Origin of the sequence: Flavobacterium sp. WC2421, from assembly GCF_040822115.1 — a bacterium.
GTDB lineage: Bacteria > Bacteroidota > Bacteroidia > Flavobacteriales > Flavobacteriaceae > Flavobacterium.
Genome location: NZ_CP162004.1, coordinates 1,903,157 through 1,960,827 on the forward strand (window position 1 = coordinate 1,903,157; position 57,671 = coordinate 1,960,827).

General features: G+C 33.8%; 56 protein-coding genes, 5 tRNA genes and 4 rRNA genes (2 of these 65 running past the window's edge). 35 read left to right on the plus strand and 30 right to left on the minus strand.

What is annotated here, in order from left to right:
* On the minus strand, window positions 1-60 hold the start of the coding sequence (locus AB3G33_RS08145) for a S41 family peptidase (RefSeq protein ID WP_367774050.1). 1,386 nt of this gene lie to the left of the window's left edge; only the first 60 of its 1,446 coding nucleotides appear in the window; it begins with the start codon at window positions 58-60; its stop codon lies off the left edge, out of view.
* A gap of 171 nt (window positions 61-231) precedes the next feature.
* On the opposite strand from AB3G33_RS08145, the gene AB3G33_RS08150 reads away from it, so the two are divergent.
* From AB3G33_RS08150 to AB3G33_RS08165, 4 genes are read left to right on the plus strand one after another with little or no spacing between them, the layout of a single operon-like run.
* Window positions 232-741: an RNA polymerase sigma factor gene (locus AB3G33_RS08150; RefSeq protein ID WP_367774052.1), complete on the plus strand. Its 510-nt coding sequence runs from the start codon at window positions 232-234 to the stop codon at window positions 739-741.
* Window positions 728-1,171, plus strand: coding sequence for a hypothetical protein (locus tag AB3G33_RS08155; RefSeq protein ID WP_367757754.1), 444 nt, complete (start codon window positions 728-730; stop codon window positions 1,169-1,171). Before AB3G33_RS08150 ends, AB3G33_RS08155 begins: the two co-directional genes overlap by 14 nt.
* A 14-nt stretch (window positions 1,172-1,185) precedes the next feature.
* Window positions 1,186-1,716 carry a DUF4252 domain-containing protein gene (locus AB3G33_RS08160; RefSeq protein WP_367757756.1) on the plus strand — a complete coding sequence of 177 codons (531 nt, stop codon included), beginning with the start codon at window positions 1,186-1,188 and terminating at the stop codon, window positions 1,714-1,716.
* Window position 1,717: 1 nt separating this feature from the next.
* On the plus strand, window positions 1,718-2,248 hold the full coding sequence (locus AB3G33_RS08165) for a DUF4252 domain-containing protein (RefSeq protein WP_367774055.1): 531 nt from the start codon (window positions 1,718-1,720) through the stop codon (window positions 2,246-2,248).
* A gap of 61 nt (window positions 2,249-2,309) precedes the next feature.
* Here AB3G33_RS08165 and AB3G33_RS08170 read toward each other — a convergent pair whose 3' ends face one another.
* Genes AB3G33_RS08170 through AB3G33_RS08185 form a run of 4 tightly spaced genes read right to left on the minus strand, consistent with a single transcriptional unit; the run spans window position 2,310 to window position 6,386 of the window.
* The gene (locus AB3G33_RS08170) at window positions 2,310-2,939 is read right to left on the minus strand and encodes an NTP transferase domain-containing protein (RefSeq protein WP_367774056.1); all 630 of its coding nucleotides are present in this window, start codon (window positions 2,937-2,939) and stop codon (window positions 2,310-2,312) included.
* On the minus strand, window positions 2,929-3,690 hold the full coding sequence (xdhC, locus tag AB3G33_RS08175; protein WP_367774058.1) for a xanthine dehydrogenase accessory protein XdhC: 762 nt from the start codon (window positions 3,688-3,690) through the stop codon (window positions 2,929-2,931). Before xdhC ends, AB3G33_RS08170 begins: the two co-directional genes overlap by 11 nt.
* A 52-nt stretch (window positions 3,691-3,742) precedes the next feature.
* Entirely contained in the window at window positions 3,743-5,926 is a 2,184-nt protein-coding gene (locus AB3G33_RS08180) for a molybdopterin cofactor-binding domain-containing protein (protein ID WP_367774059.1), read from the minus strand.
* Window positions 5,919-6,386 carry a (2Fe-2S)-binding protein gene (locus AB3G33_RS08185; protein WP_367774061.1) on the minus strand — a complete coding sequence of 156 codons (468 nt, stop codon included), beginning with the start codon at window positions 6,384-6,386 and terminating at the stop codon, window positions 5,919-5,921. Before AB3G33_RS08185 ends, AB3G33_RS08180 begins: the two co-directional genes overlap by 8 nt.
* A gap of 577 nt (window positions 6,387-6,963) precedes the next feature.
* Between AB3G33_RS08185 and AB3G33_RS08190 the strand changes: the two genes are divergently transcribed.
* Window positions 6,964-7,884 (plus strand): glycoside hydrolase, encoded by a 921-nt coding sequence (locus AB3G33_RS08190; protein WP_367774062.1) that lies wholly within the window; start codon window positions 6,964-6,966, stop codon window positions 7,882-7,884.
* A 472-nt stretch (window positions 7,885-8,356) separates the two neighbouring features.
* Window positions 8,357-8,497: a hypothetical protein gene (locus AB3G33_RS08195; protein ID WP_367774063.1), complete on the plus strand. Its 141-nt coding sequence runs from the start codon at window positions 8,357-8,359 to the stop codon at window positions 8,495-8,497.
* A gap of 83 nt (window positions 8,498-8,580) precedes the next feature.
* On the opposite strand, the gene AB3G33_RS08200 is transcribed toward AB3G33_RS08195, so the two are convergent.
* The 3 genes from AB3G33_RS08200 to AB3G33_RS08210 all read right to left on the minus strand — a co-directional run bounded on the left by AB3G33_RS08200 (window position 8,581) and on the right by AB3G33_RS08210 (window position 8,891).
* Window positions 8,581-8,663: transfer RNA gene (locus AB3G33_RS08200), tRNA-Leu, on the minus strand.
* A gap of 43 nt (window positions 8,664-8,706) precedes the next feature.
* Window positions 8,707-8,779, minus strand: a tRNA-Lys gene (locus AB3G33_RS08205).
* Between the two features lie 39 nt (window positions 8,780-8,818).
* Window positions 8,819-8,891, minus strand: a tRNA-Lys gene (locus tag AB3G33_RS08210).
* Window positions 8,892-9,017: 126 nt separating this feature from the next.
* Between AB3G33_RS08210 and AB3G33_RS08215 the strand changes: the two genes are divergently transcribed.
* Window positions 9,018-9,536 (plus strand): shikimate kinase, encoded by a 519-nt coding sequence (locus AB3G33_RS08215; protein ID WP_367774065.1) that lies wholly within the window; start codon window positions 9,018-9,020, stop codon window positions 9,534-9,536.
* Here AB3G33_RS08215 and AB3G33_RS08220 read toward each other — a convergent pair.
* Together AB3G33_RS08220 and AB3G33_RS08225 are read right to left on the minus strand one after the other, a co-directional pair.
* Window positions 9,528-10,028, minus strand: coding sequence for a phosphoribosyltransferase family protein (locus AB3G33_RS08220; RefSeq protein WP_367757773.1), 501 nt, complete (start codon window positions 10,026-10,028; stop codon window positions 9,528-9,530). The two genes, AB3G33_RS08215 and AB3G33_RS08220, sit on opposite strands and share 9 nt — an antisense overlap.
* 32 nt (window positions 10,029-10,060) lie before the next feature.
* A complete protein-coding gene (locus tag AB3G33_RS08225; RefSeq protein ID WP_367774067.1) occupies window positions 10,061-10,453 on the minus strand; it encodes an RNA-binding S4 domain-containing protein in 393 nt (130 codons plus the stop codon).
* 78 nt (window positions 10,454-10,531) lie between these two features.
* Between AB3G33_RS08225 and AB3G33_RS08230 the strand changes: the two genes are divergently transcribed.
* Window positions 10,532-11,437 carry an FKBP-type peptidylprolyl isomerase gene (locus tag AB3G33_RS08230; RefSeq protein WP_367774068.1) on the plus strand — a complete coding sequence of 302 codons (906 nt, stop codon included), beginning with the start codon at window positions 10,532-10,534 and terminating at the stop codon, window positions 11,435-11,437.
* 127 nt (window positions 11,438-11,564) lie between these two features.
* Here AB3G33_RS08230 and AB3G33_RS08235 read toward each other — a convergent pair whose 3' ends face one another.
* Window positions 11,565-12,518, minus strand: a complete 954-nt coding sequence (locus tag AB3G33_RS08235) for a transketolase family protein (RefSeq protein ID WP_367757779.1) — start codon at window positions 12,516-12,518, stop codon at window positions 11,565-11,567.
* A gap of 56 nt (window positions 12,519-12,574) precedes the next feature.
* Window positions 12,575-13,429 (minus strand): transketolase, encoded by an 855-nt coding sequence (locus AB3G33_RS08240; protein WP_367757781.1) that lies wholly within the window; start codon window positions 13,427-13,429, stop codon window positions 12,575-12,577.
* A gap of 198 nt (window positions 13,430-13,627) precedes the next feature.
* Between AB3G33_RS08240 and AB3G33_RS08245 the strand changes: the two genes are divergently transcribed.
* The 3 genes from AB3G33_RS08245 (at window position 13,628) to AB3G33_RS08255 (ending at window position 15,923) form a co-directional block, all read left to right on the plus strand.
* Complete coding sequence (locus AB3G33_RS08245) at window positions 13,628-14,209, plus strand: Crp/Fnr family transcriptional regulator (RefSeq protein WP_367757782.1); 582 nt, start codon at window positions 13,628-13,630, stop codon at window positions 14,207-14,209.
* A gap of 89 nt (window positions 14,210-14,298) precedes the next feature.
* Window positions 14,299-14,814, plus strand: coding sequence for a hypothetical protein (locus AB3G33_RS08250; protein WP_367768137.1), 516 nt, complete (start codon window positions 14,299-14,301; stop codon window positions 14,812-14,814).
* Window positions 14,815-14,828: 14 nt separating this feature from the next.
* On the plus strand, window positions 14,829-15,923 hold the full coding sequence (locus AB3G33_RS08255; protein WP_367757786.1) for an alkene reductase: 1,095 nt from the start codon (window positions 14,829-14,831) through the stop codon (window positions 15,921-15,923).
* A 158-nt stretch (window positions 15,924-16,081) separates the two neighbouring features.
* Here AB3G33_RS08255 and AB3G33_RS08260 read toward each other — a convergent pair whose 3' ends face one another.
* The 5 genes from AB3G33_RS08260 to AB3G33_RS08280 form a co-directional block, all read right to left on the minus strand.
* The gene (locus AB3G33_RS08260; RefSeq protein ID WP_367768139.1) at window positions 16,082-16,393 is read right to left on the minus strand and encodes a rhodanese-like domain-containing protein; all 312 of its coding nucleotides are present in this window, start codon (window positions 16,391-16,393) and stop codon (window positions 16,082-16,084) included.
* A gap of 10 nt (window positions 16,394-16,403) precedes the next feature.
* Entirely contained in the window at window positions 16,404-16,682 is a 279-nt protein-coding gene (locus AB3G33_RS08265; RefSeq protein WP_367768141.1) for a rhodanese-like domain-containing protein, read from the minus strand.
* A gap of 213 nt (window positions 16,683-16,895) precedes the next feature.
* Window positions 16,896-17,471, minus strand: a complete 576-nt coding sequence (locus AB3G33_RS08270) for a ferritin-like domain-containing protein (RefSeq protein ID WP_367768144.1) — start codon at window positions 17,469-17,471, stop codon at window positions 16,896-16,898.
* A 402-nt stretch (window positions 17,472-17,873) separates the two neighbouring features.
* A complete protein-coding gene (locus AB3G33_RS08275; RefSeq protein WP_367768147.1) occupies window positions 17,874-18,296 on the minus strand; it encodes a DUF1003 domain-containing protein in 423 nt (140 codons plus the stop codon).
* A 441-nt stretch (window positions 18,297-18,737) separates the two neighbouring features.
* The gene (locus AB3G33_RS08280) at window positions 18,738-19,280 is read right to left on the minus strand and encodes an RBBP9/YdeN family alpha/beta hydrolase (RefSeq protein WP_367768150.1); all 543 of its coding nucleotides are present in this window, start codon (window positions 19,278-19,280) and stop codon (window positions 18,738-18,740) included.
* Window positions 19,281-19,391: 111 nt separating this feature from the next.
* On the opposite strand from AB3G33_RS08280, the gene AB3G33_RS08285 reads away from it, so the two are divergent.
* Window positions 19,392-20,222, plus strand: coding sequence for an alpha/beta hydrolase (locus AB3G33_RS08285; protein WP_367768152.1), 831 nt, complete (start codon window positions 19,392-19,394; stop codon window positions 20,220-20,222).
* Window positions 20,223-20,224: 2 nt separating this feature from the next.
* Here the strand turns inward: AB3G33_RS08285 and AB3G33_RS08290 are convergent, their stop codons facing one another.
* Window positions 20,225-21,079 carry a L,D-transpeptidase gene (locus AB3G33_RS08290; RefSeq protein WP_367768155.1) on the minus strand — a complete coding sequence of 285 codons (855 nt, stop codon included), beginning with the start codon at window positions 21,077-21,079 and terminating at the stop codon, window positions 20,225-20,227.
* A 202-nt stretch (window positions 21,080-21,281) separates the two neighbouring features.
* On the opposite strand from AB3G33_RS08290, the gene AB3G33_RS08295 reads away from it, so the two are divergent.
* On the plus strand, window positions 21,282-21,749 hold the full coding sequence (locus AB3G33_RS08295) for a hypothetical protein (protein WP_367768158.1): 468 nt from the start codon (window positions 21,282-21,284) through the stop codon (window positions 21,747-21,749).
* Window positions 21,750-21,864: 115 nt separating this feature from the next.
* Here the strand turns inward: AB3G33_RS08295 and AB3G33_RS08300 are convergent, their stop codons facing one another.
* Window positions 21,865-22,542, minus strand: a complete 678-nt coding sequence (locus AB3G33_RS08300) for a haloacid dehalogenase type II (RefSeq protein ID WP_367768161.1) — start codon at window positions 22,540-22,542, stop codon at window positions 21,865-21,867.
* 427 nt (window positions 22,543-22,969) lie between these two features.
* On the opposite strand from AB3G33_RS08300, the gene tgt reads away from it, so the two are divergent.
* The 13 genes from tgt (at window position 22,970) to AB3G33_RS08365 (ending at window position 37,286) form a co-directional block, all read left to right on the plus strand.
* Complete coding sequence (gene tgt / locus AB3G33_RS08305) at window positions 22,970-24,100, plus strand: tRNA guanosine(34) transglycosylase Tgt (RefSeq protein WP_367768164.1); 1,131 nt, start codon at window positions 22,970-22,972, stop codon at window positions 24,098-24,100.
* A 93-nt stretch (window positions 24,101-24,193) separates the two neighbouring features.
* Window positions 24,194-25,282, plus strand: coding sequence for an LptF/LptG family permease (locus AB3G33_RS08310; protein ID WP_367757808.1), 1,089 nt, complete (start codon window positions 24,194-24,196; stop codon window positions 25,280-25,282).
* Window positions 25,269-26,153, plus strand: coding sequence for a DMT family transporter (locus AB3G33_RS08315; protein ID WP_367757810.1), 885 nt, complete (start codon window positions 25,269-25,271; stop codon window positions 26,151-26,153). Before AB3G33_RS08310 ends, AB3G33_RS08315 begins: the two co-directional genes overlap by 14 nt.
* A 141-nt stretch (window positions 26,154-26,294) precedes the next feature.
* The gene (locus AB3G33_RS08320) at window positions 26,295-28,226 is read left to right on the plus strand and encodes an LTA synthase family protein (protein ID WP_367768167.1); all 1,932 of its coding nucleotides are present in this window, start codon (window positions 26,295-26,297) and stop codon (window positions 28,224-28,226) included.
* Between the two features lie 221 nt (window positions 28,227-28,447).
* Window positions 28,448-29,401, plus strand: coding sequence for an acetyl-CoA carboxylase carboxyltransferase subunit alpha (locus AB3G33_RS08325; protein ID WP_367768170.1), 954 nt, complete (start codon window positions 28,448-28,450; stop codon window positions 29,399-29,401).
* 140 nt (window positions 29,402-29,541) lie between these two features.
* Window positions 29,542-31,086 carry a replicative DNA helicase gene (dnaB, locus tag AB3G33_RS08330; RefSeq protein ID WP_367757819.1) on the plus strand — a complete coding sequence of 515 codons (1,545 nt, stop codon included), beginning with the start codon at window positions 29,542-29,544 and terminating at the stop codon, window positions 31,084-31,086.
* 407 nt (window positions 31,087-31,493) lie between these two features.
* Window positions 31,494-32,003: a hypothetical protein gene (locus AB3G33_RS08335; protein ID WP_367757821.1), complete on the plus strand. Its 510-nt coding sequence runs from the start codon at window positions 31,494-31,496 to the stop codon at window positions 32,001-32,003.
* Window positions 32,004-32,226: 223 nt separating this feature from the next.
* Entirely contained in the window at window positions 32,227-32,661 is a 435-nt protein-coding gene (locus tag AB3G33_RS08340) for a hypothetical protein (protein WP_367757824.1), read from the plus strand.
* Window positions 32,662-32,663: 2 nt separating this feature from the next.
* The gene (locus AB3G33_RS08345) at window positions 32,664-33,311 is read left to right on the plus strand and encodes a hypothetical protein (RefSeq protein WP_367768173.1); all 648 of its coding nucleotides are present in this window, start codon (window positions 32,664-32,666) and stop codon (window positions 33,309-33,311) included.
* Entirely contained in the window at window positions 33,308-34,099 is a 792-nt protein-coding gene (locus AB3G33_RS08350; protein WP_367768176.1) for a sensor histidine kinase, read from the plus strand. The genes AB3G33_RS08345 and AB3G33_RS08350 overlap by 4 nt, the downstream gene beginning before the upstream one ends.
* Window positions 34,100-34,102: 3 nt before the next feature.
* Window positions 34,103-34,768: a response regulator gene (locus AB3G33_RS08355; protein WP_367768178.1), complete on the plus strand. Its 666-nt coding sequence runs from the start codon at window positions 34,103-34,105 to the stop codon at window positions 34,766-34,768.
* A gap of 304 nt (window positions 34,769-35,072) precedes the next feature.
* A complete protein-coding gene (locus AB3G33_RS08360) occupies window positions 35,073-36,335 on the plus strand; it encodes an asparagine synthetase B (RefSeq protein WP_367768181.1) in 1,263 nt (420 codons plus the stop codon).
* 39 nt (window positions 36,336-36,374) lie between these two features.
* Window positions 36,375-37,286: a glutaminase gene (locus AB3G33_RS08365; RefSeq protein WP_367768184.1), complete on the plus strand. Its 912-nt coding sequence runs from the start codon at window positions 36,375-36,377 to the stop codon at window positions 37,284-37,286.
* A 5-nt stretch (window positions 37,287-37,291) separates the two neighbouring features.
* Here the strand turns inward: AB3G33_RS08365 and AB3G33_RS08370 are convergent, their stop codons facing one another.
* The 6 genes from AB3G33_RS08370 to AB3G33_RS08395 form a co-directional block, all read right to left on the minus strand.
* A complete protein-coding gene (locus AB3G33_RS08370; protein WP_367768187.1) occupies window positions 37,292-38,095 on the minus strand; it encodes an endonuclease/exonuclease/phosphatase family protein in 804 nt (267 codons plus the stop codon).
* 78 nt (window positions 38,096-38,173) lie between these two features.
* Window positions 38,174-38,539 carry a hypothetical protein gene (locus AB3G33_RS08375; RefSeq protein WP_367768190.1) on the minus strand — a complete coding sequence of 122 codons (366 nt, stop codon included), beginning with the start codon at window positions 38,537-38,539 and terminating at the stop codon, window positions 38,174-38,176.
* An 80-nt stretch (window positions 38,540-38,619) separates the two neighbouring features.
* Window positions 38,620-38,922 (minus strand): hypothetical protein, encoded by a 303-nt coding sequence (locus AB3G33_RS08380; protein WP_367768193.1) that lies wholly within the window; start codon window positions 38,920-38,922, stop codon window positions 38,620-38,622.
* A gap of 99 nt (window positions 38,923-39,021) precedes the next feature.
* Window positions 39,022-39,690, minus strand: a complete 669-nt coding sequence (locus tag AB3G33_RS08385; protein ID WP_367757845.1) for a response regulator transcription factor — start codon at window positions 39,688-39,690, stop codon at window positions 39,022-39,024.
* A gap of 11 nt (window positions 39,691-39,701) precedes the next feature.
* Window positions 39,702-41,426: a hypothetical protein gene (locus tag AB3G33_RS08390; RefSeq protein ID WP_367768196.1), complete on the minus strand. Its 1,725-nt coding sequence runs from the start codon at window positions 41,424-41,426 to the stop codon at window positions 39,702-39,704.
* Between the two features lie 54 nt (window positions 41,427-41,480).
* Window positions 41,481-41,621 carry a hypothetical protein gene (locus AB3G33_RS08395; RefSeq protein WP_367768199.1) on the minus strand — a complete coding sequence of 47 codons (141 nt, stop codon included), beginning with the start codon at window positions 41,619-41,621 and terminating at the stop codon, window positions 41,481-41,483.
* 384 nt (window positions 41,622-42,005) lie between these two features.
* On the opposite strand from AB3G33_RS08395, the gene AB3G33_RS08400 reads away from it, so the two are divergent.
* Complete coding sequence (locus tag AB3G33_RS08400) at window positions 42,006-42,872, plus strand: hypothetical protein (RefSeq protein WP_367768202.1); 867 nt, start codon at window positions 42,006-42,008, stop codon at window positions 42,870-42,872.
* 139 nt (window positions 42,873-43,011) lie between these two features.
* Here the strand turns inward: AB3G33_RS08400 and AB3G33_RS08405 are convergent, their stop codons facing one another.
* The 5 genes from AB3G33_RS08405 to thrS form a co-directional block, all read right to left on the minus strand.
* Window positions 43,012-44,745 (minus strand): ATP-binding protein, encoded by a 1,734-nt coding sequence (locus AB3G33_RS08405; RefSeq protein WP_367768205.1) that lies wholly within the window; start codon window positions 44,743-44,745, stop codon window positions 43,012-43,014.
* Window positions 44,746-44,908: 163 nt separating this feature from the next.
* Window positions 44,909-45,253 carry a 50S ribosomal protein L20 gene (gene rplT, locus AB3G33_RS08410; protein WP_026708677.1) on the minus strand — a complete coding sequence of 115 codons (345 nt, stop codon included), beginning with the start codon at window positions 45,251-45,253 and terminating at the stop codon, window positions 44,909-44,911.
* Window positions 45,254-45,432: 179 nt separating this feature from the next.
* The gene (rpmI, locus tag AB3G33_RS08415) at window positions 45,433-45,630 is read right to left on the minus strand and encodes a 50S ribosomal protein L35 (protein ID WP_022827375.1); all 198 of its coding nucleotides are present in this window, start codon (window positions 45,628-45,630) and stop codon (window positions 45,433-45,435) included.
* 115 nt (window positions 45,631-45,745) lie between these two features.
* On the minus strand, window positions 45,746-46,243 hold the full coding sequence (gene infC / locus AB3G33_RS08420) for a translation initiation factor IF-3 (protein WP_218058910.1): 498 nt from the start codon (window positions 46,241-46,243) through the stop codon (window positions 45,746-45,748).
* A 76-nt stretch (window positions 46,244-46,319) separates the two neighbouring features.
* Window positions 46,320-48,266 (minus strand): threonine--tRNA ligase, encoded by a 1,947-nt coding sequence (gene thrS / locus AB3G33_RS08425; RefSeq protein WP_367768208.1) that lies wholly within the window; start codon window positions 48,264-48,266, stop codon window positions 46,320-46,322.
* Between the two features lie 1,103 nt (window positions 48,267-49,369).
* Between thrS and AB3G33_RS08430 the strand changes: the two genes are divergently transcribed.
* The 8 genes from AB3G33_RS08430 to AB3G33_RS08465 form a co-directional block, all read left to right on the plus strand.
* Entirely contained in the window at window positions 49,370-49,534 is a 165-nt protein-coding gene (locus AB3G33_RS08430; RefSeq protein ID WP_367768211.1) for a hypothetical protein, read from the plus strand.
* Window positions 49,535-49,537: 3 nt separating this feature from the next.
* Window positions 49,538-51,051 (plus strand): 16S ribosomal RNA (locus AB3G33_RS08435).
* Window positions 51,052-51,178: 127 nt separating this feature from the next.
* Window positions 51,179-51,252 (plus strand) — tRNA-Ile (locus tag AB3G33_RS08440).
* A gap of 115 nt (window positions 51,253-51,367) precedes the next feature.
* Window positions 51,368-51,441 (plus strand) — tRNA-Ala (locus AB3G33_RS08445).
* Window positions 51,442-51,625: 184 nt separating this feature from the next.
* Window positions 51,626-54,511 (plus strand): 23S ribosomal RNA (locus AB3G33_RS08450).
* A gap of 163 nt (window positions 54,512-54,674) precedes the next feature.
* Window positions 54,675-54,784: ribosomal RNA gene (gene rrf / locus AB3G33_RS08455) — 5S ribosomal RNA — on the plus strand.
* A 1,237-nt stretch (window positions 54,785-56,021) separates the two neighbouring features.
* A complete protein-coding gene (locus AB3G33_RS08460) occupies window positions 56,022-56,186 on the plus strand; it encodes a hypothetical protein (RefSeq protein WP_367768211.1) in 165 nt (54 codons plus the stop codon).
* Between the two features lie 3 nt (window positions 56,187-56,189).
* Window positions 56,190-57,671: ribosomal RNA gene (locus AB3G33_RS08465) — 16S ribosomal RNA — on the plus strand (it continues 32 nt past the right edge of the window).
* Together the 16S, 23S and 5S rRNA genes with 2 tRNA genes alongside form the textbook arrangement of a ribosomal RNA operon.

Consider the following 57,671-nt stretch of genomic DNA (forward strand, 5'->3'; position numbering starts at 1 on the left):
ACTCTGGAAGGTTAAAGCAGCTAAAAATAATAAAAGTGTAAACTTGAATGTTGTTCTCATATTTGGGGTTTAATATGTATATGAACGTAAAAATACTATCTTTAGTTTTAATTGTTTGTTTTTTTGTAACAAAAATTAAACTGTTTCGTCTTGATATTATAAGGGCAATTGATTTAAATTGTATGCCAAGCGAATTGCAAATCGTAAAATAGAAAAAATAAGTAGTAACATATGAATCAAGTGCAATTTTTGGAACTGACTTCTCCTTTCAAAGACAAACTCTTTCGATTGGCAAAGCGTCTGCTTATTAGCACGGAAGAAGCAGAAGACGCTACCCAAGAAGTACTTGTAAAACTATGGCATAAAAGCGAAAGTCTGAATGGTTTTAATAGTGTAGAAGCATTTGCAATGACAATAACAAAAAACCATTGTTTGGATCAGTTAAAATCTAAGAGGGTTAATAATATTAAAATTGTTCATGATAATTATGCTGATACTACTCCAAGTTTAGAAAAGAAAATAGAAGATGATGATAGTCTTGATTGGGTTGGAAAAATTATTAACCAATTGCCAGAACAACAACGGCTCATAATTCAAATGAGAGATATTGAACAATATGAATTTGAAGAGATTGCAAAAATTATGCAAATGAATGAAACGGCTATTCGTGTAGCGCTTTCAAGAGCAAGAAAAAAGATAAGAGAATGCATGACAAAAATTAATAATTATGGAATGGAATAAAATTGAAATACTTTTAGAAAAATATTTCGAAGGGGAAACAAGTAGTATGGATGAAAAAGAGTTGCAAAATTATTTTTCTTCTCCAAATGTTGCGCAGCATTTAGAGCAATACAAGCCTTTATTTGATTATTTTTCTATTGCGGCAACTCAAAAGTTTGCACCTGAAATACCACTACAATCTAAAAAACGTAAAGTAGCGTGGTTATCTATTGCAGCTTCAGTTGTTATTATGTTAGGTGTTAGTACGTATATGTATTTTGATAATAAAGTTGCTAATCAAGACCTAGGGACCTATACTAATCCAGAGGTTGCTTTAAAGGAAACACAGAAAGCATTGGCAATGTTATCAACTCATGTAAATACTGGCATAGTAAGTGTTAACTACATTCAAGAATACGAGGATTCAAAACAATTAATTTTTAAACAATAACAAATACTAAAAAAATGAAAAAATTTATAATCACACTAGTAATTGCATTAATAGCAACTCCGTTTTTTGCCCAATCGGCTTTTGATAAATTTGATGGACAAGATGATGTGACTTCAATTATTGTCAACAAAAAAATGTTTGACTTGATGAGTAAAGTAAAAGTTGATGCATCTGATAAGGAAACGCAACAATACATGAATTTAATCAAAAAATTAGACAACTTAAAAGTTTTCACTACAAGTAGTTCTAGAGCAACAGCTGATATGAAATCAGCAGCCGATAAATATATAAAAACAGCTGGATTAGAAGAATTAATGCGTGTAAATGACAGTGGTAAAAATATAAAAATATTAGTAAAATCAGGTGCCTCAGACAGTCAAATAAAAGAGTTGTTAATGTTCATTGAAGGAGGAAGTAAAACAAATGAAACGGTGTTAATGTCTTTGACAGGTAATTTTGACTTGAATGAAATTTCAGTTTTAACTGATAAAATGAGAATACCTGGTGGCGATGACCTGAAGAAAGCAACTAAAGGAAGAAAGTAATATGAAAACAGTTTATATCTTTTATTTTTTATGCCTGTTGTTGGTAAGCTGCAATTCAGAACCCACCCTACAAAAATATTTTGTAGAAAATACAGAGAATAAAGATTTCCTTGTAATGGATGTTTCTCCAAATATTTTAAATGTTGACAAAACGAAGTTGTCGATAGCTGAATCATCTGCTTTGAAATCTTTTGATAAGATGAATATTTTAGCATTTAAATTAACAGATAAAAATAAAAATCAGTTTGATGTTCAACGTGCTAAAGTGGATGCTATTTTGAAAGATAAAAAGTACCAACAGTTGATGAGATTTGGTTCTGGTAAAGAAGGTGCATCAGTAAGCTATGTAGGGGCTGATGATCATATTGAAGAATTTGTTTTTTATGCCAATAAAAAAGATGCTGGTTTTGCAGTTGTTAGGGTAATTGGAAAAGATATGAATCCAACAAATATAATAACAATGATGCAAGTGCTGAAAAAGTCCAATATTGACATGGAGCAATTGAAACCTTTGCAACAATTAATAAAGTAATTAATTGTATTAAAATTTATAGGCCTCGATATATTTTATCGGGGCTTTTTTTGCTTGATTTTTATTTGGAGTTCAAATAGTCAGTCCAATCATTTTGAGTATTTAAATTTTTTAGGATTGACGAATCATTAACTTCTACTTCAGTAATTTCGTCCAGATTCACTTTTTTTATTTGGAAGTCTAATCTTGTATTTTCTTCTTTTGGATCTAATGGCGTTAAAGATTTCCAAAAGGCGTTAGATAGTTTAATTGGATGACCATTTTTGCCTTCAAAATTGGGGAGAACAATGGTATTTTTAATTTCAATTATTGCATTCAGTACCGTAGCATTTGGAATTGGAATATCAATGGGACTAATAAGAACAGCTTGATTGGTTTTTATTTTTTGTAATACAGTTTGCAGTGTTGAAAAAGAACCTCGTTCTGGATTTGGATTAATAACGACTCTCACTTTCATTTCTTTAAAATACATAAAATGAGTTTGCGCCTCAGCTAACAATGGAATAGCGTTGAAATAGTCTTGGTAATGGAAACCCAAACCAATGTAGACTTCTGTGATTTGTGTTTTCGAAATCCGATCTAATTGCTCTAAAATCCAATACGTATTATTATAATCTAATAAACCTTTAGCAATACCCATTCTTTCTGATTTGCCCCCAGCAAGTACTATAAAAACGGTATTATTTGCCATAATACACTTTTAGTAATTCAGATGCCACACTGATTGCTATTTCTTTGGGATTGGTTCCGCCTAAATCTAGTCCAACTGGACAATGAACTGCTTTGATTCCAGCTGTAAAACCCAATTCGTTAATCAATAAATTATTAAATTTATTTTTCTTGGTTTTACTGCCTATCAATCCGATGTATTTTGTTTTGGAGTGAACGGCTAATGCGGTAATTTCAAAATCCAATTTGTGATCATGTGTCATGATAACTACGTAGCAATTGTCTCCCCAATTGATCGTTTGTTTGTAGTGATCGAATGCAACACTACTAAATAAAATTGATTTATCTATTTCAATAGTGTTTTTCCAATTCTCTCGTGTATCAAAAAGAGTGATATTAAAAGGAGTATCTTTTAGAACTTCACATAAAGCAATGCCAATATGTCCGGCTCCAAACAGAAACAATTCAGGGGATTGATTCATAGGTTCAATAATTAGTTCTACTTTGCCACCACAGCATTGCTCAAATTCAGGCCCCAGAGTATAAGAGAATTCTTTTGTTTGATTTTCATGAATTGCATTAACTGCCTCTTCAATAATTTGAAATTCTAATTTACCGCCACCTATTGTTCCGTGAATCTTTTTTTGATAGGTTACAATCATTTTAGAAGCTACTTTGCAAGGAGCAGAGCCTAAAACTTTAGTTACTGTAACCAGAGCTACGGGTATTTTTTTAATTTTAAATTCGTGTAATAATTCAATCCAGTTATTCATTAAAATAATTATTGGTTGGAGTGCATAATAGATTAAGCAGGTAAAAATGATATTATACAATATCAAAATCGCTCAAAGGTAAATTATGGTACCTTTTACCAGTAAGTTTAAAGATAGCATTTATAATAGCGGGAGCAATTACGGGTACTCCAGGTTCTCCTACGCCAGTTGGGTTTTCGGTACTCTCCACAATTTCAACATGAACATTTGGAATTTCATTCATTCGAATCATTTTGTAATCAGTAAAACTATTTTGCTCAATCGCCCCATTTTTAGCAGTAATTTTCCCATAAAAGGCTAATGACATTCCAAAAATAGCGGCGCCTTCCATTTGTGCTTTTACGGTATCTTTGTTTATTACGGTTCCGCAATCTATAGCAGTATAAATGTTATGCACTTTTATTTTATTATTTACCATTGATACTTCAACAACTGAGGCCACGTAGCTATAAAAACTATATTGAACCGCTATTCCGTAAGCATGACCTTCTGGTAATGGTTTTCCCCAATTGGCATTTTTTGCAACCACATTTAAAACGTTTTTAAGTCGGGCTGTGTTGTATTTTAGAGGATCTTTTGTGTCTTCGATTCGGTCAGGGCCTATTAGATTCAAACGAAACTCTAATGGGTCTTTATTGGCAGCAAAAGCCAATTCGTCAGCAAATACATTCACCGAAAAACCATGAGGAATATTAATTACAGATCGCATCCATCCAATTCGCACATGAGCAGGTGCTTGACCTACTTCGACCTTAAAGTTTTTAATGGCATAAGGAATATTAGCTGCACTGGCTATTTCCCAATCGGCTGGAAAATCAGTTCCGGGCGCAAAGGTCGACATGATAGAAGGGAATGCAAATCGGTGTAGCCAGCTGGTAACATTACCTTGACTGTCTATAGATGCCTTCATGTATTGCGCACTTACAGTATGATAATATCCATGCTTCACATCGTCTTCACGTGTCCAAATTACTTGTACAGGAGCTTTAATCATTTTTGATACCATAACAGCTTCTACCACATAATCTGGCTTTGATTTTCTTCCAAAACCACCCCCTAAAAAAGTAACATTTAAAGTTACTTTATCAACAGTTGTTTTTAAATAATCTACTACTTCATTTCGGGCAGTTTGAGGATCTTGTGTGGGTGCCCAAACTTCGCAAGTATCTCCTTGAACCCAAGCAACTGCATTTGGTACTTCCATTGGGGTATGTACTAAATGAGGAAGTTGAAAGGTGCTTTCGATAGTTTTATGCCCTCCTTTAAAGCCTTCGTTTACATTGCCTATTTCTTTAGCCACTTTCCCTGGTTTATGGACATTGTCGGTAATTTGACTCATGTATTGATCCGAATCATACGTTTCGTTTTCGCCGTAATTCCATTCAATTTCTAATGCAGCTTTACCTTTGAATGCAGCCCAAGTATTCGTAGCAATTACAGCTACACCACCAAGAGGACCAAAAGGTCTTTTAATGCGAGGAATTTCAATTATGGCTTCCACTCCACGAATTTTCATTGCGGCAGTCTTATCAAAAGATTTAACGGTTCCAAATGTAACGGGACAACGTGCGATAGCTACAAATTTCATATTTGGTAAACGTTTGTCTAATCCAAAAACAGCAGCTCCATTTACATATTCATTGATGTCAATACTTTTTAAATGTTTACCAATGTATTTAAAGTCATTTGGATTTTTAAAAACTATGTTTGTGGGTACTTTAAGTGTTTTTGCTAATTCAACAAGAGCTCCAAATTCTAATTTTTTACCACTAGAGTGAATTATAAAATGATTTTCGGCGGTACACTCTTCTTCGGGCACTTGCCATGTTTTTGCTGCAGCAGTAATTAACATGGCTCTAACCGTAGCGCCCATTTTTCGCATAGTGTCATATAGGTAAAGAATACTTTTAGAACCATCGGTATTTTGATCCCCATATTTTATGTCACCCATAGCTTGTTTAACCGTCACTTTATTCCAGTCGGCATCCATTTCGTCAGCAATGACTGAAGTTAAAGAGGTTCTTACTCCATTCCCCATTTCAGATCGGGAAGCAATTAAAATCAAACTTCCATCAGAATTCAATTGAACGAATAAATTAGGATTAAATTCAATTTTGTTTTCAGGCTTTTTTTTATCGAAATATAAGTAAGTACTACCAGCTAGAATTAATCCACCCGAGGCCAAACCAATGTTTTTAACAAAACTTCTACGGCTCATGTTATGAATATCACTCATGGTTTGCTTTATTTTTAAGTTCAACAGTATGGTGAATGGCTTTTTTTATTCGCTGGTAGGTGCCACAACGGCAAATATTACCACTCATGGCGTCATCGATATCTTTGTCTGTAGGATTTTCGTTTGAGTTAAGTAGGGAAGTAGCAGTAATTAATTGGCCAGGTTGACAGTAGCCACATTGTGGAACATTATATTCCGACCATGATTTTTGCAATAATTGTAGATTTTCTTGAGTACCTTCAATTGTTGTAATCTCTTTTCCAGTAACTGCAGAAACAGGTGTCAAACACGAATAGGTAGCAGTATTGTCAATTAATACTTTGCAAGAGCCACAAGCACCTATTCCACAGCCAAATTTAGTGCCAGTCAGGCCAATAATGTCTCTAATAGCCCATAATAAAGGCATTTCTGGATCTACATCTATCTGATGTTTTTCTCCATTAATTTGAAGTGTAATCATGTTGCTTTACAATTTGTGTTACGGACCCCCAATTTAAGCTTTTTATTTCTAATTTAATTTTTTTTTAAAATTAGGTTCAATTGAGTAGATTTTATTACTTAAGTATTAAGGTTGATAGGAATGTGCTTTTAATACGAAAGTTTAAAATCGCACTCTCTATTATAAGATTAATAAATGCAGCCTTTTATTTTATTAATATGATTATTAATAGTTGGTTTTTAGAATATTTGATAATTATTTTAATCGCAATTATTTTTTTTATTTTATATCAATTCTTCTATTCTATTTGCATTATTATATTGAAAATGTAATACCGGTCATTTACACACATCATTTGTTTTATATAATGCTTCAAATCTTTTATTTTAATTTTTAAAATAAATCTATTTTCACAAAAATAATTTTACTGTTTTAGAAACCGTTAAATATTGTGAAGCAATATTTTCTGAAATTTAATTTTCGAAATAGCACTGCTATAAGAGCACAACTTTTTCCGTAAACAAACTGATTGAATTAATAATATAAACCAAAATTACGCTCTGTTACAACTAAAAAATTAACCATTAAACTAAAAATTATGAAAAAATTAGGTATGATTGCTTTTGCACTAACTTGCTTATTAGGATTAGAATCCTGCTCGGATAATGTAACATCTGTCGAAGAAAACCAACAGGTAACTGCAAGTATAAGTAGTGCTACAAGTAAAGTCGCTGGTGCTCCATGGGTAAAGCAATTTGAGGAAACATTTAATATGGGTTCTTCACTCTCGCAATGGACAAAAGCACAACGTACAGATTATAATTCTAACTATTGTGATTATAAAAGTTCCGTACCTACAATACAAACTAGGGATGGTAGAGATTGTTTAGAAATAAAGACTACAAAGTTGAGTGCAAGTAAATACCAATCGGGTCTAATTAAGTCAATATATCAGTATAAACCTGAAAATAATACAGAATATATGCTATCTGCTAATATTAAATTAATAGCTATGGATGGTGCTAATTATAAATCATTCACAGATACTTATGGAGCTTGGCCCGCTTTCTGGAGTGTCCAAGAAAATGCTTGGCCAGTTCAAGGAGAAATTGACACTATGGAGGGTTATTCTTTTGCTCCTAATGCGTCCCGTTTTACCTCTAATCTTTTTTACGGTACAACATCTGGGACAAATCAATTAGGAAACGCTGCAGAAAGAAGTTATCCAAGTGCATTTAATGTAAATGGTAATAATGGGTGGCATTTATACGAATCTTTTTGGAGTGTAAAAAATAATGTGGTGACGGTAACTATAAAATTAGATAATGTAACGGTTTCTACATACACTAATAGCAGCGTGTCAAAGCTCAATTTGAACAATTTTGGACCGCATAATATCATTATAAATATGAATGTAGGATCAAACGATTCCAATTTTATTGACCCCAATAAAATAAACTTATTTACAAGTACTATGATGTGGGTAGATGATGTTACGGTATATAAAAGATCCATCTAAATAATTTAGAGAAGATAACCCGTGTCATAACACTGCTGTAGGTAAATAAGTATTAAAAAAAAAATATTTAATACTTGGATTTGATAAAATCCGCAAAAATAGGCTTGCTATTTGCACGTCGATTTTGCGGATTTTTTAATATTCTGTTAAAATGTAATTTATCAGAAACCACAATTTCATCAAAAGTGAGTTAAAGTGGGGATATTGATAGATAAAAAACAAATTGTAATAGGGCTTTAGGTCTTACTAAAAAGTGGAAGTAATAACTCTGGATTTTATAATTAATATATGAGACTCTTTTTATGTCAGTTTTTTTTTGATTTTATCATTACTTTAAAAATAGAATAGTAGAATTATATTTTTGATATTAAAAATAACTCAAATATCACTAAAAGTTGGTATTGTGTATAATGGGGGTATTGTTTTACTTTGTAATATAATAAATGCAAATAGATTAGATTAAAGCGAAGAGATGAAAACTAAGTCAATAAATAGAATTAATAAATACGATACGTTGTTCTTGTATATCGGAACTTTTTTTGTTGCAATAGCTGGTTTGTCTGGAATTTTAATGGCAATCTATTTATCAATTCAACTAACTGAGAGTTTTTAATTATATAGATTAACCAATATATCAGTTTGTAAACGAAAAAAAGGTATAAGTAGTTGATCAACTACTTATACCTTTTTTTTAAGTGACCACGGTGGGATTTGAACCCACACGCCCTTGCGAGCACCAGCCCCTCAAGCTGGCAAGTCTACCGTTTCTCCACGTGGCCTAAAAATAAAAAAGGTCAAGTAATAAATTACTCGACCTTTTAGTGACCCGACTGGGGCTCGAACCCAGGACCCCATCATTAAAAGTGATGTGCTCTACCAACTGAGCTATCGAGTCAAAGCTTTCAAGGAAATTATGTGTTGATCACTACAATTGTGACCCGACTGGGGCTCGAACCCAGGACCCCATCATTAAAAGTGATGTGCTCTACCAACTGAGCTATCGAGTCATATTCTTTCCTTGAATGCGGGTGCAAATATAAGGACTTTTTTTGAAGTTTTCCAAGCAATTTTATTATAAATTTGTCTTTTTTTAACAATTAATCTTAACGCCTTAGTTTATAAGGTTTTATTCTATGAAAAAAATTATATTATTAGGCTATATGGGTTGCGGTAAGTCTACCATTGCCAAAATGCTTTCAAAAAACATTCATATTCCATTTGTCGATTTAGATAAATATATCGAGGATAAAGTAAATAAGTCTATAAATTCTATTTTCGAATTGTATGGTGAGATTTATTTTAGAAAACTAGAACACGAATGTTTTGTTGAGTTATTGAATTCTGATCAGGAAGTTATTATTGGCTTAGGTGGAGGTACTCCATGTTATGCAAATAATCATGAATTATTAAAAGGGAGTGGTGTGAAGTCAATATACTTGAAAGCATCGATCCAAACCTTGTTTGATAGATTGTCTGTCAATAAAAGTAAAAGACCGCTTATTGCCAATAAAAATGATGAAGAGATGAAGGAGTTTATAGCCATGCATCTTTTTGAAAGGAGCTTTTATTACAATCAGGCACAATATATCGTTTCAGTAGATGCTAAAACGATAGATGAGACGGTAAATGATATTCTAGCTGTTTTAGCTTAAATAAGCGTAACTGTCATCGTTTTCATCAAATACAACTTGAACGTGCTCTAATAGAGAGGTAGAAAGTGAAATTCCTTTAAAATCAGCTTTAACTGGGTATTTTTTGTGATTGCGATCTACTAGGACAGCTGTTTTGAATTTTTTCAATGGAACATCTAGAAAATGTCTTACAGCATATATAAGTGTAGTACCTGAGTTTAATACGTCGTCAATTAGGATTAGTCCTTTGTTGGCATATTGTTCTTTGGTTATAGATGTGTGTATTGGTAATTCAGGATGTTGTTTGTCAATATGAACTTCGCATAGTAAAACATTTAAAGTGGAAATGGTTTTAAGTTCACTTGCTATTTTTTCTGCAAAAACATAACCATTAGTGGCAATTCCGGCAAGAACTACCTCGTTTTCATCTACAAAAGTCTCGTAAATTTGATAGGCAATTCTTTTTATTTTATGCTCTATTTCTTGATTTGTTAAGATGATGTTTTTGCTCATTATTAGATTTGTTTCAAGTTTATTATTTCAAGTTATTCTGTGTCTTCTTCTTCGGATATGATTTCGTTACCAAATTCATCAATATCTCGTCGGTCTTTTTTGGTTGGTCTTCCAGTACCGTTTTTTCTATAATGGTCTTTCGATAATTTTAGTAGTTCTAAATGTTGATACACTTCGGCTGGAGTATCATTTCTTCTGTAAATATCAACTAATTTAGCTCCTACGCGATTCTCTGGAATATCTAAAACGGTGATTATCTGGGTGATTTGATCTTTTCTAAATGTGATTTTATCAGTCGGAAAAACCTCTTTTGAGGGTTTAGCAACAAGACCATTTACAGTGACATGATTCTTTTTACAAGCCTCTGTTACCATATTTCTTGTCTTGTAATATCGGACACACCATAAATATTTGTCTATTCTCATAAAAATTCTAAAATCGGAGTTAAATTGTTTACAAAAATAAATCAATATTGTATCTTGCGCACTTAAAAATCAACAATAATGAACAAATTTAAGTATTATTTTATTTTAATAATTACAACATTCTCTTTATTTTCATGTTCGAAGAATGATACCCCTGCAGTTGAGCCACTTAGAGATTATGCAGAACAATATACAACCGATAATACTACTATTGAACAATATTTAAAAACATATTATATTACTGTAGTGGATCACCCTGGTTTTTATGATGATCAGGATGTTACTTTTACTAAAATTCCGGATGGTGGAAGTCAAAAATCAATTTGGGATCAAACGGATTATGAACTAAAAAGTAGAACAGTAAGTTTAAATGAGGTTAATTATAATTTATATTATTTAGTTTTGAGAACGGGAACAGGAAGTTCACCTACAAATGTAGACGGAGTTTTGTCGTCTTATAAAGGAGATTATTTGGAAGAGATTAGTGCATCAAATGTAACTACACTAACAGCAACACCATTTGAGGAAGTGAAATACCCACAACAAATGATAAGTCTATTCAGTACTATCACAGGTTGGAGTGAGATTTTTCCACAATTTAAAACAGGGAGTTATACTACTAAAGAGGACGGTACTATTTCATACAAAGATTTTGGAGCTGGTATCATGTTTGTTCCGTCAGGATTGGCTTATTATGCTTCAGGAAGTGGAGTTGTTCCTGCTTATGTCCCTTTGGTTTTTAGTTTTAAACTATATGAATTGCAAAGACTGGATCAAGATGGAGACGGTGTTCCTTCTTATTTAGAAGATCTAAATGGTGATGGTTATGTTAGAAGTTTTGCTACGGGTATTGTAAATCCTGACGATACTGACGGTGACGGTATTCCCAATTTCTTAGACGTTGATGATGATGGAGATGGCTATAGCACGAAAAGAGAAATTGCTGCAGGAACAGATTATTTAGATAAAAATAGTCACCCATAGTTAGTTAGTTTATAAACTTCAAAATTTAAGAAGTTTCAGTTTTTTAGTTGAGATTTACTTATTTTAAGATATAAAAAAATCCCATTCAGTAATGAATGGGATTTTTTAATGATATAATAAAGAAGAATTATTTTCTTTTGATTACTCTTTCAACAGCTTCAACAATCGCTTCATTGTTTAACTTGTATTTTTCCATTAATTGAGCAGGAGTTCCAGATTCACCAAAACTATCATTGACAGCAACAAACTCTTGTGGAGCAGGATTGTTTAAAGCTAATACTCTAGAAACGCTTTCTCCAAGTCCTCCAAGGATGTTGTGCTCTTCGGCAGTAACGATACATTTAGTTTTAGCCAATGATTTTAGAATGGCGCCTTCATCTAATGGTTTAATCGTATGGATGTTAATTACTTCAGCAGAAATTCCTTTAGCTTCTAATGCTTCAGCTGCAATAAGTGCTTCCCAAACTAAATGCCCTGTTGCTACAATAGTTACGTCAGTACCTTCACTAAGCATAATCGCTTTCCCTATTACGAAAGGCTCGTCAGCAGGCATAAAGTTAGGTACAACTGGACGTCCAAAACGCAGGTAAGCTGGACCATGATGATCTGCTAATGCTAGCGTAGCTGCTTTAGTTTGATTGTAATCACAAGTATTAATTACTGTCATTCCTGGCAACATTTTCATTAATCCAATGTCTTCAAGAATTTGGTGTGTTGCACCATCTTCTCCTAATGTTAATCCAGCATGTGAAGCACAGATTTTTACATTTTTTTCGGAGTAAGCTACTGATTGACGAATTTGGTCATATACTCTTCCTGTAGAGAAGTTAGCAAAAGTTCCTGTGAAAGGAATTTTTCCACCAATAGTTAAACCAGCTGCAATTCCAATCATGTTTGCTTCAGCAATTCCAATTTGGAAAAAACGCTCCGGGTGATTTTTTTTGAAATCATCAAATTTCAATGATCCAATTAAATCCGCACAAAGTGCAACAACATTTTCATTTTTCTGACCTAATTCAGTCATTCCCGCTCCAAAACCTGAACGAGTATCTTTACTTCCTGTATTTGTATATTTTTTCATTTTCTAATTTAGATTTTTGGCAGTATTCTACTGAACACTAATTACTGAATACTTTTTTAGTAATCTGAATTACCTCCAGTATTATAATTCTGTCCTAAAGCATTTTCTAGTTGAGCATCATTTGGTGCTTTACCATGCCATGCATGACTGTACATCATATAGTCTACTCCGTTACCCATCTCAGTGTGCAATAATACACAAACTGGTTTTCCTTTTCCTGTTCTTGATTTTGCGTCATTCATACCAGCAATGATTGCTTCGATATTGTTCCCTTCTTTTATTTCAAGAACATCCCAATCAAATGCTTCAAATTTTGCACGGATACTACCCATAGCCAAAACTTCATCAGTAGTTCCGTCAATTTGTTTTCCGTTAAGGTCAATAGTAGCAATAAGATTATCTACTTTTTTAGCAGATGCATACATGATTGCCTCCCAATTTTGACCTTCTTGTAATTCACCATCTCCGTGAAGCGTATAAATCAAATGGTTGTCACCATTTAATTTTTTTGCTTGTGCAGCACCAATACCAACAGATAAACCTTGTCCAAGTGAACCAGATGCTATTCTTACTCCTGGTAAACCATCGTGAGTAGTTGGGTGTCCTTGTAATCTTGAATTAATCAAACGAAAAGTCGCTAATTCAGAAACTGGGAAATAACCGCTTCTTGCTAGTACGCTATAAAATACTGGAGAGATATGACCGTTTGAAAGGAAGAATAAATCTTCTCCAATTCCGTCCATATCAAAACCTTCTTTGCGTTCCATAAGGTTTTGGTATAAAGCTACTAGAAATTCAGTACAACCAAGTGAACCTCCAGGATGTCCTGAGTTTACGGCATGTACCATTCGAAGAATGTCTCTTCTTACTTGGATAGTTAAATCGTTTAATTGTTGTGTGTTAGGCTTCATTTTGTGTGTAAAAGTTAAACTGTTGCAAATGTAATTTTTATTTTGGCGTAAGACAAATGATTTTTGATTTTGTTATACTGCGATTTTGCTCATTATTATTCTAAAAAATAATGAATAACTACTATTTTGGGTATAATTTTTTTCTTTTTTTTACAATCTCTTTTTTTATAATGTTCCTGTAATTATTACCTTGCGAGTATGTACGAACAATTAGAAAAGAGTATTGGTGAAAAGGTAACACTGTCAACTGAAGAGTTTGAATTGTGTAAAACTTTTTTTATCCCAAAAAAAATCAGAAAAAAACAAACCTTACTTCTTGAAGGGGATGTTTGTACGTACAATGCCTTTGTTGAAAAAGGAATTTTAAGGTCCTATACTACTGACGAGAAAGGACATGAAAATGTGATACAGTTTGCTTTTGAAGGATGGTGGATTACCGATTTATCTAGCTTTTTAACTGGAGGAAATTCTACTTATACTATTGAAGCTTTAGAAGATTCCGAATTATTGTTATTAACCACGACAGCCAGAGAATCATTAATGAATGCGATTCCTGCTTTTGAAAGGTATCAAAGACTTTTGTTGCAAAATGCATATATCGCTTTACAAACTAGAATCAATAGTGCATTGACAGCTACGGCCGAAGAAAAATATTTAAAATTGACCACTTATTACCCTGATATTGTGACCCGTATCCCACAACATATGGTGGCCTCGTATTTAGGCCTTACTCCCGAGACATTAAGTCGAGTGAGAAAACAAATAAACCTTCGCAAATAAAATTGATCTAGATCAATGTCATTTCTTATTCTACCTCAATGGAAGAAGAGACTTTCCCGTTGTAGTTTTGCGTCACTAAAATGATGAAGATGCAAAATAGTAAAACAATTGCCGTTATTGGTGCTTCAGACAAAAGAAATTTTGTGGTATTAAATGAGCTAGCAGCTCGTTACCAAATGTTATTATTTGATAAAAACGAAAAGGCACTTTCGGATGTCCATCAAGCACTTTTAGTTCAAAATCGATATGGTTCTATCGAAAAGATGGATTGTCCCACTAATGCAAGTTGGGAAGCAGATATCATTATTCTTTCAGGATTTTGCATTAACGATGCTAATATAGTTCATAATATTAAAAATGTTGCTACAGCAAAAATTGTAATTATTATGGAAAATGATGATGAGTTTACCAAATCAATAAATCATCAAGTAAGTTTTGATCTTATTTTTCCACATTCAAAAATAGTCGAAGTTATAAATATAAACACCGATGATAAAGCAGAGAAAGAGTTCCTTTTAGAAGGACATGATTCTGATGCTTTAGATATCGTTTCAACCATTTTAGAAGGAATTGGTTTCAACACGTATGTCTCACAAATTAATTAATAAAAATAAATCTTATGAATAATAGCATTTTATTACAACCCTATACATTCAATTCTACATCTTTTAATAACCGTATGGCTATGGCACCAATGACAAGAAGCCGGTCAGGAAACGAAGGAAACTTGGCTACGGAACAAATGGCAATATACTATTCTGATCGTGCCGATGCAGGTTTACTAATTACCGAAGGTACCGTAGTGAGTACGAAAGCAGTAGGTTTTATTAATGTTCCGGGAATTTACAGTGCAGCACAAACGGAAAGCTGGAAGCAAGTGACGCAAGCGGTTCATAATAAAGGAGGGAAAATATTTGTTCAATTATGGCATACTGGTAGGTTGTCACATCCAGATTTACATAATGGAGAATTACCTCACGCTCCCTCGGCAATTAATCCTGAGGCCAAAGCATTTACTGCTCAAGGTTTTGTAGATACCGTAACTCCAAAAGAAATGACTGTTGCCGAAATTAAAACAACTATTGAAGATTTTGCAAATGGGACTAGAAATGCCGTAGAAGCGGGTTTTGATGGTGTTGAATTACATGCAGCCAATGGGTATTTATTTCATCAGTTTTTTAATGGAGCCTCAAATACACGTACAGATGAATACGGCGGAAGTATTGAAAATAGAGCCCAAATTTTATTTGAAACCTTAGATGCCCTAAAAGGAATTATTGATTACTCTAAAGTGGGAGTTCGATTGAATCCATCTATGCACGGTGTACAAGGAATGACAATAGACAAGGAAACAATTCCTGTACATGAATATATTGTAAATCGTTTAAACGACTACGGATTAGCTTATGTGCATTTAACGGAACCTTTTACGGATGTTAGTGAAGTACCTTATGCCGTTACTGAAGTAGCCAAACATTTTAGACCTATATATAAAGGGTTGTTGATGATTAATAAAAGTTTTACTAAAGAAACAGGTAATAAAGTGATTGAAGAAGGGCATGCCGATATGGTCGCGTTTGGTGTTCCTTTTCTAGCTAATCCTGACTTAGTTGCTCGATTTAAGAAAGATGCTCCCCTGAATACTCCAGATCCAAGTACTTTTTACACTTTTACTGAAAAAGGATATAATGACTATCCTAAAATGGAAGTTTAATCGATTTAATTTGTTGATGAGATTTACTGTTTATTAATTCTTATATATGATGCAATAAAATAATGATTATATGAATTAGAAAATCTCATAAGAAAAGCTCCATAAATTTATGGAGCTTTTTTTTAAGCATTTTCTTCTAAAAAAGAGATGCTTTTTTTCTAAATTTTGCTTTGTAAACTGCTCCAGCCTCCACCATTGTGAACAGTGGTAAATCCGTTTGATTTTAAAATACTCTTAGCCGATGCACTTCGCATTCCTGATGCACAACAAGTAATAATAGTTTTCTCTTTTTTGATTTTAGCAATATGGCTATTAAGTTCATTCAAAGGCGCATTTATCGAGCCTTTAATATGTCCTTGTTTGTATTCTCCGGGACTACGAACGTCAAGGATTACTGCTCCTTGTTTTACTAAATCAGCGTAATCTACTTTTGGTCCTAAACCAAATATCTTTTTTAAGGTGTTTATCATTGTTATTGATTTATTTTGATTTATAATAGTTTACGTCTAGCCACGAACCGCCGTTGTAACATTCAATTCCTTGTTGAGAAAGGAAATGCTGTGCTTGTCCGCTTCTATTACCGGAGGCACAACATAGAATTAACGGAGCTTTAAGTTTTTTTAACTCTTCGATTCTTTCAGGAATTTCATTTAAGACGATGTTAATAGACCCTACTACATTGCCTCCTATAAATTCACCATAGGAGCGTACATCTACAATAGTTCCTTGGTTTTCTTTTATTATTTTTTCTAAGTCCATTTTTTATTTTCTAAAGGTTTTTGAAATCATCCAAAAAACATTGATTGATTATCAGATGTTATTTGAATTTTATTTTACAAAAGTAATAGAACTCTACATGGTGTACAGTAACATTTGTTACATAAGAATTTTTTTTTGATCATATTTTTTTTCAAAAAACAAGCCTGCTAATACTAACAGGCTTACGAAGATTTTAAAATAATATATTACTATTTATGCTCTAATGTTGGAAATAGCATCAGCTCTAAAAGCATTTTTATTAATAGATGATATCGCAATGCCAGTTAGTTCAGCATCTGCTTTTTTTGCTTCATCGAGAGTTTTGGCTAATAAAGTGGCTGCTTTATTTTCTCCTAATGTTTTTGCAAAAGCATGTAAAGTACCATATGTGGCTATTTCATAATGTTTCATTTTTTGTTCGGAAGCAATAATACTAGCGTCACGTACCATACCATGATCTGTTTTTTTTATCATTTTATCATTTTCCTTTAGGATTCCTTCCATAGCATCGCATTTTTGCGCTTTTGCTTCAATTCCTGTAGTTTCAAATATTTTTTCTAATCTGGAAACATGTTCATGTGTTTCCTTTAAATGATTTTTTAAAGTTGTTTTTAACTCAGGATCAGAAGCATTTTCCATCATTTTAGGTAAGTTAATGCTAAGTACCTTTTCTGCATAATAAATATCTTTCAAGCCAACTTCAAATAAATCTCTTAATCCATGTGAAGGATTTGCTTTTGCTTTCATTGTTTCTTTTGAAGCTTCTTGTTTTCTAGTTGTAGGTGCCATAATAATTGGTTTTTATATATTAATAGATTGTATTATAAAAATTTTTGTCTTTTTCTAATTTCTTTTAATTTTCAATATCCATAAGCTATTATTTTTCTTATTCTATTTATAAAGTTATAAATATTTTAATTTAAGTAACTGTTAATTAACTTAATATAAACATAAACTGCGTGAATTAACTAAAAGTAGTAAGGCGTTTCTTTGTAATAACAACATGTTGTTTTTTGAGTTTTGTTAGCTTTCTTTAAAGAGAACTAAAAAATATATTTTTCAAATTTATTTAAACATAATTAAAAACAAAAAAGCCAGTTAAACCTTTTGATAAAGGAAAAACGGGCTTATTGATGCAAGTTTTTAAATGTTTTTATAATGCGATAACAGCTACTGAAATAGTTTTGATAACTATTGTATCGAGTTATTTTTCATTTCTTCAAGCAGTTTAATTATTTTATCCAATTTGTCTACTTCGATATTATTTAATTTTAAGGTTAATGCTTCAATTTCTTGTTTAGCATCAATGTTAGTTTGGTAATCAGCTTGGGCTTGCATTCTATCTCTTTCACTTTGTCTATTTTGAGACATCATAATGATAGGAGCGGCATAAGCAGCTTGCGTTGAAAAAACAAGATTAAGTAATATAAAAGGATAAACATCCCAATGCTTCACAAAAGCCAATAAATTGAGACCCATCCAAAGTACAACTAGTATTGTTTGTACAATTATAAATTTCCATGAACCCATTCCTTTTGCTACACTATCAGCTAGTCGGCTACCAAATTCTAATGTTTCAAGATGTTTTTGATGCCAGTTGTTCGTTTTTATCATTGTTTTTGGATTATTTTTTTATAAATATTTCATATCAAATATAACTCAATCTTTGTTGCAATAAATTAAAATTTTAGTTAATGTGAGTACATTGTTTGTCGAAAGAAAATAGTCATTCGGCTACACAATTAATAGCATTCATCTAATAGTATATTTATGAGCTTTAATGTCTTTATATATTTGTGGTATAGTTTTAGATAATAGAGTAGGTAACAACAAGTATTATAATTGGTTATTATGTTTTGTTGAGAAGGTCAGTAAAATAAGTGTATCTGTAAATGCATTCGCTTGAGATAAGATTAAATCATTAGCAACACTTTGAAGAAAATTACAGAGCGGACCATACAGTTAAAATATAGGATGTTTAGTTTTTTAGTTGATTGGTTAAATACCCCAATTTAGCCGTTTAGAACAGTCTTAGCTTTCTTAGTTAAGACTGTTTTATATTTTAATTATCAATGTGTTTAATAATTCTTGTCCTTCTTCCCAATATTGCAATCGCGATTCAGAGTTGAGGTGTCCTTTTAGTCCCACATTGATAAAAGTACTTCCCCATTGATGAGCAAGAAAAACAGCTTTTTCTACAGAAATATAGGGATCGTTAGCACTCGTTACCAGAATGGTAGGGTACTCAAATTTGGATAAAGGAATTGGCGAAAAGTTTCTTGTTTCTTCTGGTGTGTGTAATGGTGAATCTACATCAGCAGGAGCCACAAGTAAGGCGCCAGCGATTTTATTTGTAGTATTCTTTTTTGACCAATGCGCTACAAGTGAAACGGCTAGACTATGAGCAACAATAATTATTGGACCGTCAATGCTATCAATACTTGAGGAAAGGCCATTCAGCCAATCCTCTAAAATTGGATTGTCCCACTCTTTTTGAATTACTTTTTTTGAATTTTCAAATTTGTTGAGCCAATAATTTTGCCAATGCTCTTTTCCAGAATCACCTAATCCAGGAACTATTAATAAGGTAAAGTCCATGCTTTTTTATTTTTATAATACCAATTGTACTGAATTGCAATGTACTATTTTACAGTAATACAATTACCATTTTTAAGTTGACTTTTTTGTCTTATATTCGTTAAAAAAAAGATGCGTTTTCCTATAGTTATTTTAATAAGCGGGATTTTATTGATGAGTTGTAGTTCTAAAAAATTTACTTCCGTTTCTTATCTAAAATCTGCAGAGGGTACTACTGCAAATAGTCCTAATTTGAATGTATTTGTTCCAAGAAGTGATAAAAGCGCACCTTTTCCAATTTTAATTTTTGTACATGGAGGAAACTGGAACAGTGGTAGAAAAGGAACCTATGATTTGTTAGGAAGAAATTTTGCTAGCAAAGGAGTAGTTACTATTATTCCTGATTATACTTTAAGTCCAGATGCTAGTTATGATGAAATGACCGAGCAAATCGCATCAGTAATTCAATGGGTAAAAGCGAACGGCAGCAAGTATAATGGAAATCCAAATCAAATTTTTATAACTGGTCATTCTGCGGGAGGGCATTTAGGGGCCTTGGCAGTGATGAACCCAAAATATGGTATTGATCCTAAAAGTATTTCTGGGATTATATTAAATGATGCTGCTGGGCTGGACATGAAGAACTATTTAGAACAAAATCCACCAACAGCAACCGATAATTATTTGACTACTTGGACCAATAGTCCTGATCAATGGAAGGAAGCTTCTCCCATTTATTTTTTGAATAAAAATACGCCACCGTTTTTAATCTATGTTGGGGACAAAACGTACCCTTCTATTAAAGTAGCAAACAAGCGTTTTGTTGACGCCTTACAACCCTATCAACCAACAGTTACTCCAATGCATTTAAATAAAAAACATATTCCTATGGTAACACAATATTTATGGCCATGGAGCAACCGTTTTGAGGAGGTTATTGAATTTATGAATAGTCATAAATAATTCTATTTGGCTTTTTGAAAGGAAGTTCTATTTTTTTGTTCCGATAAAATACCGCTTAATAAAGGTTTCGTTAGTTCTTCTATTTCATTCTCTGTGATGTCAATCGCTTTTGAGTTGTCAATTAATTGCAACCAAGGTTTTGGAGCATCAAAATTATAAGAACCAAAAACAACTACTGGAGTACCTTTTACTTTTACATTTTCTTCATCAGCTAGTACCCATTGGTCAGCCCAATCATAAAGATAGCGCGCATCTTTTTCTCGAAGACGCAAGCAAGAATGAGAAGCTGGATAACCGGGTAAACTGTATTGATGCCATCCCACACCTTCTTTGTTAGCAATATTAAAGTTCCATTTTAAATCCCATTCATCATTGAAAGTACTCGTTGTTTGTTCCGCCTTCCAGTTGGTATAGAAAAGTCCAGTAGGGGTTTGGTCTTTTTTTCGTCCCATATTAGTTGGCCCCGTATAGATTAACTCTCCATTTTCATAGGCTGCAAATGTTTGTGTTGGGTAAGAAAAATAGATGATTTTATCAATATCTTTTAGATACTCAACATGAGTAGGAAAAGGCAAGTAAAATTCAATATCACCGCTGAAATCTCCAGGAATGATTACTGAATCCATTTGAGTAAAATTGGTTTTGTCAGTTCTATTAAGTGCAAGGGCAATATCCATTTTTAGGGAATCTTTCGCATTTTGTTCCAACCATTGTTTTGTATTAGTTAATGTATAAGAGACCATTTTTGGTTGTTTTCTTACGCGCACTTTTTTGGTTTTAATAGATTCTGTTGATTCATTTTGCTTGCATGAGTAAAGTACTACGATGATGCTTAAAAGAAGAATAATTTTTTTCATAGGTTAATTTTATAATACAAAATTGGGCTAAATTCTTGACCAAAGTATTACACAATTATCGATTTAATTTATTTTATTCACATATTAAAAATCTTATTGGCGGGTTAAATTGGGACAATTTTTTACGATAGGGTAGGGTGTTTCCACTTCTAGTTGTCTTACTAGTATAAACGATAGTGTACTATCACTAAAATTTAAAATTATGAAAGCAATTAAAACAATACTAGCAATAACACTTTTTGGAATTATAGGAACAGTAAATGGGCAAGAAGCTAGAGTAAAAAATGAAACGGCCATAAATACGAATCAAGATAGAATGGCGTATTATGAGCAAAGAGGAGCGGAAGATGCTCGTTTTGAGTTTGAATTTAAAGCTAAAAGCAAAGCAGATGAAAAAGCTTTTTGGGAAGAACAAAAAGAGTATGAAAAGAATTTAAAGAAGCATAATAGGAAAGCGTATCGCGCTTATATAGCGAGTAAGCAAGAAGCCTATGCAGAGCACCATCATCATTGTGATGGACATTGTTACCATAGCGATTCGTTTTACCAGCATGCTGGATATTACTACTATGGGTATGATGAACAAAACTATCAAACAACTCCTCACAGTACTTCAGTAAATACACAAATACGAGTAAACACACCAAGTGTGCGATTAGGTGTTTTTTAATAATTTGAATTAGTAAAAAAAGCCGCTCTTTCTTAATAGGAAACAGAGCGGTTTCTTTTTATATAGTAATTTACAACTACGCTAAACTTATAAGTCAAAAGAGTTGAAGTTTTAATTATTCTGTCTTTTCTAATTGATCCTTTAAATCAGTTATTTTTTTTATCGTCAAGCTAGGTTCAATACCCCAAGGGTCAAAGAGGGAATCGGGAGTGCGTTGGACCCAAGCGGAACGCATCCCATACGATATAGCACCAATAACATCAAAAGGATTGCTTGATATCAACCAAGAATTGGATGGAGTTGAGTTCGTTTCTGTATTGAAATGTTCGTAAACTAATGGGCTTGGCTTGAAAACTTTAACGTCTTCCACGCTTACAATTCCATTAAAAAGGTCTCTAATTTCCGCATTGATTAAAAGAGTCGAAATCGCATTTTTGCTCCCATTTGAAAAAGCATATAAGGAATGTCCTGCTTCTTTAAGATTTTGCAAGCCCATTTTTACATCAGGAAATGTAGGTAAAACAGTATACTCATGCAGTAGTGTCTCTTTCTGTTTCGAACTTAAATCGACAGCAAACGCTTGACAACAATAGTCCAAAGCATTTTGAGTACAAATAGAAAAATCGACAAATTGATTCATTAATCCCCGTCTAAAAGAATATTCTAATTGCTTGTTTCTCCATGTATCCACAAAAGGATTTGCTTTTTCGCCAATCATTTCCTCTAATGAATTGAAAACTCCTGAGGTATTTATTAATGTTCCGTAAACATCAAATGCTAAAGTGTATTTCATCTATGTTGTGAATTAGGTTATTAATTAGTTTCTATTTAATATAGCTTGAAAAGATAAATTAAAGTTCATTTATTTCAATAACAATTTTTTTTTACCCAAATATAACCTTAGCGTTGGCGTTTATCTGTATTTTTTAGAATTATTTTATCGATAGCACCACTTTGCATGAAGGATAGGAGCGGCATCTCCCGATTTAGAAAAACAAGGCTTTTTTTGGCCATAGTTTTTCTTATCGGGAATACAGCGGATAGCCTGACCGGAGCTTTGGCGCAGGGCATGCCCAAATGATTTTATTTCAAAAATCACTTTAGAAACGACTTTTATCGTTGATTTCCCAAATCTTAATTAAATTTTTGAATTATCTAATTCTCTAGTTTTCAAATTAACCTATCTTTGCCCGCCGAACAATCGGTAGAAAAACGGTATTATGAAGTTTGATTTATTAAAAAAAGACCCGCAGTCGAAAGCTAGAGCGGGAAGTATTACTACAGATCACGGTGTTATTGAAACGCCAATTTTTATGCCTGTTGGGACTGTTGCCTCTGTAAAAGGGGTGCACCAAAGGGAATTAAAAGAAGATATAAACCCAGATATTATCTTGGGAAACACCTACCATTTATACTTGCGTCCGCAAACGGAAATCCTAGAAAAAGCAGGTGGATTACATAAATTCATGAACTGGGACCGTAATATTTTGACGGATTCAGGTGGATATCAAGTCTATTCTTTGTCTTCTAATCGTAAGATTAAGGAAGAAGGAGTGAAGTTTAAGTCGCATATTGACGGTTCATACCATGTGTTTACACCAGAGAATGTAATGGAGATTCAGCGTAACATAGGTGCTGATATTATCATGGCTTTTGATGAATGTACACCATATCCTTGTGACTATAATTATGCAAAGCGCTCTATGAAAATGACACACCGTTGGTTAGACCGATGTGTGAATCATTTGGAGAAAGTGCCTATGAAATACGGTTACGATCAAGCATTTTTCCCTATTGTTCAAGGAAGTTGTTACAAAGACTTGCGTCAACAATCGGCAGAATATATTGCAAATTCAAACCAAGTAGGTAATGCTATAGGTGGACTTTCAGTAGGGGAACCGGCTGAGGAAATGTATGCGATGACCGAAATAGTTTGTGAAATTTTACCCGAAGATAAACCCCGTTACTTAATGGGTGTGGGAACTCCAATTAATATTTTGGAAAACATTGCACTGGGAATCGACATGTTTGACTGTGTGATGCCAACGCGTAATGCTAGAAACGGAATGTTGTTTACGGCAAATGGTTCTATCAATATCAAAAATAAAAAATGGGAAGCCGATTTTTCACCAATTGATGAAATGGGACACACATTTGTTGATACAGAATATACGAAAGCCTACTTACGTCACCTGTTTGCTGCTAATGAATACCTAGGAAAACAAATTGCTACGATTCATAATCTTGGATTTTATATGTGGTTGGTTCGTGAGGCTAGAAAACATATCTTAGCAGGGGATTTTAGACCATGGAAAGAGATGATGGTGAAAAATATGAACCAGAGATTGTAAAAATATGGTGATTGGTTTATTCGGTTATTTGTTTAATCGTATAAAGAGCACATTTTTTTTAAAACAAATAAACGATTAAGCGATTACACTTTTATGCTAACAATAATAGACAAATACATTCTGAAAAGATACTTAGCCACTTTTTCGGCTATGTTGTTGATGTTTGTACCTATCGGGATTATTATTGACGTTTCGGAGAAAATCAATTTCATGATTGAGAATAAGATTCCCTTTCTTGATATTGCAGTTTACTATTACAATTTTACAATCTATTTTGCCAATAATTTATTCCCTATATTTCTGTTTTTGTCCATTATTTGGTTTACTTCCAAGTTGGCTAACAATACAGAAATTATTGCCATACTAAGTTCGGGGATTTCTTTCACCCGATTTTTAAGGCCCTTTATTATTGGGGCTACAATTGTCTCTTTAGTTGTTTTATTCTTGGGTTTTTCTATTGTTCCTGCTGCCAATGAAGGCTTTAATAATTTTAGGTATACCTACCTTAGAACGGGCGGAAAAGAGCAAATGCGAGGAGACAATACGGATGTATATAGACAAATTAATGACAAGGAGTTTTTGTATGTTAATAGTTTCAATACCGCATCAAAAGTGGCTTTTAATTTTGCGTTAGAAAAATTCGAAAAAGAAAAATTGGTTTCTAAAATTACGGCTAGCCGAATAAAATGGAATCCCAAAGATAAAACCTACACGATGTATGATTATACAAAGAGGACTGTAGGAGAATTAGGGGATAAAATTGAAAAACAACCAGAAAAGAAGGCGAAATTCAGTTTTGAGCTGGATGACCTAACACCTGTTATTTATATTGCTGAAACCTTGCGTATAGATAAGCTAAATAGTTTTATTGATAAAGAAAGAAAAAGAGGATCATCCAATATAAATATATATATGGTGGTATTTTATAAAAAGTTCAGCGTTCCTATATCAGCATTTATTTTGACCATTATTGCGGTTTCAGTTTCTTCCATGAAACGTCGAGGTGGAATGGGGATGAACTTAACTATAGGAATTTCAATTGCTTTTTCTTTTGTGTTTTTTGATAAGATATTTGGAGTACTAGCAGAGAAGTCTACTTTCTCTCCTTTCTTGGCGGTTTGGTTTCCTAATATTGTTTTCGGAATTTTAGCTATATTTTTATTACGCAATGCAAAACGATAAATTTAAAAGTTATTTAAATCTTCATTTAATCGTTTTTATCTGGGGTTTTACGGCTATTTTGGGGGCTTTAATAACCATCACTGCTGATGCTATCGTTTGGTACCGCATGTTAATGGCAGGAGTGTTTTTAGCATTGTTTATTGTTTTCAAGAAAAAATCATTCAAAATACCAACAACTGCTTTTCTTAAACTTGTTTTTGTAGGACTCTTGATTGCACTACATTGGGTCACTTTTTTTCATGCTATCCATGTTTCTAATGTTTCCATAACACTATCTGTTTTTTCATTAGGAGCTTTTTTTGCCTCTCTATTAGAACCTCTTTTTTATGGTAGGAAAGTATTGTGGTACGAAGTTTTATTCGGACTCATAATCATTGCGGGACTTGGCATGATTATGAAAGTAGAGGTTAATTATTTTGAAGGGATGATTTTTGCACTTATTTCCATTTTACTAGGAGTACTGTTTACTTTAATGAATGGAAAATTAATTCATAAACACGATCCATCAGTTATTTCTTTCTACGAATTTATGGCTGGTGTTTTCTTTATTTCTATTTACTTTATTTATGAAAATAAATTCTCAACAGACTTCTTTATACTAACAACTCATAATTGGATGCTTATTTTACTTCTGGCTTCCATTTGTACGGCTTATGCTTTTACAGCTTCGGTGAAAGTGATGGAAAAGCTAAGCCCTTATACGGTGATGCTTACTACCAATCTAGAGCCCGTTTATGGAATTGTTTTAGCCTATTTTATTATTGGTGGAAAAGAGAAAATGAGTACTTCTTTTTATATAGGAGCTGTGATAATTATATTGACAGTAATCCTGAACGGTATTATTAAACACAGGAAGAAAGAGATTGTATAATTGCCATATAATCATTATGTTGGTTAGAATTAATCTTTTTTTTCAGTTAATACCTTCAGCTTGTAATTAGCTTTTTTTTAACAGCCCCAAACAAATTAAATGTGATACCTTTGCAAAGTTTTACTAATTAAAAAACAAGGAATGCAAAAACACCTGCGATTAAACGAATACAAAGTCTTATTTTTTAGACTGTCTCTTGCTTATCTTTTTTACTTCATTGCGCGAGTTTTATTTTACGTTTATAATGCCGATTTATTACGAGTAGAATCCTTTTCTGACTTTATTTCCTTGTGTTATTATGGACTGTCATTTGATACGACAGCGATCTTATATGTCAATTTACTTTTTATAGTTGTATCGATTATTCCGGTATTTAAAAACACTAATAATGGATACCAAAGGTTTTTGTTTTATCTTTATTTTGGAACCAACTTGCTGGCTTATTCAACTAATTTCGTAGATTTTATTTACTATAAATTTACTTATGCGCGCTCTACAACTGCTGCTTTAAGTGTATTAGAGCACGAAACGAATAAGGCTACTTTGTTTTCTAATTTTTTATTGGAGTATTGGCATGTGTGGTTATTATTCATTTTATGTGCTGCATTATGGGTTTATTTGTATAAAAAAGTAACCGTACTTGCTTTTAAACCTACGAAATACATTCCTTATTTTAGTTTCTCCACCGTTGCCTTTTTATTGATTGTTCTTTTTGTAATTGGGGGAATTCGTGGTGGTGACTTTAAAAAATCAACCCGTCCAATCAATCTTTTAGATGCCAGTCGTCATGTCAAAAACATTGTACATTCAGATATTGTTTTAAATACACCTTTTGCTATTTTCAGGACTTTGTTTACTAATGGATTTGCTAAAACGCATTACCAAGGAGTTACAGAGAAAGTAATTCTAGAAGAAGTAAAACCGATCAAAGAGTATCATAATAATCCAAAAACAAAACCGAATGTGGTTGTTTTTATATTGGAAAGTTATGGGAGAGAATATATAGGAGCATTTAATAAAAACACAAATATTCCTAATTATAAAAGTCATGCGCCATTCCTAGACTCGTTGTCTCAACACAGTATGATTTATACCAATGCCTACGCAAACGGAAGGCAATCCATTCACGGAATGTCATCGGTTTTGGCTGGGATACCTTCGTTTAAAGATGCGTTTACGTCTTCCCCTTATCCAAAGCAAAAAATAGAATCACTCGTTTCTGTTTTGAAAGGAGAAGGATATGATACTTCATTTTTTCATGGGGCTGCCAATGGTTCTATGGGATTTTTAGGTTTCAGTAACATTCTAGGTATCGATCATTATTATGGAAGAACAGAGTTCAACGACGATTCTCAATTTGATGGTTTTTGGGGAATTTGGGACGAACCTTTCTTACAGTATATGAAGAATACGTTGGACCAAAAGAAAACTCCTTTTTTCGCCTCCGTTTTTACAGTTAGTTCACATGAACCTTATATTATTCCTGAAAAATACAAAGACCGTTTTCATGAAGGAGGAGTGCCCATTCATAAATGTGCAGAATATACTGATTTTGCCTTGAAACGTTTTTTTACGGAAGCCAAAAAACAACCTTGGTTTTCCAATACGATTTTTGTTTTGGTCGCGGATCATTGCAACCAGATTTTTTATGATGAATACCATAAACCTATTAATCGTTATGCTGTCCCAATAATCATTTACAAACCAGGAAGTGATTTAGTAGGTGTAGATACTGATTTAGCGCAACAAATCGATATTTATCCGACTATAATTGATATGATTGGCTATGATAAACCATTTAGGAGTTGGGGTAGGAGTTTATTAGATAAAAAATCAAGTGCTCCTTTTGTATTAAATTCTACGGGCAGTATTTATCAATTTTCAAGAGGGAATTACATCTGTACTTTTGACGGGAAAAACGCACTAGGGTTTTATGATAAGGACGATAAAGCATTGAAACATAATTTAATTAAAAATAGAAATGCAGAGATGGATGATATTGAATTAAATTGTAAAGCTTTTATTCAAGATTATATGAATAGAGTAATTGATAAAAATTTATATTCAAAGTAACTTCTGTTTTTTTTAATTGAATCTAATAGTATTGATTGTCAACGATTAATGATTCGAAATTAAAATTTAGCAGATAATTAAACCCAAGTTTAATACCGAATTTCCTTTTTTTTGAATTAGTATTTAAGAGTTTTTAGGACTTAATTCAAAAATAAAAGGGTGCAAACGATTTAATATTTTATATTTGCAGTTCGAATAAAAAACAAAAACGCACAAATCCTATGGAATATTTAGATTTTGAGCTTCCAATAAAAGAACTAGAAGATCAGTTAGAAAAGTGTCAAGTTATTGGTCAAGAATCAGATGTTGATGTTACAACCACATGTAAGCAAATCAGCAAGAAATTGATAGAAACCAAAAAGAATATTTATAAAAACTTAACTGCTTGGCAACGTGTACAGTTATCAAGGCACCCAAGTAGACCTTATACTTTAGATCATATCAAAGCACTTTGTGGTGATACATTTTTAGAGCTTCACGGGGATAGAGGTTTTGCTGATGATAAAGCGATGATTGGTGGTTTAGGAAAAATTGGAGGACAATCTTTTATGATAGTTGGTCAACAAAAAGGGTACAATACAAAAACACGTCAATATAGAAATTTTGGGATGGCAAATCCTGAAGGCTATCGCAAAGCATTGCGATTGATGAAAATGGCGGAAAAGTTTGGTATACCTGTTTTAACGCTTATTGATACTCCGGGTGCTTATCCAGGACTAGAAGCGGAAGAACGTGGACAAGGAGAAGCTATTGCTAGAAACATTTTTGAAATGGTTCGTCTTAAGGTGCCTATTGTTACCATTATTGTTGGAGAAGGTGCTTCAGGTGGTGCATTAGGAATCGGAGTTGGAGACCGTGTTTATATGTTAGAAAACACATGGTATTCTGTTATTTCTCCAGAATCGTGCTCTTCTATTTTATGGAAAAGTTGGGAGTACAAAGAACAAGCTGCTGAAGCTTTGAAATTGACTTCTTCTGATATGAAAAGACAAAAATTGATTGATGACATTATTCCAGAACCATTAGGAGGAGCTCATTATGATAGAGAGACTACATTTAAAACTGTAGAAGAATATATCTTAAAAGGATATAATGAGTTGAAAGACTTATCAACAGAAAAGTTAATCGCTCAGAGAATGGACAAATACAGTAAAATGGGTGAATATAAAGAGTAAAATCTTACAAATTACTATTTAATCCGAAGCCCTACAGTTTCGGATTTTTTTTTGGTTATAAACAAAAATGAGTTAGTTATGAACATTTATTTGTAATAACTCTACTGCAATATTTTTTAAAATTACGTTACTTTCGCTACATGGAAAACTTCAAAAACATAAACCCAATTAAGGTTGATAAAACAACAATTATTAGCCTGGAGAAAGGGAAATTGCCCCCACAAGTTTTAGAACTAGAAGAGGCTGTACTTGGAGCGATGATGATTGATAAAAAAGGAGTTGATGATGTAATTGATATTTTACAGCCTGATGCTTTTTATAAAGAGGCCCACAAGCATATTTTTGAGGCTATTGTTCAACTATTTACAGATACGCAACCAATTGACTTGTTGACCGTTTCTGCTCAATTAAAGAAAAACGCAAAGTTAGATTTAGCTGGTGGTGATTTTTACCTAATTCAGCTTACGCAAAAGATTTCCTCATCAGCACATATTGAATTTCACTCTCGAATTATTCTTCAAAAGTTTATTCAGCGAAGTTTGATTCGTATTTCATCGGAAATTATCGAGGATTCGTATGATGACTCAGCGGATGTTTTTGATTTGTTAGATAAAGCCGAATCTAAATTATACGAAGTAACGCAAGGAAATATTAAACGAAGCTCTGAAACAGCACAAAGTTTAGTATTACAAGCTAAAAAGCGTATTGAAGAAATCGCTGGACAGGAAGGATTGAGTGGTGTGGCAACTGGTTTTGAAAAACTGGATAAAATTACATCAGGATGGCAACCTAGTGATTTAATTATTATTGCGGCCAGACCTGCAATGGGAAAAACAGCTTTCGTATTATCGATGGCTAGAAACATGGCAATTGATTATGGAATGCCAGTGGCGTTGTTCTCTCTTGAGATGGCGTCAGTTCAGTTAATTACTCGTTTAATTTCCTCAGAGACTGGTTTGTCATCAGAAAAATTACGTACTGGTAAATTAGAAAAACACGAATGGGAACAGCTAAGTACTAAGGTTAAAAACTTAGAAAAAGCCCCTTTATTTATTGATGATACGCCATCGCTTTCTATTTTTGATTTAAGAGCAAAGGCAAGACGTTTGGTTTCACAACACGGAATCCGAATTATCATTGTGGATTACTTGCAATTGATGACCGCTGGAGGAAATGGTAAGGGTGGTGGAAACCGTGAACAAGAAATCTCAACAATTTCCCGAAACTTAAAAGCACTAGCAAAAGAATTAAACGTACCGGTAATAGCACTATCTCAGTTATCACGTGCTGTAGAGACTCGTGGATCCAGTAAAAGACCATTACTTTCTGACCTTCGTGAATCGGGAGCGATTGAGCAAGATGCGGATATCGTTTCGTTTTTATACCGCCCTGAATATTATAAAATTGATGAATGGGATGATGATGAAGCTTCACCAACGGCTGGTCAAGCAGAAATAATGATAGCAAAACACCGTAATGGTAGTATTGAAAACGTTCGTTTGAAGTTTATAGGACACTTAGGTAAGTTTGATAATCTAGAAGACCACAGCGGTAGTTATGATGATCTTCCTTCGTCAATGAATCAAGAAGATAATCCTTTTATAACTAAAAACCTTCCTTCGGCACATGAAGCTTTTGGTAGTAATTTGAATGATGACGATGATGATAGTGATATGCCATTTTAGCAAAACAAGAAAGCCTTTATTGGGCTTTTTTTATTTCTAGTATAATAAAAAGCCCTAATTTTAATGTTGAAATTAAAAAGCTAGTATTTTCGTTTTTATAGTATTTTAATATTGAATTGTTTTTTTAGAACATAAAAATTATTCATTTTTGGTACTAATTTAAAGCCAGTTACTGGAATTTATGAAGATAGAATAACTATTGGAGTAGCTAGTGCATTAGCAATGGAGAGTATCTATGACTTCTCTTCAGCTTGTGATTGTAAAAGTCCAATGTATACATAATTTAAATGCTGACAACTTTAGTTAATATAGGGAATATACTTTTATTTTTAAATTTAGTTTTATTTGTAAAATGCTTTTCGGGACAAGGAAAACCATTTACAATTTTCACTTTTTATTTAGCGCTTATGTTTTTAATACAAATGAGCTCTAGTATGATGTCTAGATTTGGAATTAATAATCTTTATTTATCTCATTTTTATTTTATTGGACAATTTTTTGTGTTAGGCCTTTTTTATGGCACAATTTTTAAAACTAAAAAACTAAAAAAAGATACATTAGCAATTGGAATAATTGGTTTGGCTATTATTGGAGTTGAATATATTTTTGATCCTAGTCAGTTTTTTAAATTTAATATTTTCGAAATTTTTATAACTTCACTATTAGTTATGATATTTGCAGTTATACATTTGTATAATATGCTCTCTGAAAAAAAAGAGTTTTATTATATTAATTGGGGAATAATTATTTATCTATTTGGTAGCACCATACTATTTATCACAGGAAATTTAATTGTTACTTTAAACCGTGAGTACACTAAATTGCCATGGATATTAAATGCTTTTTTGTATATAATTTACCAATTGTTTATTACATATGAATGGTATAGCAATTTTTCTAAAAGAACAGTTCAGTAAAAAACAAAAAACTTCCCTCAGTAAATGAATTATTTCTAGTAAATAAAAATGCGACAGCGATAATCAAAACACCTTTTTTTTGTAAAACGATAAAACTTAATTTATTTTTTTTCGCAATAAAAAGTACTATTTTTTATGTTAAAATTGTAAAAAATAGTACTTTAGCTCTATAGTATTTTACTATAGAGTATTCGTTTTTATTAATTAAAAAAATAAAGATTAAATGGCAAAGGAAACTATATTAGAAAAATTATCAGAAAAAGTGGGTGTTACAATTAATGCGATTCCATTAAAAACAGCTCAAAAATGGGCAAAACGCTGGACCCAAAGGGAAGGTAAATACAATAAGCATCATGAATTAAACGCTTTTTTAATTCCTGCTGTTGATTTAAAAGAATTGTTGAATGAAGGTGGTACACATGTTAGAGCTTATATTGGTGTTCAAAAAGTGAAGCCTGAACAAGAAGGGGAGCAACCTACTTATGTTGAAAAATTAATGTTTGTAGGAACAGAATATAATCCAGAAACTGGTATTTATGAAGATCTGATCACTACTCCAGGACCTGATGGAAATCTTCAATCTGCTCCAGATGACATATATGATTTTACAAAGCCGTGCCCTCCTTATGATGATCCTAAGAGCCCTTTAGCAGTCTAATTATGGGATATATTTGGGATTTATTGGCTAATATGGGTTGTCTTTTTTTATTTGTAAACTTGCTTTTATTTAGTTTAAAGTTTAGAGGTAACGGCAAGGCTTATAAAATATTTACTGTTTATCTTTTAGTTGTTTTAGCAGTTCAATTGCCTTCTTTCTTTTTAAAAAGTTTACATATTAATAATCTTTTTTTATCTCATTTTTATTTTTTAGGACAATTTATATTTTTAGGCCTGTTTTATAAATCCCTTTTTACAAATCTCTTACAAAAGAAAATTATAAATATCGGTTTTGTATGTTGCTTTATTATTTTAGGAATTCAATATAGTTTAGATACTAGTTTAGTGTTTAGATTTAATTTATTCGAAATATTTTTGACATCATTCTTATTGATTATCTATAGCGTGTTTCATTTTTATAATATGCTAAGCGATAAAAAGGAGTTTTATTATATCAATATTGGAATTATGCTCTATTTATTTGGAAGTACAATACTATTTTTTGTAGGGAATCTTACTGCTTTAATGAGTGCTGAAATGAGTAAAATAACTTGGGTTACTAATGCTCTTTTATATGTTGTTTATCAGTTGTTTATTGTATTCGAGTGGTATAAAAGTTTTTCAAAAAAAACAATTCAATTAGGAAAATGAAAACAAGTCCAGTTTATGAGAAGGAAATAGTTTCGATTATTTTATATACCTCTATTTTTTTTATCATTTTAGCTTTAGTGTTAATTTTGTTTTTCTATTATTCTAGAAAGAAGATTATTCAAAAGGAAATAGAGAAGAAGGATTTAGAAATTCAGCACCAACGAGATCAATTACGTGCTGTAATTATAACTCAAGAGGAAGAACGGAAACGGATAGCTCAAGATTTGCATGATGATATTAGCTCGAAGCTTAATATTGTTTCTTTAAATAGTCATTTGTTAAAAAACCCAAATTTAACAGTAGATGAATCAGAAGAGATTACGGCTAATATTATAAATCTTACAGCCAAAGCTCTAGAGAATACAAGAAGGATTGCTCATGATTTATTACCACCAGTTTTAGATAAGTTTGGTCTGCATGCTGGTATTGAAGAATTATGTTCTGAGTTCAATAGTAGTAAGCATGTTCAGGTTAATTATGTTAACGAGGTATTGTTTGACATGAGTGATAATGATAAGCATCTTCATGTTTTTAGAATATTACAAGAGTTGATGAATAATTCTTTGCGCCATGGAAAAGCTACAATTATAGATATCTTATTTGAAGAAAAGAATGGGAAAATAATTTGTTGCTATTCGGATAATGGTTTAGGATTTGAAATGAAAGACAAGAAAAATCAAAGCGGACTTGGGATGAAAAACATTCAAAGTAGAATTGATTTTTTAAATGGTACTATTATAATTGATTCAGCTATTAATAAGGGAGTCAAAGTAGTTGTAAATTTTTAAATTATGAATAGAAATATTAAACTAATTTTAGTTGATGATGAAGTTTTATTCAGAAAAGGAATTTCTTTTTTATTGGATAGAGAAGAAAATATAAAAGTGATTCATGAAGCATCAAATGGAATGGAACTTTTGTCTTTTTTAGAGGAAAGCAAGATTCATCCCGATATCATTATAATGGATTTAAAAATGCCTTTATTAAATGGTGTTGAAGCCACTAAAGTAATTCATAAAGAATACCCAAAAATTAAAATAATTGCTTTATCTAGTTATCGATCTAAATCATTTGTTGCTAATCTAATGAATGTAGGAGCAGTTTCATATTTAATAAAAAATACAACACCTAAAGAATTATTGATGACCATTCATGAAGTTAACAGTAAAGGTTTTTATTATGATGACTATGTGATGAAAGTAATCAAAGACATTGCTTTAAGTAATAATTTTGATAATAAAGAATTAAAGTCTAATTATTTAACCAGTCGTGAAGTCGAAGTTTTGCAATTGATATGTGAACAAAAAACTACTTCAGAAATAGCCGAATTACTTTTTATTAGTCCAAGAACTGTTGATGGACATCGTAACAATTTATTGCTTAAAACAGAATCTAAAAATATAGCTGGTTTAGTTTTTTTTGCGATTCAAAATAAAATAGTTTTATTGTATGATTGAGTAAGAATCTATTTAAAATTTAAGCATTTAGATATTTTATCGCCAAAATAAAATATAAGATAATAGTCATTACTAATAAACACAAACCTCCTTTTTTTAAAAAGAATAATGCTCTATATTGCTTATTGTTCTTATAATCTTCCATTTGCCCTTTTTTTATTATTAAATATATCCAAATTTATTAATAATGTTTTATCCATTTATGCGTATTAATACCCGTTTTGTAATTGAAATATTTATTGATAAAAATGGGTACTAGAATCTTTAAATAAAATACCTTTATACTCTATTCAATATTTTCATAATGATTTCTAAAAAAGTTTTATTTATCCTATTTTTTCTACTTTCATTTGCTTCAAAAGCTTCCTTTATTTTGTTGCCAATGGACGAAAATACACAACAGAATCATCTAAAAGCGTATGGAGTCACTTTTTGGTGTTTAGAAAAAAGCTACAAAGCGAGTTGGTTACTTAATTACCGTGGCGGATCTTTTTTATTACCGGATGCGTTAGAGATACGTAAAGAATGTCAGATTCGAGGAGTAAGTTTTGAAGTATTAACTGATGCTGAGGAATCTAGAATACTAGATGAAATTGCGAGCCCATCTCAAAATATGGAAACCGTTATTCTTGAAAAAGCACCAAGAATTGCAGTTTATACTCCCAAAGGGAAGCAACCTTGGGATGATGCTGTCACACTTGTTTTGACGTATGCCGAAATTCCTTTTACTCCCATTTATGATGAAGAAGTTTTAAATGACCAATTAGTATTATATGATTGGTTGCATTTGCATCATGAAGATTTTACAGGCCAATATGGGAAATTTTTTGGAGCTTATAGAAATGCACCTTGGTATATTGAACAAAAAAAAGAAGCTGAAGATTTAGCAACCAAGTTAGGATATGCAAAAGTATCTCAAGAAAAAGGAGCTGTAGCCAAAAAAATTAGAGACTTTGTAATAGGTGGCGGATTCATGTTTGCCATGTGTTCCGCAACAGATAGTTTTGATATTGCTTTAGCAGCAGATGGAGTTGATATATGTGAGCCCATGTTTGACGGTGATGATAGTGAAGCCAATTATCAAGCTAAAATGAATTACGATAATTCTTTTGCATTTAAAGATTTTATATTAGAGAGAAAACCAGATAAATATGAGTTCTCCGATATTGATATGACGGAAAAAAGAAGAGTTCCTATGGAAAAGGATTATTTTACATTAATGGAGTTTTCCGCTAAATGGGACCCAATTCCCACAATGTTATGCCAAAATCATACACAGTTAGTAAAAGGATTTATGGGGCAAACAACCTCTTTTGATTCTGACCTTATAAAATCTAATGTTTTAAAAATGGGTGTTTGCGAACTGAATGGAGAAGCAAGGTATATTCATGGTGAAAAAGGAAAAGGAATGTTTACTTTTTATGGTGGTCATGATCCTGAAGATTTTCAACATCGAGTAGGTGATTCACCAACAGTTTTGGATTTACACATGAATTCTCCAGGGTATCGATTGATTTTGAATAATGTATTATTTCCCGCAGCAAGAAAGAAAAAACAAAAAACCTAGAGCTATAGATTTCATATTTAATGCAATTTTATTGAACGAATGAATTATTCAAAAATACTACAAGAAATACAACAGGATTTACTTGAATATCCAACTACTGGAAATGTTACCACAACAATTCCAGAATTAGCGAAGGTGAATCCCAATAAATTTGGCATCCATCTCACAACAATTGATGGAGAAGATTTTGGTATTGGAGACAGTGAAGAGCAATTTTCTATTCAAAGTATATCAAAAGCACTGACTGTTGCATTAGCTTTTTCTTTTTTGGATGAAAAAATTTGGAAAAGAGTGGGTGTAGAACCATCAGGTACTGCTTTTAATTCGTTAATTCAATTAGAATATGAAAAAGGAATTCCAAGAAATCCATTTATAAATTCGGGAGCAATTGTAATAGCTGATATGTTGGTATCCTGTTTAAAAAATCCTAAAGATGACTTTTTGAGTTTTATTCGAATGATTTCTGGAAGTCCATCGATTAATTATAATTTTGCTGTAGCACAGTCCGAAAAGGATACCCGTTTTAGAAATGCAGCTTTGGCTAATTTTTTAAAATCATTTGGTAATATTGATAATGATGTTGATGAAGTTTTAGATTTTTATTTCCATCAATGCTCCATAGAGATGACTTGTAAAGAGCTGGCTCATTCTTTTTTCTTTTTTGCCAATGAAGGGAAAACAAAGGATGGAAAACAAATTTTGACAAAAAGCCAAGTAAAACGTCTGAATGCTTTAATGCAAACTTGTGGATTTTATGATGAGTCAGGTGAGTTTACCTATAAAGTGGGATTGCCTGGCAAGAGTGGAATAGGTGGAGGAATTGTAGCTTTATTTCCTAAGGTATTTGTAGTGGCTACTTGGTCACCAAAATTGAATAAAAAAGGAAATTCTGAATTAGGGATGCATGCATTAGAGTCTTTGACTACTAAAACAGGTATGTCTGTATTTTAATAGAATCAATTTAAAGTGAATTGAAACCAAATTGGAATGTGATCTGAAATTTTTCTAGCTTCTTTTAATGAGTTAAAATTTTTATAAAAAAGGAGTACTCCAGAATTTATAAAGTTGATTTTGGATGTTTTGTAATACATATTGTCAAACTCTGATGCAAGACATTTGCTGTTTTTACATTCTTTTTTTAACGATGTTTTTTGATTGATAAAAATACTTTTATAACCCATTATTTTCAAAGGATTAAAAACAGAATGAGATTGTGGGCAATTAAAATCTCCTGCAAATATTAAATTTAAATTGGGATATTCTTCAGGTATAAATTTAAAATGTTTAATCTCTCTTTCTGGTTGTTTACTTTTTGTTATGGCATGAAAATTTACTACAGTAAATTGCTTATTATCACATTCAAATGTGCAATAATAAGGTTCTCTATCAATCTCTAGTGCAAATTGTTTCTCAAGCCAAGCTCTTCCGATTTTTTTTAGTTTGCTAGTTTTCCATATGTAAGCGTATCGTTCTGTTTTATAAGCACTGCTACTTGTAGGGTTACTAATAACATAATCCCATTTAGCCCCTTTGCGATTAAGAACATCAACTAATTGAGCAACGGCTTGAGCTCCACCATAGCCAGCGACTACTTCTTGAATGGCTATAATATCATAATCTTGAACGGTTTGTGCCATAAAGGCAATTTCAGAAGTGGATTTTGATTTCCCTAAATTTTCAATATTCCAGGAAACTAGCTTGGTTTGTGAATAGAGTAAAGAACAAAAAAAAAGAAGGAATACCAATACGATATTTTTCATTTGTAAAAAGGGAAAATAGGGTTTAAATATAGTGCAACTTACTGAAATTTTTTATAAATAGTTAGAAACAGCTCGGTTTTAATCCATTTTAAGTTTGTATTTGAATCCTTCAATATCTGTTGCTATTATTTTTTTTCGGTTTAATATCTCAAATACTATTTCTGTTTCATGTCCTTTATTGTCAATTAAAATTCCAATACCATTTTCACCTTCTACAGTGATATGACCTTGAACATTATTTCCATCTTCATCTGTACCGCAAACATGATCTTTATATTTTAAGGGAATAGAAATTAGGTTCTTTTTTATTTTTTTATTTTCCGAATCACTTTTTTTGATAACTATTTGCTTGTCATTTTGGTCTTTTATTTTTTGTTCGCATCCGCCAATAGTTATTGATAAGCATATGATTAGTAGTCGAAATGTTTCAATTTTGGAAATCATGGTGGTATTTTTTTGTAAAATTAATTTATAAAAAAATCGATTCCTTACGGGAAACCTCATTTTGGATTTTTTTTTAAACTTTAACAAACAATTTTCACCAGTTTCATTTTTATTTGAATAAATCGTTCTACCTGTTTTGTAGTTAATGCACTTTGGATTTGTGCTTTGTACAGTTTTTCAGCGATAATTTCAGATTTGATTTTCATATAAGGATATATTGATAAAGAAATAGTATTCCCTGTCAATGACTTCTTATAATGCTTGATGTATTTTTTAGTGTAATTATTATAATCTTCTAGGTATTTGTCCCATTCACTGTTTTTTGGAGGTTTGCTCTTTTTTATTGTGAAATCTATTAAAAAAGGAGTGTCTTTGTTTTCCATTTTTGACTGAATGCTTTAAATTAATTTAATTCAAAACTACAACCTGTAAAAGTCTCTTCCTTGAGGGAAACCGTAAAGTAGAAAGAAAAATAATTTAGTTTATACGAGGCCTAAATCTTTAGCAATGGCAATGAGGTGTACATTGTTATTGGCTTTGAAGTATATTTTTAATTTATTGATTCTCTTCTCAATACTGCTGGAACCATTTGGGGAAATGCTAGCTGCTTTAAATTCAATACCTATTTCATCGAGAGTTTGTCCTTTGGATAAAAATTTCAATAAATAAATATCATATGCCTCAATTTCTATTAAAGATTTATCTCTTAAAGCATATGATAATTCAGATGATATGATTTTTTCTTCATTTTGGTAAATACTACGAATGGCTTTTTGGAGTTCGGGTATACTGTTTCGTCCTTTTGATATATACGCATTAATTCCCAAGTCATTAAATAATGATTTTATGCGGTATGTTTTGTCTTCAATTGAAAACACGATTGTTTTAATTTCTGGCTGAATCTTCTTAACGGCTTCTATAAGTTCATCTCCAGAATTTAATATATTTTCTCTATGATCAATTTTAAACGATAAATCACTTATTAATAAATCGTATGGGAGATCGTCATGTAATGCTTTTTTTATTTTCAATAAAGCATCATCACAATATTTTGCATGGTGAATTTCAGAAATCGAAAGTTCTTCCAAAGCTTGTACAATGGCGATACTGATACTATCTAAATCTTCAGCAATTAAAATTTTTTTGAACATAGTTTCATTATTTATATTGGAAAAGTAATCTTTACTTTGAATCCTTTTTCGGATTTAGTGTCAAAAGTAATTGTTCCTTTGATAGCTAGAATACGGTTTTCCACATTGTGGAGTCCATTTTTTATATTTATTTTTTCAAAATTGGCTCCAATACCATTATCAGTGTAATCAAAATAGATAATATTTTTATTTATTTTAAAGGAGAGAACTACTAAGCTGCTTTTACTATGTTTTTTCATGTTAACTAAGAGTTCCTGTATTACACGATAAACCGTTATTTTTTTAGTGTTTTCTATAGATGACCAGTTGATGGATTCTAATTCATTTATTAAAATAGTTGTTGTGTATGAGTTATAACCTGACATCATCTCTTTTAAATTAGGTATGAAATGAATTCCAGTTTCTATAGTACTATTTTCTTTAGAAATATTTCGAGTTCTAGAATATATAGTATCTAAGTTGTTGAGTAAGGTTTCTTTGTTGTTTGGCAAAACAAGGTCTTGCGTTTCGGCAAATGCCATTGTTTGAAATACATCATTGGCTAGTTCGTCATGTAATTTTTTTGATATTCTAGTTTCGGTATTGTATGTTGCCTCAATTTGTATGCGTTTATTTCTATTTCGAAAGTAAGTTACGATAAAGAATATCCCTATTAATAAAAGGCTAATTCCAAAATAAGAAAGGTATTTTTGATTTTTTTCTCTTTCAAGGTGTAAATCAGATTCAGCTTTTTGTGCAATAAGACTAAGATTTTCAGCTCTATTTTTATCAGTATCAAATTTAATTTTCACAAATTGATTTTTTGCATTATTACGAACTTTAATAATACTATCATTTAAAGCTATAAAGTCAACTGCTAATTGGTTTGATTTTTCATCAAAATTTGTGGTAATTAAAAAAGAAAGCGATTTTAGTCTAGAATCGATATTGTGAATCTTTCTCGAAGTATGATACGCATTTAGAGCATATTCATTTGCTATTTGTGGTTGGTTTTTTTGATAATATTCTGCAAGATGTAAATTGCTTCCTATTATTCCATAAAAATCATTGTTCTTTTTTCTAATGGATAAAGCTTCTAACATCATAGGCAACCCTTTTTGAATTTGATTTTCTTTAAAATAGGAAAAGCCTAAATTGTCTACTATTTTAGCTTTTCTAATTTCATTGCTTTTAAGAATTTTTAATTGTAATAAAGGTTCTAGTAATTGTATGGATTTAGTATATTTCTTTTGATCTATATAAATGTTGGCTTTATTATTAATCAATATAATTTGAGCTATAGTATCTGTCGTGCTCGTTTTAGCTTTATCATAATAATATATTGCATCTTCATAATTGGAGAGTTCTTTTGAAGAGATACCAAGTAAGTTATAGGTTGCAGATTCATATAATGACCCTTTTTGTATAAATGGTAATGCTTCAATTAGGTTTTTTTCGCTTCCCATATAGTCACTTAAAACTTGCTGCATTGTTGCCATCTGAATCAAATTAAAAGCAATTTTCGAACTGTCTTTTTCTAATTCGTAATTAATTTTGGATCGGTTGTAGTAATAGTAAGCACTATCAAAAACCTGTTTTGAATTAAAATCTTCAGCTTTGTCTAATAGCGCTCTTGCAAAAATGCTATTACTTTTTTTTGTTTTTTCTGTTTTAGGATTTTTTTTGTTTTTTGAAATATTATCACAAGAATAGATAAAAAAGAGAAGTAGTAAAATAAAAATCGGGGAACGCAACATAATTGAAAGTTTCCCCGAAATTAGTAATTAATACTTAATTATTTTTATTATTTATTAAGGTTTAATTGGAATTACATCATCACCTGGACCATCGGCAAATATTTTTTGTTCAGAGGCATTAAGTGTTTTAACACTATCTTTCGCTCTTAAATCGTCTTTTTCTATGGCATCCGTTGTGCATGATATTGTTATCATACTCATAAATGTTAACACGGCTATAAGGACTGTTTTTTTCATAACTTTTAATTAAAATTTGACATAGGAATGGCTGTATGATATTTAAAATCATATTTTGTATTTGACCAATCATGTCATTTGGATTGATTGTTTAGCTCTTGTGGGAAGTGAAGTGTAGCGTAACAGTATAATCTTATTTATACTTCCCGAATAAACGAGCGATACTGTTTAGCGACACTTTTAAAAACTAGTTTTGTACATTTGTTTTAATTGCAGGTTAAAACAAGAACTAATTCTGAAGCAAAGAAATGCTGTCTTTGGTGGTCTGTTGGCAAAGAATTCCGATGATTCCAATAATTCCGAAGGTTTCTATCGCCTTCTGTTTAATTCCGATAAATGCTTATGAAGAAAATTACTTTTGAAGAATATAAAAGTGCTATTAAAGCACATTACAAAGTATCAAAATTGGAGGACGTTTCGGGAATTTTATTAAATCCTACACCTGCTCAATTGCGAAACTTGTGTTTAATGAAATTTGAAAATGGCTTGACTAGTGCTGATGAAAATATATTTAGTTTATTCTTCCATGTAAAAGAAGGACAAGACTTAAGAAAAGCAATAGATAAGTTTGATATTGGAAAATTCAAACCTATAATTTCATTTTTGAAAGCCGAAAAAGATTCGGATAATTCATCTAGGATTGAATTAGCAGCCATACTAGTTGATTTTTGCCCAAGGCCTTATAATAAGTATTTAAACTTGCAAAGTAGTAGTGAGGTAATTAAGCAAGGGGGTGCAACATTAGTTGAAAAGAAAAAGCTAGTTGCAGCTGGTTTTGGAATTGGTAAGGGATTAAGTAAGGAGAGTGGAGTAGTAGTGAATGGAAGCGTAAGAAAGAAAGTTACTATTTTTGTTGCAGTATTCTTATCGTTGTTTTTTATGGGGTATACTATAAAAGGAGTTTTTTTTCCAAATAAGGAGTGTATGCAGTGGATTGAAAATCATTATGAACCAGTGAGGTGTTCTGATGATAAATTAGGAATTGTTCATTCGGAAATAATTGTTCCCATTGATGGCAAAGTGATAGGTTTAGTGAAGTTAAATTCAAGTGGGGAGCATGAATTTTTTAAGAATGAAAAAGTGCTGATTTGGTATTATAAAAGAAATGAAGTTATTGAACTTTTTAATGGTCCTGGATTCCATCCAGAGACGGGAAAGTCTTTAAAACCGATTACAAATTATATTATTAAAAAATACAGTTTAAAATAAACTAAAAGTTGTAGGAATATTTATTTAGACTTTTTATGAAAAATACAAGGAGCGGGTGGCTTGCAGTTCATTTTATAAAAAAAAACCTTCTTGGTTTATTCATAAAATAAAATGGATAAATATTAAGTCATAATCCGTATTATACTGGAAATTTTATATTAACCGTAAAGCCTCTGCTTGATTTAGAATTGTAATCTATAGTTCCCTCTATGTCTTCAATACGTTTTTCAATATTTTCAAGACCATTTTTCTTATTGATCTTTTGATCTTTAACTCCAATTCCATTATCAGAGTAGTTAAGATCAATCGTATTGTTGTTTAACTTGAAAGAAATGACAACCAAATTGCAATTACTGTGCTTTTTCATGTTAACTAATAGCTCTTGTAGTACTCGATAGACTGTTATTTTTTTTGTGTTTTCAATTGATATCCAATTGATGCTGTCCAAACCACTTAGTAATACATTGGCAATATCAGTGTTGAAATCAGTAATCATTTCTTTTAGAGTTGGTATAAAATTTATTCCAGTGTCGATATAACTGTTTTCTTTCGAAATATTGCGCGTTCTTAAATAGATTGTATCTAGGTTATGGAGTAATATTTCTTTGTTGTTTTCTGTTGATAGATCTTGTGTTTCAGCAAATGTTATCATTTGGTATAAATCATTAGCAAGTTCATCATGTAGTTTTTTTGCAATTTTGATTTCGGTTGTGTAAGCTGCTTGGATTTTTTCTCTTCTGTTTTTCGATTTTAAATAAAAATAGATTAATCCAGTTAAAATTAATATCATTAAAATTACAAAATAGAGTGCCTGAGTTTTACTCTTCTGCACCTGTAATTTTAAAATATCATTAACTTTTTGTTCTTTGAGTTTTAGGTTTTCGTCTTTTTCTTTCTTTGAATCGTATTTTATTTTTGCAAAATTATTCTTTGCAAGCTCACGTATAGTGGTTATACTGTCATTGATTTTTAAATAAAGTATCGAATATTTTTTTAAATCATTACCTGTGCTATTCTGTATAAGTAGTTTTAAGGATTCTAAACGTGAATCTACATTTTTTAATTTTGTTGATTTTTCATATGCTTTCAGAGCAAATTTACAAGATAGGGTTACATTTTTTGTTTTGTAATATTCAGCAATATGATAGAAACTACCAAGAAGTCCCCAATTGTTTTTATTATTTGCTCGTATTTCTAACCCTTGTTTCAAATAGAATAAAGCTTGGTTGTTTTTAGTTTTATCATATACATGGCCTAAATTATTTTTTACATTAGCATGTATTTCAGGATTATCAATAATATTTTTTTTCAAAAGTAACGCTTGATAAAGTTCAATAGCTTTTTCGTAATCTCCTTTCTCAGTATAGGCTATACCTATATTATTTAAAATTCCAAATTTTGTTGTCTCATCAGTTTTACTGTTGATTGCTTTTTTAAAATAATAGATTGCATTATCGTTCTCTTTAGTTATTAAGTAGTTATTGCCAAGTCCTATGAAAACATTCGTTTCTCCACATGGGAATTTACCTTTATTTCCTATATAAGGTAGCGCTTCAATACTGGTGCTTTCACTTCCAGTATAATCACCTTGATTTCTTTGTATTTGAGCCAGCCAGCTTAAAGAATGTATAATCCTTGAAGTATCTTGTTTTATTTCGGCAGTATTTTTAGCTTTATTGTAATAGTAATAAGAGCTATCAAATTGTTGATTTTCGTAGAAATTGTGAGCAACTGATAAGAGCTTATCTATTTCGGTTAAGTCCTTCTTGTTGGTTATTATATTTTGATTTTTTTTCTCACATGAGGATTGCAATAGTATAAAAACAATTAGCAGTAAATTATAAAGATGAAATTGTAGCTTTTTTAGTACCATATTGCGAAATTACTAATTTATATTTAATTATAACACTAACTAATCGGTCAATCCGACTATTGTTATCTAGTCAATTTAAGACCCTTTTAAACACAAAAAACCCCAATCTTTCGATTGAGGTTTCTATATAAGTAAGTAGTCTTAAATTGAGTTGATAAAACGTTTATTTTACTTTATTAAGTATTGCTTTGAAAGCTTCTGGGTGGTTCATAGCCAAATCTGCAAGAACTTTACGGTTCAATTCGATATTGTTCTTTTTCACTTTACCCATGAATTGAGAATAAGACATTCCTTCCAATCTAGCTCCAGCGTTAATACGTTGAATCCATAATGCACGGAAATTTCTTTTATTCACTTTTCTGTCACGGTAAGCGTAGCACATTGCTTTCTCTACCGCATTCTTAGCAACTGTCCAAACGTTTTTACGTCTACCAAAGAAACCTTTGGCTTGCTTCATTATTTTTTTTCTTCTTGCTCTTTTAGCAACTGAATTTACCGATCTTGGCATAATTTTTATGTGTTTTTGTAGCAGGCGGCTTGAATTGAATCAAAAGCACTTAATGGCCATACTCCAAGGTTATTTTAAATTGTTTTAACCTAAAGAATTTCTTTAGTCTAATGTTTTAAAAGTCAAACGTAAAAAGCCAGTAGACTTTAAAACTTTAAGACTTTCTAACTTTCGACTTATTAGATGATTCTTAATTGTTGTTTGATGCTTTTCATATCTGTTTTGTGAACTAACGCTGAATGTGTCAAAGCTAATTTACGTTTTTTAGATTTTTTAGTCAAGATGTGACTTTTAAAAGCATGCTTTCTTTTAATCTTTCCAGAACCAGTAACTTTAAAACGTTTCTTGGCGCTAGATTTGGTTTTCATTTTAGGCATTTTTTCCTAGTGTTTTAATTTATTCTTACTTACTTATCTTCTAGTCTTAAAGACGAAAGTCTTAAAGTCATAAAGTAAAGACTTTAGACATTAGAACTTTCGACTTTCGACTTATTTATTTTTTCTTCTTTGGAGCAATGAACATAATCATTCTCTTTCCTTCTAGAACTGGCATAGCTTCTACTTTACCATATTCTTCTAAATCTGTTGCTAATCTTAATAATAAGATTTGACCTTGATCTTTATAGATAATTGAACGTCCTTTAAAGAATACAAAAGCTTTTAACTTAGCGCCCTCTTTTAAGAATTTTTCAGCATTCTTTCTCTTAAACTCATAATCGTGCTCATCTGTTTGAGGACCAAAACGAATTTCTTTTACAGTTACCTGTGTAGATTTTGCTTTTAAGATTTTATCACGTTTCTTTTGCTCGTAAACAAATTTCTTGTAATCCATAATCTTACATACTGGCGGCTCAGCATTTGGTGAAATTTCAACTAAATCTAGTTCAAATTGATCCGCTAAACGTAAAGCTTCAGAAAGTTTAAAAACTCCTGGCTCTATATTTTCACCTACAAGACGTACTTCTTGTATACCACGAATGTTGTTGTTGATTCTGTGGGCATCCTTTTTTTCTACGCGAGGTTGGTAACCTCTGTTGCTTCTTATTGCTATGACTTTATAATTTAAGTTAAACTGTAAATACTTTTAATGTTTTTTTAATCTCTTCATCTACAATAGCAGCAAATTCTTCTATTGTAATGGTAATATTCCCTTTTCCTTCCTGTCCATGACGACGGATGGATATAGTTCCGTTTTTCTCTTCTTCCTCACCTACAATCAACATGAATGGGATCTTCTGCATTTCAGCATCTCTAATTTTCTTCCCAATCGTCTCGTTTCGGTTGTCAATGAGGGCGCGAATTTCGTGATTTTCTAGCAAATCTAAAACTTTTTTGGCATATATTTCATATTTCTCACTCAAAGACAATATAATAGCCTGTTCAGGCATTAGCCAGAGTGGGAAATTTCCTGCAGTATGTTCTAGTAAGATGGCTATAAAGCGCTCCATAGATCCAAACGGTGCTCTATGAATCATTACGGGTCTATGTAATTCATTGTCAGATCCTTTGTATGTCAAGTCAAAACGTTCAGGAAGGTTATAATCTACCTGAATAGTTCCTAATTGCCATTGTCTGCCAAGAGCATCCTTCACCATGAAATCCAGCTTTGGACCATAGAAAGCAGCTTCGCCATATTCTACTACAGTGGTCAAGCCTTTATCTGCTGCAGCATTGATAATTGCATTTTCTGCTTTCTCCCAGTTTTCATCAGTTCCTATGTATTTTTCTCTATTCTCTTTGTCTCTTAAAGATATCTGGGCAGTAAAGTTTTCGAATCCTAATGAACCAAATACATAAAGTACTAAGTCAATTACTTTTTTAAACTCTTCGTCAAGCTGTTCTGGAGTACAAAAAATATGCGCATCATCCTGAGTAAAACCACGCACACGGGTTAAACCATGCAACTCTCCACTTTGCTCATATCTGTAAACAGTACCAAATTCAGCATAACGCTTTGGTAAATCTTTGTAGGACCATGGTCTCACATTGTAGATCTCACAGTGATGAGGGCAGTTCATTGGTTTCAATAAAAACTCTTCTCCTTCATGAGGTGTGCTTATCGGCTGAAAACTATCAGCACCATATTTAGCATAGTGTCCAGAAGTAACATACAATTCTTTCTGTCCAATATGCGGTGTAACCACTTGTTCGTAACCTGCTTTCTTTTGTGCTTTCTTCAAGAATTGCTCTAAACGCTCTCTCAATGCAGCTCCTTTAGGTAGCCATAACGGTAAACCTTGTCCTACTTTTGCTGAGAAAGCAAATAATTCTAATTCCTTACCTAATTTTCTATGGTCACGTCTTTTTGCTTCTTCAAGTAATAATAGGTACTCTGTTAAATCTTTTTGTTTTGGGAATGATGTTCCGTAAACACGAGTTAACTGTTTGTTCTTTTCATCACCACGCCAGTATGCACCAGCAACGCTCATGATTTTCATTGCCTTGATTATTCCAGTATTTGGAATATGTCCACCACGGCATAAGTCTGTAAAGGTATCATGATCACAAAACGTAATTGTTCCGTCCTCAAGATTTGTAATCATTTCTGTTTTGTAAACATTGTCTTTGTATAATTCCAAAGCTTCTGCTTTAGTTACAGGACGCAATTTAAATTCATGTTTTCCTCTTGAAATTTCAAGAACACGGTCTTCAATTTTCTTAAAATCTGCTTCTGTGATTTTTTGCTCTTCAAAATCTACATCATAATAAAACCCATTAGCAATTGCAGGTCCAAGAGTTAATTTAATACCAGGGTACATTTCCTCAAGAACTTGTGCCATCACGTGCGAAGTCGAATGCCAAAAAGCTTTCTTTCCGCCTTCGTCATTCCATGTATATAATATAAGGCTACCGTCCGTCGTCAAAGGAGTTGTGGTTTCAATAGTTGTACCATTAAAAGAAGCCGAAATAACATTTCTAGCAAATCCTTCGCTAATGCTTTTAGCAACATCCATAGGAGTTACGTCTAGCGCATACTCTCTAACTGACCCATCGGGCAAAGTAATCTTAATCATTGTTTATTAATTTAAGAATGCAAATATAAACATTACAAAAATACATACAATATATATATAAGGTTTGTTCCATATAATATAGGTGTAATACTAAAAAGGGGGTTTTTGTACTGTTAATCCCTTATGCATATAAAGTAAGGGAGGGTTTTTAGGAGCTATTTCCTGCTATTCGCTACAATCTACCTCGCCGTACAACTGCTCAGTAGGATTTCCACTTCTATCAGGGCTAGGGCAAGGTGCTCTCTATAAATTTTCGATTTCAAAAACTGTTTTTGTTACCTATATATAAGGATAGGCTGTCTACTAGATATTGTAGCTCAAGGTGCAGCGTTATACCTCTAGTTGATAAAGGCCTTTTAATTATATAAAGTGCTAATGTAGTACTTGTTTCTCATCATATAAGTCATATAAGGTATTTACGAAAAGCTTATGTGTTTATAAACCGCAAAGCGTAAAACCAAAAAGCGCCACAATAAACATCCGTAGAGTCTCCTTTTCCTTCGGAGAGGGCCAGGTAGAGGATAATTTCTTCCAGCTTCTATGATCTTCTATTACTTATATGGTTCAAATCTAACAATCCGAATCAAAACCCACGATCAACAAGGATTAAAACAAAACTTATATGACTTATATGTTAGGGAAAAAAGCACGGCAACCGTGCAAACATTACAATCCCTAAAAGATTTGTCCAACAATTTTAAAAAACCGCAAACCAACCCCATGTTCAAGTTCTACATTTCCAATGTGTTAAAAATAAATCGCAAATAAAGCAAAGAAAAGCGGTTAAAAAGTATTGAATAACGGTTTAAAGAGTCTACTTTTGCACCCGCAACAACGCAGACGTTCTTTCAAATACTGGCAAGCAAACGAAACAAGGCAGAAAATTTATTTTCAAAAAAAGTTTCAAAAAAGCTTGTGAGATTTAAAAGTGATAGTTACTTTTGCACCCCGCTAAATGCGCAACGTTCCTTGATAAGTTGATAAGAGAAGAGAAGAAAAAGAAAGATTTATTTTTCTAAAAAACTTCAAATTTTTCTTGCCAGATAAAAAGAGAAGTTGTACTTTTGCACCCGCTTCGAGAAACACGTTAAGTGTTGCTACGAGTGGAAAACAAGATAAGACACGTTCCTAGACATATTGAATTGACAGCCGTTTTTGAGAGAGATTTCAAAGACAAAAGAATAAGAGTAATAGAATCGAGAGATTTGAAAAAACCACTAGACCTTCAGTCAAAAATAAATAGAGAATCATTTATGGTTCTCGCATAATATACGATGAAGAGTTTGATCCTGGCTCAGGATGAACGCTAGCGGCAGGCTTAACACATGCAAGTCGAGGGGTATAGTTCTTCGGAATTAGAGACCGGCGCACGGGTGCGTAACGCGTATGCAATCTACCTTTCACAAAGGGATAGCCCAGAGAAATTTGGATTAATACCTCATAGTATAATTGAATGGCATCATTTAATTATTAAAGATTTATCGGTGAAAGATGAGCATGCGTCCCATTAGCTAGTTGGTATGGTAACGGCATACCAAGGCTACGATGGGTAGGGGTCCTGAGAGGGAGATCCCCCACACTGGTACTGAGACACGGACCAGACTCCTACGGGAGGCAGCAGTGAGGAATATTGGACAATGGGCGCAAGCCTGATCCAGCCATGCCGCGTGCAGGATGACGGTCCTATGGATTGTAAACTGCTTTTATACGAGAAGAAACACTCCTTCGTGAAGGAGCTTGACGGTATCGTAAGAATAAGGATCGGCTAACTCCGTGCCAGCAGCCGCGGTAATACGGAGGATCCAAGCGTTATCCGGAATCATTGGGTTTAAAGGGTCCGTAGGCGGTTTAGTAAGTCAGTGGTGAAAGCCCATCGCTCAACGGTGGAACGGCCATTGATACTGCTAGACTTGAATTATTAGGAAGTAACTAGAATATGTAGTGTAGCGGTGAAATGCTTAGAGATTACATGGAATACCAATTGCGAAGGCAGGTTACTACTAATATATTGACGCTGATGGACGAAAGCGTGGGTAGCGAACAGGATTAGATACCCTGGTAGTCCACGCCGTAAACGATGGATACTAGCTGTTGGGAGCAATCTCAGTGGCTAAGCGAAAGTGATAAGTATCCCACCTGGGGAGTACGAACGCAAGTTTGAAACTCAAAGGAATTGACGGGGGCCCGCACAAGCGGTGGAGCATGTGGTTTAATTCGATGATACGCGAGGAACCTTACCAAGGCTTAAATGTAGATTGACCGGTTTGGAAACAGACTTTTCGCAAGACAATTTACAAGGTGCTGCATGGTTGTCGTCAGCTCGTGCCGTGAGGTGTCAGGTTAAGTCCTATAACGAGCGCAACCCCTGTTGTTAGTTGCCAGCGAGTCATGTCGGGAACTCTAACGAGACTGCCAGTGCAAACTGTGAGGAAGGTGGGGATGACGTCAAATCATCACGGCCCTTACGCCTTGGGCTACACACGTGCTACAATGGCCGGTACAGAGAGCAGCCACTGGGCGACCAGGAGCGAATCTACAAAACCGGTCACAGTTCGGATCGGAGTCTGCAACTCGACTCCGTGAAGCTGGAATCGCTAGTAATCGGATATCAGCCATGATCCGGTGAATACGTTCCCGGGCCTTGTACACACCGCCCGTCAAGCCATGGAAGCTGGGGGTGCCTGAAGTCGGTGACCGCAAGGAGCTGCCTAGGGTAAAACTGGTAACTAGGGCTAAGTCGTAACAAGGTAGCCGTACCGGAAGGTGCGGCTGGAACACCTCCTTTCTAGAGCCTTAGTGTTAGCTTATTTATAAGCACGGTAGGGAAAGAGACGAAAAGAGAAAGTGGAAACAAAGATTAAGAATTTATTACTCTTGCTGTTAGTTCAAATAATACCATTTAAGAATAAGAGTGTCTCGTAGCTCAGCTGGTTAGAGTACTACACTGATAATGTAGGGGTCGACAGTTCGAGTCTGTCCGAGACAACTATTAAACTTAAATAGATTCTGAAATAAATTCAGAATAAAAGGAAATTTTAGAAGTATGAGTATGAATTATACATTAATTCAAAATTCACCATTCATAATTTAAAATTTGAAACGGGGGATTAGCTCAGCTGGCTAGAGCGCCTGCCTTGCACGCAGGAGGTCAACGGTTCGACTCCGTTATTCTCCACAAATCAAAAGTTGATACGTTGATTTGTTAAATCGGTTAAACGATTAAACGAAAAAACGATTAAACTAGCGATAAAAGTTCATTGACATATTGAGATAAGAAAAATATAAAAAGTAGAAAGCGTTTTTTACTATTTATAGTAGAAAACAAACAAAAACGGTCCTAATTAATTTTAGGATTGGTACAATAAGCAAAATAAGGGCGTATGGGGGATGCCTTGGCTCTCAGAGGCGATGAAAGGCGTGATAAGCTGCGAAAAGCTACGGGGACGGGCACACACCGATTGATCCGTAGATACCTGAATGGGGCAACCCACTAGATTGAAGATCTAGTACACCGATAGGTGGGCAAACCCGCTGAACTGAAACATCTAAGTAGGCGGAGGAGAAGAAAACAAAAGTGATTCCGTAAGTAGTGGCGAGCGAACGCGGATTAGCCCAAACCAATGTTGTTACGGCAATGTTGGGGTTGTAGGACCACGATATTTAATGTAAAACGAACTAGAATCTACTGGAAAGTAGAACCAAAGAGGGTGATAGTCCTGTATAGGTAAGTGATATAATTGATAGTGGTATCCTGAGTAGGGCGGGACACGAGAAATCCTGTCTGAATTTGGCGGGACCATCCGCTAAGGCTAAATACTCCTGAGAGACCGATAGTGAACCAGTACCGTGAGGGAAAGGTGAAAAGAACCGTGAATAACGGAGTGAAATAGATCCTGAAACCATACGCTTACAAGCGGTCGGAGCCCTTTCGTGGGGTGACGGCGTGCCTTTTGCATAATGAGCCTACGAGTTAACGTTGCTGGCAAGGATAAGTGGTTAAGCCACGGATCCGTAGCGAAAGCGAGTCTGAATAGGGCGCTTTAGTCAGTAGTGTTAGACGCGAAACCGTGTGATCTACCCATGGACAGGTTGAAGCTGTGGTAACACATAGTGGAGGACCGAACCCGTTGACGTTGAAAAGTCTTGGGATGATCTGTGGGTAGGGGTGAAAGGCCAATCAAACTCGGAAATAGCTCGTACTCCCCGAAATGCATTTAGGTGCAGCGTTAGTTATAAAGTTATATAGAGGTAGAGCTACTGATTGGATGCGGGGGCTTCACCGCCTACCAATTCCTGACAAACTCCGAATGCTATATAATGTTCACTAACAGTGAGGGCTTGGGTGCTAAGGTCCAAGTCCGAGAGGGAAAGAACCCAGACCATCAGCTAAGGTCCCCAAATATATACTAAGTTGAAAGAACGAGGTTTGTCTGCATAGACAGCTAGGATGTTGGCTTGGAAGCAGCCATTCATTTAAAGAGTGCGTAACAGCTCACTAGTCGAGCGGACGAGCATGGATAATAATCGGGCATAAGTATATTACCGAAGCTATGGATTTACAATTTATTGTAAGTGGTAGGGGAGCATTCTCACAGGGTAGAAGGTGTATCGTAAGGTATGCTGGACCGGTGAGAAAAGAAAATGTAGGCATAAGTAACGATAATGCGGGCGAGAAACCCGCACACCGAAAGACTAAGGTTTCCACAGCTATGCTAATCAGCTGTGGGTTAGTCGGGACCTAAGGCGAACCCGAAAGGGACAGTCGATGGACAACGGGTTAATATTCCCGTACTACTGTTAACTGTGATGGGGTGACGGAGTGATGAAAGTGCCGCGAACTGACGGAATAGTTCGTTGAAGTACCTACCTATAAGACCCGCAGGCAAATCCACGGGTTTTGGGGAAATACGATAGTACTCGGCGTCTTCGGACAAAGAGATAGTGCACCTAAGGGCTTCCAAGAAAAACCTCTAAACTTCAGGTTAATAGTACCCGTACCGCAAACCGACACAGGTAGTCGAGATGAGAATTCTAAGGTGCTCGAGAGATTCATGGCTAAGGAATTAGGCAAAATAGACCCGTAACTTCGGGAGAAGGGTCGCCAGCAGCAATGCTGGCCGCAGTGAAGAGGTCCAGGCGACTGTTTATCAAAAACACAGGGCTCTGCAAAATCGTAAGATGAAGTATAGGGCCTGACACCTGCCCGGTGCTGGAAGGTTAAGTGGAGATGTTATGGGTAACCAGAAGCATTGAAATGAAGCCCCAGTAAACGGCGGCCGTAACTATAACGGTCCTAAGGTAGCGAAATTCCTTGTCGGGTAAGTTCCGACCTGCACGAATGGTGTAACGATCTGGACACTGTCTCAGCCATGAGCTCGGTGAAATTGTAGTAACGGTGAAGATGCCGTTTACCCGCAGTGGGACGAAAAGACCCTGTGCACCTTTACTATAGCTTAGTATTGACCTTGGATAAATGATGTGTAGGATAGGTTGGAGACTGTGAAGTGGCGTCGCTAGGCGTTGTGGAGTCATTGTTGAAATACAACCCTTTGTTTATCTGAGGCCTAACCCCGTTTTGCGGGGGACATTGCTTGGTGGGTAGTTTGACTGGGGTGGTCGCCTCCAAAAGAGTAACGGAGGCTTCTAAAGGTTCCCTCAGTACGCTTGGTAACCGTGCGTAGAGTGCAATGGCATAAGGGAGCTTGACTGAGAGACATACAGGTCGATCAGGTACGAAAGTAGAGCATAGTGATCCGGTGGTTCCGCATGGAAGGGCCATCGCTCAAAGGATAAAAGGTACGCCGGGGATAACAGGCTGATCTCCCCCAAGAGCTCATATCGACGGGGGGGTTTGGCACCTCGATGTCGGCTCGTCACATCCTGGGGCTGGAGAAGGTCCCAAGGGTTGGGCTGTTCGCCCATTAAAGTGGCACGCGAGCTGGGTTCAGAACGTCGTGAGACAGTTCGGTCTCTATCTACTGTGGGCGCAAGAAATTTGAGTGGATCTGATTCTAGTACGAGAGGACCGAATTGGACAAACCTCTAGTGTATCTGTTGTCACGCCAGTGGCATGGCAGAGTAGCTACGTTTGGAAGGGATAAGCGCTGAAAGCATATAAGCGCGAAACCCACCACAAGATGAGATTTCTTTTAAGGATCGTGGGAGATGACCACGTTGATAGGCTATAGATGTAAAGGCAGTAATGTCATAGTCGAGTAGTACTAATAATCCGTAAGCTTATGTACACCTTTCCAGCCTCGCAAGAGGCTGGGGAAACTTTCTAATTCCTAGATTCGTTCAGGAACTAATATTTTTTTCTTTATCTCAGTATGTTAAGATATTGTTCAATAGATTTTTATCGTAAGATAAACAATCATTGAAAAATTGCCCAAAGCAATTATAACTTCTTAAGGTGGTTATTGCGGCGGGGCTCACCTCTTCCCATCCCGAACAGAGTAGTTAAGCCCGCCTGCGCAGATGGTACTGCAGTTATGTGGGAGAGTATGTCGTCGCCTTTCTTTAAAAACCCTATTCATTTATGTGAATAGGGTTTTTTTGTGCGCAAAAAAAATCGATTTTTCTTCAAGGAATGGGTATTAGAGAAGAAATAGTAATCCTAATGATTTATGTGTTTTCAGAACAATATATCTAATCCAACCGTAGTTCGGCAGATTTTGCTATGTAAATCACCTTTTTTTCTGAATATAAAAATGTACCAAAGCAGTAATTATTAGATTTTGGTATGGGTAATAGTTTTATTATTTATAGTGACGAAAGCATTTGTTATGTAATGAAGTGGTTTTTGATTGAGATTAAATAAGGGAATATCAACTTAATATATTTTAGTCTGACAATTGACTTTAGTTTAATTTATTCTCTAGTAAATAAGTCAATAGGAACATAAACGAAATTCTCACTGAATTATAACACTAAAGGTTTGGAATGTATTTTTACTGCAAACAATTTACGGGTATTTTTGAATGATTCGATGACAGTATCCGATTTTCGTGGTTAGACTAAAAAAATCAGACCTCTCAAGGGTTCATCCAATTGTTATTGAAATTTAAATGGAACAGGAGTTGTCTAAAGTGGATTTCTTAATTTCATTTTGCATTCTTTTAAAAGAATATTTTTGGATAAGAGCTACGAGAGTATTGCTTTGTTATGTCAATGAAGCGCGGTTTGGGTAAAGATTGGAACTGATTGCTGACGATTTTAAGGACTTGCTTTGCTTTAGGGAGTTGCTACTGTCTGTTTTTGGTTTTTGATTTAGGGTTGATCAGACTTTAAAAGGGGCTTGGGCGTATCTCATATGGTCATTCTTTTTTTTAGAGAAGCTTTTTTGGGATAAAATACGATTGAAAGAGCGGAGTTAGTCTGTCTTGTTAGGACGATAGAAGTGCTATTGGGAAAGGCTATATTTTGCGGAGGTAGTTCAAACTGCTTTATTAAAGCTTCTCTGTCGATAAGGGAGTATTGGATGGATAAAAAAACTTTATTTAAAATACGGGTTTTCAACAACTTAAAAACAAAGTTTCGAAAAGGTTAAAAAAAAGGCATTAAAAGTATTGAATAACGGTATAAAGGTGTTATTTTTGCACCCGCAACAACGCAGACGTTCTTTAAAATACTGGCAAGCAAACGGAATTAATTAGGAAATTTATTTTCTAAAAAAGTTTCAAAAAAGCTTGTGAGGTTTAAAAGTAATATCTACTTTTGCACCCGCTTCGAGCGACACGTTAAGTGTTGCTACGAGTGGAAAACAAGATAAGACACGTTCCTAGACATATTGAATTGACAGCCGTTTTTGAGAGAGATTTCAAAGACAAAAGAATAAGAGTAATAGAATCGAGAGATTTGAAAAAACCACTAGACCTTCAGTCAAAAATAAATAGAGAATCATTTATGGTTCTCGCATAATATACGATGAAGAGTTTGATCCTGGCTCAGGATGAACGCTAGCGGCAGGCTTAACACATGCAAGTCGAGGGGTATAGTTCTTCGGAATTAGAGACCGGCGCACGGGTGCGTAACGCGTATGCAATCTACCTTTCACAAAGGGATAGCCCAGAGAAATTTGGATTAATACCTCATAGTATAATTGAATGGCATCATTTAATTATTAAAGATTTATCGGTGAAAGATGAGCATGCGTCCCATTAGCTAGTTGGTATGGTAACGGCATACCAAGGCTACGATGGGTAGGGGTCCTGAGAGGGAGATCCCCCACACTGGTACTGAGACACGGACCAGACTCCTACGGGAGGCAGCAGTGAGGAATATTGGACAATGGGCGCAAGCCTGATCCAGCCATGCCGCGTGCAGGATGACGGTCCTATGGATTGTAAACTGCTTTTATACGAGAAGAAACACTCCTTCGTGAAGGAGCTTGACGGTATCGTAAGAATAAGGATCGGCTAACTCCGTGCCAGCAGCCGCGGTAATACGGAGGATCCAAGCGTTATCCGGAATCATTGGGTTTAAAGGGTCCGTAGGCGGTTTAGTAAGTCAGTGGTGAAAGCCCATCGCTCAACGGTGGAACGGCCATTGATACTGCTAGACTTGAATTATTAGGAAGTAACTAGAATATGTAGTGTAGCGGTGAAATGCTTAGAGATTACATGGAATACCAATTGCGAAGGCAGGTTACTACTAATATATTGACGCTGATGGACGAAAGCGTGGGTAGCGAACAGGATTAGATACCCTGGTAGTCCACGCCGTAAACGATGGATACTAGCTGTTGGGAGCAATCTCAGTGGCTAAGCGAAAGTGATAAGTATCCCACCTGGGGAGTACGAACGCAAGTTTGAAACTCAAAGGAATTGACGGGGGCCCGCACAAGCGGTGGAGCATGTGGTTTAATTCGATGATACGCGAGGAACCTTACCAAGGCTTAAATGTAGATTGACCGGTTTGGAAACAGACTTTTCGCAAGACAATTTACAAGGTGCTGCATGGTTGTCGTCAGCTCGTGCCGTGAGGTGTCAGGTTAAGTCCTATAACGAGCGCAACCCCTGTTGTTAGTTGCCAGCGAGTCATGTCGGGAACTCTAACGAGACTGCCAGTGCAAACTGTGAGGAAGGTGGGGATGACGTCAAATCATCACGGCCCTTACGCCTTGGGCTACACACGTGCTACAATGGCCGGTACAGAGAGCAGCCACTGGGCGACCAGGAGCGAATCTACAAAACCGGTCACAGTTCGGATCGGAGTCTGCAACTCGACTCCGTGAAGCTGGAATCGCTAGTAATCGGATATCAGCCATGATCCGGTGAATACGTTCCCGGGCCTTGTACACACCGCCCGTCAAGCCATGGAAGCTGGGGGTGCCTGAAGTCGGTGACCGCAAGGAGCTGCCTAGGGTAAAACTGGTAACTAGGGCTAAGTCGTAACAAGGTAGCC

Excerpts from the sequence above, each read along its gene's own strand:
- AB3G33_RS08230 (WP_367774068.1), top strand. The coding sequence starts at position 10,532 with ATGAACAAATTTAAGTATTATTTTATTTTAATAATTACAACATTCTCT.
- AB3G33_RS08280 (WP_367768150.1), bottom strand. The coding sequence starts at position 19,280 with ATGGACTTTACCTTATTAATAGTTCCTGGATTAGGTGATTCTGGAAAA.
- AB3G33_RS08265 (WP_367768141.1), bottom strand. The coding sequence starts at position 16,682 with ATGGACTTAGAAAAAATAATAAAAGAAAACCAAGGAACTATTGTAGAT.
- AB3G33_RS08155 (WP_367757754.1), top strand. The coding sequence starts at position 728 with ATGGAATGGAATAAAATTGAAATACTTTTAGAAAAATATTTCGAAGGG.
- AB3G33_RS08185 (WP_367774061.1), bottom strand. The coding sequence starts at position 6,386 with ATGATTACACTTCAAATTAATGGAGAAAAACATCAGATAGATGTAGAT.
- AB3G33_RS08325 (WP_367768170.1), top strand. The coding sequence starts at position 28,448 with ATGGAATATTTAGATTTTGAGCTTCCAATAAAAGAACTAGAAGATCAG.
- AB3G33_RS08295 (WP_367768158.1), top strand. The coding sequence starts at position 21,282 with ATGAAAGCAATTAAAACAATACTAGCAATAACACTTTTTGGAATTATA.
- AB3G33_RS08380 (WP_367768193.1), bottom strand. The coding sequence starts at position 38,922 with ATGGAAAACAAAGACACTCCTTTTTTAATAGATTTCACAATAAAAAAG.
- AB3G33_RS08170 (WP_367774056.1), bottom strand. The coding sequence starts at position 2,939 with ATGGCAAATAATACCGTTTTTATAGTACTTGCTGGGGGCAAATCAGAA.
- AB3G33_RS08300 (WP_367768161.1), bottom strand. The coding sequence starts at position 22,542 with ATGAAATACACTTTAGCATTTGATGTTTACGGAACATTAATAAATACC.
- AB3G33_RS08360 (WP_367768181.1), top strand. The coding sequence starts at position 35,073 with ATGATTTCTAAAAAAGTTTTATTTATCCTATTTTTTCTACTTTCATTT.
- dnaB (WP_367757819.1), top strand. The coding sequence starts at position 29,542 with ATGGAAAACTTCAAAAACATAAACCCAATTAAGGTTGATAAAACAACA.
- AB3G33_RS08345 (WP_367768173.1), top strand. The coding sequence starts at position 32,664 with ATGGGATATATTTGGGATTTATTGGCTAATATGGGTTGTCTTTTTTTA.
- AB3G33_RS08370 (WP_367768187.1), bottom strand. The coding sequence starts at position 38,095 with ATGAAAAATATCGTATTGGTATTCCTTCTTTTTTTTTGTTCTTTACTC.
- AB3G33_RS08405 (WP_367768205.1), bottom strand. The coding sequence starts at position 44,745 with ATGGTACTAAAAAAGCTACAATTTCATCTTTATAATTTACTGCTAATT.
- AB3G33_RS08365 (WP_367768184.1), top strand. The coding sequence starts at position 36,375 with ATGAATTATTCAAAAATACTACAAGAAATACAACAGGATTTACTTGAA.
- rpmI (WP_022827375.1), bottom strand. The coding sequence starts at position 45,630 with ATGCCTAAAATGAAAACCAAATCTAGCGCCAAGAAACGTTTTAAAGTT.
- AB3G33_RS08245 (WP_367757782.1), top strand. The coding sequence starts at position 13,628 with ATGTACGAACAATTAGAAAAGAGTATTGGTGAAAAGGTAACACTGTCA.
- AB3G33_RS08165 (WP_367774055.1), top strand. The coding sequence starts at position 1,718 with ATGAAAACAGTTTATATCTTTTATTTTTTATGCCTGTTGTTGGTAAGC.
- AB3G33_RS08355 (WP_367768178.1), top strand. The coding sequence starts at position 34,103 with ATGAATAGAAATATTAAACTAATTTTAGTTGATGATGAAGTTTTATTC.
- AB3G33_RS08275 (WP_367768147.1), bottom strand. The coding sequence starts at position 18,296 with ATGATAAAAACGAACAACTGGCATCAAAAACATCTTGAAACATTAGAA.
- rplT (WP_026708677.1), bottom strand. The coding sequence starts at position 45,253 with ATGCCAAGATCGGTAAATTCAGTTGCTAAAAGAGCAAGAAGAAAAAAA.
- AB3G33_RS08235 (WP_367757779.1), bottom strand. The coding sequence starts at position 12,518 with ATGAAAAAATATACAAATACAGGAAGTAAAGATACTCGTTCAGGTTTT.
- AB3G33_RS08215 (WP_367774065.1), top strand. The coding sequence starts at position 9,018 with ATGAAAAAAATTATATTATTAGGCTATATGGGTTGCGGTAAGTCTACC.
- AB3G33_RS08290 (WP_367768155.1), bottom strand. The coding sequence starts at position 21,079 with ATGAAAAAAATTATTCTTCTTTTAAGCATCATCGTAGTACTTTACTCA.
- AB3G33_RS08385 (WP_367757845.1), bottom strand. The coding sequence starts at position 39,690 with ATGTTCAAAAAAATTTTAATTGCTGAAGATTTAGATAGTATCAGTATC.
- AB3G33_RS08315 (WP_367757810.1), top strand. The coding sequence starts at position 25,269 with ATGCAAAACGATAAATTTAAAAGTTATTTAAATCTTCATTTAATCGTT.
- AB3G33_RS08375 (WP_367768190.1), bottom strand. The coding sequence starts at position 38,539 with ATGATTTCCAAAATTGAAACATTTCGACTACTAATCATATGCTTATCA.
- AB3G33_RS08350 (WP_367768176.1), top strand. The coding sequence starts at position 33,308 with ATGAAAACAAGTCCAGTTTATGAGAAGGAAATAGTTTCGATTATTTTA.
- AB3G33_RS08400 (WP_367768202.1), top strand. The coding sequence starts at position 42,006 with ATGAAGAAAATTACTTTTGAAGAATATAAAAGTGCTATTAAAGCACAT.
- AB3G33_RS08260 (WP_367768139.1), bottom strand. The coding sequence starts at position 16,393 with ATGATAAACACCTTAAAAAAGATATTTGGTTTAGGACCAAAAGTAGAT.
- AB3G33_RS08310 (WP_367757808.1), top strand. The coding sequence starts at position 24,194 with ATGCTAACAATAATAGACAAATACATTCTGAAAAGATACTTAGCCACT.
- AB3G33_RS08180 (WP_367774059.1), bottom strand. The coding sequence starts at position 5,926 with ATGAGTGATATTCATAACATGAGCCGTAGAAGTTTTGTTAAAAACATT.
- AB3G33_RS08335 (WP_367757821.1), top strand. The coding sequence starts at position 31,494 with ATGTTTTTAATACAAATGAGCTCTAGTATGATGTCTAGATTTGGAATT.
- thrS (WP_367768208.1), bottom strand. The coding sequence starts at position 48,266 with ATGATTAAGATTACTTTGCCCGATGGGTCAGTTAGAGAGTATGCGCTA.
- AB3G33_RS08190 (WP_367774062.1), top strand. The coding sequence starts at position 6,964 with ATGAAAAAATTAGGTATGATTGCTTTTGCACTAACTTGCTTATTAGGA.
- AB3G33_RS08285 (WP_367768152.1), top strand. The coding sequence starts at position 19,392 with ATGCGTTTTCCTATAGTTATTTTAATAAGCGGGATTTTATTGATGAGT.
- xdhC (WP_367774058.1), bottom strand. The coding sequence starts at position 3,690 with ATGAATAACTGGATTGAATTATTACACGAATTTAAAATTAAAAAAATA.
- AB3G33_RS08240 (WP_367757781.1), bottom strand. The coding sequence starts at position 13,429 with ATGAAGCCTAACACACAACAATTAAACGATTTAACTATCCAAGTAAGA.
- AB3G33_RS08220 (WP_367757773.1), bottom strand. The coding sequence starts at position 10,028 with ATGAGCAAAAACATCATCTTAACAAATCAAGAAATAGAGCATAAAATA.
- AB3G33_RS08340 (WP_367757824.1), top strand. The coding sequence starts at position 32,227 with ATGGCAAAGGAAACTATATTAGAAAAATTATCAGAAAAAGTGGGTGTT.
- AB3G33_RS08390 (WP_367768196.1), bottom strand. The coding sequence starts at position 41,426 with ATGTTGCGTTCCCCGATTTTTATTTTACTACTTCTCTTTTTTATCTAT.
- AB3G33_RS08160 (WP_367757756.1), top strand. The coding sequence starts at position 1,186 with ATGAAAAAATTTATAATCACACTAGTAATTGCATTAATAGCAACTCCG.
- AB3G33_RS08270 (WP_367768144.1), bottom strand. The coding sequence starts at position 17,471 with ATGGCACCTACAACTAGAAAACAAGAAGCTTCAAAAGAAACAATGAAA.
- AB3G33_RS08150 (WP_367774052.1), top strand. The coding sequence starts at position 232 with ATGAATCAAGTGCAATTTTTGGAACTGACTTCTCCTTTCAAAGACAAA.
- AB3G33_RS08250 (WP_367768137.1), top strand. The coding sequence starts at position 14,299 with ATGCAAAATAGTAAAACAATTGCCGTTATTGGTGCTTCAGACAAAAGA.
- AB3G33_RS08255 (WP_367757786.1), top strand. The coding sequence starts at position 14,829 with ATGAATAATAGCATTTTATTACAACCCTATACATTCAATTCTACATCT.
- tgt (WP_367768164.1), top strand. The coding sequence starts at position 22,970 with ATGAAGTTTGATTTATTAAAAAAAGACCCGCAGTCGAAAGCTAGAGCG.
- AB3G33_RS08195 (WP_367774063.1), top strand. The coding sequence starts at position 8,357 with ATGAAAACTAAGTCAATAAATAGAATTAATAAATACGATACGTTGTTC.
- AB3G33_RS08395 (WP_367768199.1), bottom strand. The coding sequence starts at position 41,621 with ATGATAACAATATCATGCACAACGGATGCCATAGAAAAAGACGATTTA.
- AB3G33_RS08225 (WP_367774067.1), bottom strand. The coding sequence starts at position 10,453 with ATGAGAATAGACAAATATTTATGGTGTGTCCGATATTACAAGACAAGA.
- AB3G33_RS08320 (WP_367768167.1), top strand. The coding sequence starts at position 26,295 with ATGCAAAAACACCTGCGATTAAACGAATACAAAGTCTTATTTTTTAGA.